At 73.4% G+C, this 56,992-nt stretch carries 43 protein-coding genes, 4 tRNA genes and 3 pseudogenes (1 of these 50 only partly in view); 20 read left to right on the top strand and 30 right to left on the bottom strand.

Annotated features, from left to right (window positions below; genetic code table 11):
* Positions 1-114, top strand: the 3' end of a protein-coding gene (locus GL259_RS15445; protein ID WP_159538667.1) for an ROK family transcriptional regulator. It extends 1,122 nt beyond the left edge of the window; the window shows 114 of its 1,236 coding nt (coding positions 1,123-1,236); its start codon lies beyond the left edge, outside the window; its stop codon occupies positions 112-114.
* A 33-nt stretch (positions 115-147) separates the two neighbouring features.
* Here GL259_RS15445 and GL259_RS15440 read toward each other — a convergent pair whose 3' ends face one another.
* Positions 148-1,677 (bottom strand): PQQ-dependent sugar dehydrogenase, encoded by a 1,530-nt coding sequence (locus GL259_RS15440; protein ID WP_159533152.1) that lies wholly within the window; start codon positions 1,675-1,677, stop codon positions 148-150.
* Between the two features lie 450 nt (positions 1,678-2,127).
* Between GL259_RS15440 and GL259_RS15435 the strand changes: the two genes are divergently transcribed.
* From GL259_RS15435 to GL259_RS15420, 4 genes are all read left to right on the top strand, one after another.
* Positions 2,128-2,907 carry an HAD-IIA family hydrolase gene (locus tag GL259_RS15435; RefSeq protein WP_159533150.1) on the top strand — a complete coding sequence of 260 codons (780 nt, stop codon included), beginning with the start codon at positions 2,128-2,130 and terminating at the stop codon, positions 2,905-2,907.
* 133 nt (positions 2,908-3,040) lie between these two features.
* The gene (locus GL259_RS15430; RefSeq protein WP_159533148.1) at positions 3,041-3,670 is read left to right on the top strand and encodes a hypothetical protein; all 630 of its coding nucleotides are present in this window, start codon (positions 3,041-3,043) and stop codon (positions 3,668-3,670) included.
* Between the two features lie 2 nt (positions 3,671-3,672).
* Positions 3,673-4,440, top strand: coding sequence for a class F sortase (locus GL259_RS15425; RefSeq protein WP_159533146.1), 768 nt, complete (start codon positions 3,673-3,675; stop codon positions 4,438-4,440).
* Positions 4,441-4,898: 458 nt separating this feature from the next.
* On the top strand, positions 4,899-5,927 hold the full coding sequence (locus GL259_RS15420; protein ID WP_159533144.1) for a glycoside hydrolase family 6 protein: 1,029 nt from the start codon (positions 4,899-4,901) through the stop codon (positions 5,925-5,927).
* Positions 5,928-5,937: 10 nt separating this feature from the next.
* Here GL259_RS15420 and GL259_RS15415 read toward each other — a convergent pair whose 3' ends face one another.
* The 4 genes from GL259_RS15415 to GL259_RS15400 form a co-directional block, all read right to left on the bottom strand.
* Positions 5,938-10,161 carry a trypsin-like peptidase domain-containing protein gene (locus GL259_RS15415; RefSeq protein ID WP_159533142.1) on the bottom strand — a complete coding sequence of 1,408 codons (4,224 nt, stop codon included), beginning with the start codon at positions 10,159-10,161 and terminating at the stop codon, positions 5,938-5,940.
* Positions 10,162-10,318: 157 nt separating this feature from the next.
* Complete coding sequence (locus GL259_RS15410; protein ID WP_159533140.1) at positions 10,319-12,259, bottom strand: kelch motif-containing protein; 1,941 nt, start codon at positions 12,257-12,259, stop codon at positions 10,319-10,321.
* Positions 12,256-14,286: a cellulose synthase catalytic subunit gene (locus GL259_RS15405; protein WP_159533138.1), complete on the bottom strand. Its 2,031-nt coding sequence runs from the start codon at positions 14,284-14,286 to the stop codon at positions 12,256-12,258. Before GL259_RS15405 ends, GL259_RS15410 begins: the two co-directional genes overlap by 4 nt.
* Before the next feature lie 463 nt (positions 14,287-14,749).
* Positions 14,750-14,823: transfer RNA gene (locus GL259_RS15400), tRNA-Lys, on the bottom strand.
* A 215-nt stretch (positions 14,824-15,038) separates the two neighbouring features.
* Here GL259_RS15400 and GL259_RS15395 point away from each other — a divergent pair.
* The 3 genes from GL259_RS15395 (at position 15,039) to GL259_RS15385 (ending at position 18,357) form a co-directional block, all read left to right on the top strand.
* On the top strand, positions 15,039-16,376 hold the full coding sequence (locus GL259_RS15395; RefSeq protein WP_159533136.1) for a peptidoglycan-binding protein: 1,338 nt from the start codon (positions 15,039-15,041) through the stop codon (positions 16,374-16,376).
* A 72-nt stretch (positions 16,377-16,448) separates the two neighbouring features.
* Positions 16,449-17,627 (top strand): SPFH domain-containing protein, encoded by a 1,179-nt coding sequence (locus GL259_RS15390; RefSeq protein WP_159533134.1) that lies wholly within the window; start codon positions 16,449-16,451, stop codon positions 17,625-17,627.
* Between the two features lie 124 nt (positions 17,628-17,751).
* A complete protein-coding gene (locus GL259_RS15385; protein WP_159533132.1) occupies positions 17,752-18,357 on the top strand; it encodes a lytic polysaccharide monooxygenase in 606 nt (201 codons plus the stop codon).
* 80 nt (positions 18,358-18,437) lie between these two features.
* On the opposite strand, the gene GL259_RS15380 is transcribed toward GL259_RS15385, so the two are convergent.
* The 8 genes and pseudogenes from GL259_RS15380 to GL259_RS15345 form a co-directional block, all read right to left on the bottom strand.
* Positions 18,438-18,511 (bottom strand) — tRNA-Lys (locus GL259_RS15380).
* Positions 18,512-18,609: 98 nt separating this feature from the next.
* A complete protein-coding gene (locus GL259_RS15375; RefSeq protein ID WP_159533130.1) occupies positions 18,610-19,368 on the bottom strand; it encodes an IclR family transcriptional regulator C-terminal domain-containing protein in 759 nt (252 codons plus the stop codon).
* Between the two features lie 194 nt (positions 19,369-19,562).
* Entirely contained in the window at positions 19,563-20,354 is a 792-nt protein-coding gene (gene ehuA, locus GL259_RS15370; RefSeq protein WP_159533128.1) for an ectoine/hydroxyectoine ABC transporter ATP-binding protein EhuA, read from the bottom strand.
* Positions 20,344-20,994: an ectoine/hydroxyectoine ABC transporter permease subunit EhuD gene (gene ehuD, locus GL259_RS15365; RefSeq protein ID WP_159533126.1), complete on the bottom strand. Its 651-nt coding sequence runs from the start codon at positions 20,992-20,994 to the stop codon at positions 20,344-20,346. Before ehuD ends, ehuA begins: the two co-directional genes overlap by 11 nt.
* Entirely contained in the window at positions 20,991-21,707 is a 717-nt protein-coding gene (gene ehuC, locus GL259_RS15360) for an ectoine/hydroxyectoine ABC transporter permease subunit EhuC (RefSeq protein WP_159533124.1), read from the bottom strand. The genes ehuD and ehuC overlap by 4 nt, the downstream gene beginning before the upstream one ends.
* A complete protein-coding gene (gene ehuB / locus GL259_RS15355; protein WP_159538665.1) occupies positions 21,704-22,621 on the bottom strand; it encodes an ectoine/hydroxyectoine ABC transporter substrate-binding protein EhuB in 918 nt (305 codons plus the stop codon). Before ehuB ends, ehuC begins: the two co-directional genes overlap by 4 nt.
* A 114-nt stretch (positions 22,622-22,735) precedes the next feature.
* Positions 22,736-24,106, bottom strand: a pseudogene (locus GL259_RS15350) (amidase); the annotation flags it as partial.
* Positions 24,107-24,123: 17 nt separating this feature from the next.
* Entirely contained in the window at positions 24,124-25,071 is a 948-nt protein-coding gene (locus GL259_RS15345; RefSeq protein ID WP_159533122.1) for a D-2-hydroxyacid dehydrogenase, read from the bottom strand.
* 254 nt (positions 25,072-25,325) lie between these two features.
* On the opposite strand from GL259_RS15345, the pseudogene GL259_RS38725 reads away from it, so the two are divergent.
* From GL259_RS38725 to GL259_RS15325, 4 genes and pseudogenes are all read left to right on the top strand, one after another.
* Positions 25,326-25,523, top strand: a pseudogene (locus tag GL259_RS38725) (decarboxylase); the annotation flags it as partial.
* Entirely contained in the window at positions 25,520-26,245 is a 726-nt protein-coding gene (locus GL259_RS15335) for a decarboxylase (RefSeq protein WP_159533118.1), read from the top strand. The pseudogene GL259_RS38725 and the gene GL259_RS15335, both read left to right, overlap by 4 nt.
* 114 nt (positions 26,246-26,359) lie before the next feature.
* Positions 26,360-27,160 carry a hypothetical protein gene (locus GL259_RS15330; protein ID WP_159533116.1) on the top strand — a complete coding sequence of 267 codons (801 nt, stop codon included), beginning with the start codon at positions 26,360-26,362 and terminating at the stop codon, positions 27,158-27,160.
* A 411-nt stretch (positions 27,161-27,571) separates the two neighbouring features.
* Entirely contained in the window at positions 27,572-28,672 is a 1,101-nt protein-coding gene (locus GL259_RS15325; RefSeq protein ID WP_159533114.1) for an LLM class flavin-dependent oxidoreductase, read from the top strand.
* Here GL259_RS15325 and GL259_RS15320 read toward each other — a convergent pair.
* Positions 28,648-30,522, bottom strand: coding sequence for a bifunctional diguanylate cyclase/phosphodiesterase (locus GL259_RS15320; RefSeq protein ID WP_159533112.1), 1,875 nt, complete (start codon positions 30,520-30,522; stop codon positions 28,648-28,650). The two genes, GL259_RS15325 and GL259_RS15320, sit on opposite strands and share 25 nt — an antisense overlap.
* Before the next feature lie 436 nt (positions 30,523-30,958).
* Between GL259_RS15320 and GL259_RS15315 the strand changes: the two genes are divergently transcribed.
* The gene (locus tag GL259_RS15315) at positions 30,959-32,176 is read left to right on the top strand and encodes a M6 family metalloprotease domain-containing protein (RefSeq protein ID WP_166461499.1); all 1,218 of its coding nucleotides are present in this window, start codon (positions 30,959-30,961) and stop codon (positions 32,174-32,176) included.
* Between the two features lie 63 nt (positions 32,177-32,239).
* On the opposite strand, the gene GL259_RS15310 is transcribed toward GL259_RS15315, so the two are convergent.
* The 7 genes from GL259_RS15310 to GL259_RS15280 form a co-directional block, all read right to left on the bottom strand.
* Positions 32,240-32,313, bottom strand: a tRNA-Lys gene (locus tag GL259_RS15310).
* On the bottom strand, positions 32,304-32,894 hold the full coding sequence (locus tag GL259_RS15305) for a bifunctional DNA primase/polymerase (protein ID WP_159533108.1): 591 nt from the start codon (positions 32,892-32,894) through the stop codon (positions 32,304-32,306). Before GL259_RS15305 ends, GL259_RS15310 begins: the two co-directional genes overlap by 10 nt.
* A 157-nt stretch (positions 32,895-33,051) precedes the next feature.
* Positions 33,052-33,417: a hypothetical protein gene (locus GL259_RS15300; protein WP_159533106.1), complete on the bottom strand. Its 366-nt coding sequence runs from the start codon at positions 33,415-33,417 to the stop codon at positions 33,052-33,054.
* 217 nt (positions 33,418-33,634) lie between these two features.
* Entirely contained in the window at positions 33,635-34,990 is a 1,356-nt protein-coding gene (locus GL259_RS15295) for an AAA domain-containing protein (protein WP_159533104.1), read from the bottom strand.
* Positions 34,987-36,600, bottom strand: a complete 1,614-nt coding sequence (locus GL259_RS15290; protein ID WP_159533102.1) for a hypothetical protein — start codon at positions 36,598-36,600, stop codon at positions 34,987-34,989. The genes GL259_RS15295 and GL259_RS15290 overlap by 4 nt, the downstream gene beginning before the upstream one ends.
* Entirely contained in the window at positions 36,591-37,760 is a 1,170-nt protein-coding gene (locus GL259_RS15285; RefSeq protein WP_159533100.1) for a hypothetical protein, read from the bottom strand. Before GL259_RS15285 ends, GL259_RS15290 begins: the two co-directional genes overlap by 10 nt.
* Entirely contained in the window at positions 37,711-38,670 is a 960-nt protein-coding gene (locus GL259_RS15280; protein WP_159533098.1) for a phosphatase PAP2 family protein, read from the bottom strand. Before GL259_RS15280 ends, GL259_RS15285 begins: the two co-directional genes overlap by 50 nt.
* Before the next feature lie 184 nt (positions 38,671-38,854).
* Between GL259_RS15280 and GL259_RS15275 the strand changes: the two genes are divergently transcribed.
* The gene (locus tag GL259_RS15275) at positions 38,855-39,451 is read left to right on the top strand and encodes a histidine phosphatase family protein (RefSeq protein WP_159533096.1); all 597 of its coding nucleotides are present in this window, start codon (positions 38,855-38,857) and stop codon (positions 39,449-39,451) included.
* A 71-nt stretch (positions 39,452-39,522) separates the two neighbouring features.
* Here GL259_RS15275 and GL259_RS15270 read toward each other — a convergent pair whose 3' ends face one another.
* Positions 39,523-40,971 (bottom strand): tetratricopeptide repeat protein, encoded by a 1,449-nt coding sequence (locus GL259_RS15270; protein WP_159533094.1) that lies wholly within the window; start codon positions 40,969-40,971, stop codon positions 39,523-39,525.
* Positions 40,972-41,259: 288 nt separating this feature from the next.
* Between GL259_RS15270 and GL259_RS15265 the strand changes: the two genes are divergently transcribed.
* Entirely contained in the window at positions 41,260-41,730 is a 471-nt protein-coding gene (locus tag GL259_RS15265; protein ID WP_159533092.1) for a hypothetical protein, read from the top strand.
* Positions 41,731-41,844: 114 nt separating this feature from the next.
* Positions 41,845-42,711, top strand: a complete 867-nt coding sequence (locus GL259_RS15260) for a fused MFS/spermidine synthase (RefSeq protein WP_159533090.1) — start codon at positions 41,845-41,847, stop codon at positions 42,709-42,711.
* A 54-nt stretch (positions 42,712-42,765) separates the two neighbouring features.
* Here the strand turns inward: GL259_RS15260 and GL259_RS15255 are convergent, their stop codons facing one another.
* Entirely contained in the window at positions 42,766-43,317 is a 552-nt protein-coding gene (locus tag GL259_RS15255) for a hypothetical protein (protein ID WP_159533088.1), read from the bottom strand.
* 110 nt (positions 43,318-43,427) lie between these two features.
* Between GL259_RS15255 and GL259_RS15250 the strand changes: the two genes are divergently transcribed.
* The 3 genes from GL259_RS15250 (at position 43,428) to GL259_RS15240 (ending at position 47,144) form a co-directional block, all read left to right on the top strand.
* On the top strand, positions 43,428-44,147 hold the full coding sequence (locus tag GL259_RS15250) for a response regulator transcription factor (protein WP_208026474.1): 720 nt from the start codon (positions 43,428-43,430) through the stop codon (positions 44,145-44,147).
* Complete coding sequence (locus GL259_RS15245; protein WP_159533086.1) at positions 44,144-45,553, top strand: HAMP domain-containing sensor histidine kinase; 1,410 nt, start codon at positions 44,144-44,146, stop codon at positions 45,551-45,553. Before GL259_RS15250 ends, GL259_RS15245 begins: the two co-directional genes overlap by 4 nt.
* 106 nt (positions 45,554-45,659) lie before the next feature.
* A complete protein-coding gene (locus GL259_RS15240; protein ID WP_159533084.1) occupies positions 45,660-47,144 on the top strand; it encodes a cellulose binding domain-containing protein in 1,485 nt (494 codons plus the stop codon).
* Between the two features lie 221 nt (positions 47,145-47,365).
* On the opposite strand, the gene GL259_RS15235 is transcribed toward GL259_RS15240, so the two are convergent.
* The 4 genes and pseudogenes from GL259_RS15235 to GL259_RS15220 form a co-directional block, all read right to left on the bottom strand.
* Entirely contained in the window at positions 47,366-48,805 is a 1,440-nt protein-coding gene (locus GL259_RS15235) for a GH1 family beta-glucosidase (RefSeq protein WP_159533082.1), read from the bottom strand.
* Positions 48,806-48,942: 137 nt separating this feature from the next.
* The gene (locus GL259_RS15230) at positions 48,943-49,836 is read right to left on the bottom strand and encodes a carbohydrate ABC transporter permease (protein WP_243762567.1); all 894 of its coding nucleotides are present in this window, start codon (positions 49,834-49,836) and stop codon (positions 48,943-48,945) included.
* A gap of 24 nt (positions 49,837-49,860) precedes the next feature.
* Positions 49,861-50,874 carry a sugar ABC transporter permease gene (locus tag GL259_RS15225; RefSeq protein ID WP_159538661.1) on the bottom strand — a complete coding sequence of 338 codons (1,014 nt, stop codon included), beginning with the start codon at positions 50,872-50,874 and terminating at the stop codon, positions 49,861-49,863.
* A 5-nt stretch (positions 50,875-50,879) separates the two neighbouring features.
* Positions 50,880-52,237, bottom strand: a pseudogene (locus tag GL259_RS15220) (ABC transporter substrate-binding protein).
* Positions 52,238-52,580: 343 nt separating this feature from the next.
* On the opposite strand from GL259_RS15220, the gene GL259_RS15215 reads away from it, so the two are divergent.
* Complete coding sequence (locus tag GL259_RS15215) at positions 52,581-53,636, top strand: LacI family DNA-binding transcriptional regulator (protein ID WP_159533078.1); 1,056 nt, start codon at positions 52,581-52,583, stop codon at positions 53,634-53,636.
* A gap of 349 nt (positions 53,637-53,985) precedes the next feature.
* Here GL259_RS15215 and GL259_RS15210 read toward each other — a convergent pair.
* The 3 genes from GL259_RS15210 to GL259_RS15200 all read right to left on the bottom strand — a co-directional run bounded on the left by GL259_RS15210 (position 53,986) and on the right by GL259_RS15200 (position 56,341).
* Positions 53,986-54,058, bottom strand: a tRNA-His gene (locus GL259_RS15210).
* A 119-nt stretch (positions 54,059-54,177) separates the two neighbouring features.
* Entirely contained in the window at positions 54,178-54,780 is a 603-nt protein-coding gene (gene orn / locus GL259_RS15205) for an oligoribonuclease (protein ID WP_159533076.1), read from the bottom strand.
* A 256-nt stretch (positions 54,781-55,036) separates the two neighbouring features.
* Positions 55,037-56,341, bottom strand: a complete 1,305-nt coding sequence (locus GL259_RS15200) for a helix-turn-helix domain-containing protein (RefSeq protein ID WP_159533074.1) — start codon at positions 56,339-56,341, stop codon at positions 55,037-55,039.
* Positions 56,342-56,992 lie beyond the last annotated feature (651 nt).

The following is a 56,992-nucleotide window of genomic DNA, read 5'->3' as shown; positions in this document are numbered from 1 at the left end:
GGCGGGCGCGACGCCGCCGTGCCGGTGCGGATCGCGCCCGGCGGGACGCGCGGGGTCGCGGAGGGCGCGGCCCAGCTGCTGCTCGCGCCGCTGTTCGGGCGGGGGGACGCCTGAGAGGACGGCTCGGCCCCGGTGCGCCGGCACCGCTCAGCGGCCGACGGCGCACGCGTCCCCGTTGAGCATGAACCGCGGCGGCGGCGACGCGTCCCCGGTGTGACCGGCGAGATAGCCCAGGGTGACGCTCGCGCCGGGCGCGATCGTGGCGTTGTGCGGGGCGTTGACCGCCGTGATCGTGTTGCTCAGCTGGGTCAGGTCCGTGTTCCAGTCGGAGACCACGGTCTGCCCGAAGGCCAGCGGGAACTCCAGCGTCCAGCCGTTCACCGGGGCGTCACCGGTGTTGGTGACGGTGAGGTCGACCGTCGTGCCGGTGCCCCAGGCGGTCACCTTGCGGTCCACCCGGCAGGTGGGCTCCTCCCGCGCGAACGACACCCGGTGCAGGCCGCCGGGCAGGTCGTTGACCACGTAGAACTCCCCGTCGGCGGTCGTGCCGATCGACGTCACCTGGGTGGGCATCTCCCCGATCTCGGCCTGCTCGTAGCCGCCCCGGCCGTCGGGGCGCAGCGCCCAGACGGTGGAGGAGCAGTAGTCGGTGGCGATGTACGTCCCGCCGACCAGGCCGGCGTACTGCCGGCCCCGGTAGACGTGGCCGCCGATGACCGAGCAGCCACCGGTGTACGGGGAGTAGGTGAAGACCGGCTCGGTGTGCTCCTCGCCGGCCGCGCAGTCCCCGCCGCTGAACTTCTCCAGGCCCTCGTAGCAGGACCAGCCGAGGTTCAGCCCGCCCCGGCCGGGGGCGAGGTGGTCGATCTCCTCCCAGTGGCCCTGGCCGACGTCACCGATCCACATCGAGCCGTCGGCGCCGTCGAAGGAGAACCGCCACGGGTTGCGCAGCCCGTACAGCCAGATCTCCCCGCGGGCGCCGGGGGTGCCGACGAAGGGGTTGTCGCCGGGGACGCAGTAGGCGAGCGGGGCGCAGGAGCGGCTCACGTCGATGCGCAGGATCTTGCCCAGCAGGGTGTCCAGCCGCTGCCCGGCCCGGAAGGGGTCCCCGGAGCCGCCGCCGTCGCCGATGCTCCAGTACAGGTGGCCGTCGGGGCCGAACGCGAGCTGGCCGCCGTTGTGGTTGTTGTACTCGGCGTGCTCCTGGGAGAGCAGGACCTCCAGGCGGGACTCGTCGAGCCGGTAGCGGGCGAGCGTGACCGCGCCGTCGGGCAGCGCCGTGTACGCCAGGTACAGGTCCCGGCTGTCGGCGAAGTCCGGCGGGAGGGCGATGCCGAGCAGGCCGCGCTCGTTGCCCGACTCGTCCACGGCCGGGGTGATGTCGATCAGCGGGGTGCGGGCCAGGCCGGTGTCCGGGTGGTAGACGCGGACGGTGCCGGACTTCTCGGTGATGAACAGCCGGTCCGTGCCGTCGTCGGGGGCGACGAGGGCGGTGGGCCGTCTCAGTCCGGAGGCGACCTGGGTGGTGGTCGCGCTGAGCGAGGGCAGGGGGACGGTGGACGCGTCCGCCGCCGCGGCGGGCGACGGGGTGAGGGCGGTCAGCAGGAGGGCCGGCAGCACCGCGACGAGGGTGCCCAGAACGAGCGTCAGGCGGCGCCACGCCTTATAGGCATGCATATGACAATCCATGGTGTCCTTCTTTCGCTTCTCTCCGTGTGCCGGGAGGCGTCGGAACACTCGGAACACTCGGGAACGCTGGGGGAGCCGGTGCTGTGGGAGCGCTCCCGCATCTCAGGCTGCGGCCCGCGCGGCAGGGCGGCAACGCGCGATCGCGCCACTTTCGCGCCGCCCGGCGCAGACGTCGCCCCCGGCACACCGCCACCGCCGGACGAAGGCGTTCGTCCCTCTCCGCCTCCCCCGGCCGCCGGCGGCAGCCGCTCTCCTCGCCGCCCCGCGTCCACGGCGGCTTCGCCCTCCGCACGGCCGGCGGGGACCTGGTCCCGCCGGCGGCCCGTCGGCGGCGCCGGACGGTTCGCCACGGGCCGGGACCCTCGCCCGTTCCCTCAAGATCCCGGTCTGTTTAGGCTGGAGCGCACGGATGACCGCGTACGGCAGGAGATCCCGCACATGGCAGACCGCAAGCCCATCGAGTCGTGGCTCACCGACATGGACGGGGTGCTCATCCACGAGGGGGTGCCGATCCCCGGCGCCGACGCCTTCATCAAGAAGCTCCGCGAGTCCGGCAGGCCCTTCCTGGTCCTCACCAACAACTCGATCTACACCCCGCGCGACCTCCACGCCCGGCTGCGCCGCATGGGCCTGGACGTGCCGATCGACAACATCTGGACCTCCGCGCTCGCCACCGCCAAGTTCCTCGACGACCAGCGCCCGAACGGCTCCGCGTACGTCATCGGCGAGGCCGGTCTGACCACCGCGCTGCACGACATCGGCTACGTCCTCACCGACCACGAGCCCGACTACGTGGTCCTCGGCGAGACCCGCACGTACTCCTTCGAGGCCATGACCAAGGCCGTGCGGCTCATCAACGACGGCGCCCGTTTCATCTGCACCAACCCCGACGAGACCGGCCCCTCCGCCGAGGGGCCGCTTCCGGCGACCGGCGCGGTGGCCGCGCTGATCACCAAGGCGACCGGCAAGCAGCCGTACTTCGCGGGCAAGCCCAACCCGCTGATGATGCGCACCGGGCTCAACACCCTCGGGGCCCACTCCGAGAGCAGCGCGATGATCGGCGACCGCATGGACACCGACGTGCTGGCCGGCATGGAGGCCGGGATGCAGACGTTCCTGGTGCTCACCGGCCTGACCCTGCCGGAGCAGGTCGAGCACTTCCCCTACCGGCCGTCCAAGGTCGTGGACTCCATCGCGGACCTCGTCGACCTCGTGTAACCGCACCGCACACCTCCCGGCGCCGGGTGCGCACCCCACCGCCCGGGGCGCCACCCGGACGGAGCAATCACGGCGCCGCGAGGGTGCGGTGCCGCGGCCCGCGGGGGACGCTCCAGGTGTCTGGAGGTTCACGATGGGCTCCCTGCGACTCCCTCTCTGCACGAGCGCCCTGGCCGTCGCCGTCCTCACACCCGTGGCGTACGCGGCGGACGGCGGGGGCGTGTCGGTGACCCCGGCGGTCCCCGCCCCCGGCACCGACGTCACGGTCAGGGCGGCCGGGTGCGCCGGGCGGACGGCGGTCGCCGTGTCACCGGCGTTCGTCTCGGACGTCCGGCTCACCACCGCCGGCGGCGCCCTCGTCGGCGAGAGCCGCGTACGGTCCTCGCTCGCCGCGGGGACGTACGAGGTGAGGGTCGACTGCGGCGAGACCGAGCGCGGGGGCACCCTCCGGGTCGCCCCCGCCCCCGCGCGGAAGAAGCAGCCCGGCGCGGCGGCGGCCCCCTTCGCCACCCGGTCCACCGCCCCCTCCGCCGCCGCCTCGGCCCCCTCCGGGCGACCGGCCGCCCCCGCCGCGCCGGTCGCGCCGGCCTCGCCCGTCGCCCCCGTCGACGCCGGCGGCGGCGCCACCGCGCGCATGGCCACCGGCACCCCCCGCGCGGACGGGCCCGGCACGGCCCAGACGGTGATCGGCCTGGTGCTCGTGGGGGCCGCGGCGGTGGCCGTCGTGCGCGACCACGTCCGGCGCAGCGGCGGAACGGGCTGACCATGGAGGCGCAGGAACGTTCCCCGTCCGGCACCGGACGGCTGCTCGCCGGCCTGGCCTGGCTGGTGCTGCTGCTGGGGCTGTGGCTGTGGGGGCGCGAGGTGACCGACGTCCCGTCCGGGACCTCCGGGCCCACCACGGGCGACATGGCGGCCGCCGGACGCCCGCCCCAGGTCGAACTGCCCCCGGCGCACCGCCCCCTGGGCGCCTCGCCGCCGCAGCGCATCGACATCCCCGCCCTCGGCGTCCAGGCGCCGGTGGTCGCCCGCGGCCTGGACGAACGCGGGGCGCCCGATGCGCCGCCGTTCGACCAGCCGGGCGTGGTCGGCTGGTACGCGCACGGGACGGCGCCGGGGGCGGCCGGCACCGCGCTGATGGTGGGACACCTCGACACCGAGACCCGGCCCGCCGTCTTCCACGGGGTGGGCACGCTGCGGCCCGGCCAGAGGATCAGGGTGGTCCGCGCGGACGCCCGGGTCGCCGAGTTCACCGTCGAGGACGTCCAGGTCGTCGACCGGGACCACTTCGACGCCCGGCAGGCCTACGGGCCGCGCCGCGCCGGCCGGGCGGAACTCCGGCTGGTCACCTGCGGCGGCGGCTTCGACCGGGCGAGCGGCGGCTACACGGCCAACGTGATCGTCTCCGCCTACCTGACCGGGACGTCGACCGGGGCGCCCACCCGGCGCGTGACCGAAGCGCTGACCGGTACCGCGGCCGGGAGCCCGCCCGGGACGGGGACCGAGAGGCCGGTACCGCGGCCGCACTCCTGACCGCGACCACCCGCTGAGCCACCGCACGACGGCCCGCCACCGCCCGGCCCGGCCGGCGACCCGCTCCCCCCCTTGAGGCCGCCGACCGGGCCGGCCCCCGACCGCGCGTGCACGGGCCGCGGGAGTGGCCCGCGAGCGCGCGGGAGGCCACGGAGGTCCATGACGGACGGGGCACCGGCCGGGCGCGGCCCGGCGGGGGCCGGTGGGCACGACTTCAGAACGAAAGGCGCGCCCGGGCCCAGGGGGTCGACGAACACCAAGTCCCGGGCCGGTCGCGTTCCGTGACGGCCGCAGGTGACCCCGCCGTTCCGGCGCTCCCGGCACCGCGCGGGCCCGCCCGGGGAAACCGGGCTGTAACAGCTGGTGGACAACCCGGGCTCGGCCTCGTGGGTGGCGCGGGACGTATGCCAGGATTGGGGCTCAAAACACTTGGAACAAGTGCACCCAAGGGGGGTTGGATGTACGACAGCAGGGGGGTCGGGGCGTTCGCCGGGAGGCGGGCGTCCGCGGTGGTGCTGGGGGCGGCACTGCTGATCACGGGATGCTCCTCCTCCGACGGCGAGGGGGACGAGCCGGAGGCCGGCGCGGGGATCACCCAGCAGCCGAAGGAGTCCGATCCCTTCTGGGTCAACCCGGACGGCACCGCCGCACGGCAGGTCGCCGCGCTGGAGAAGGCCGGGAAGAAGGAGGAGGCCCGGCAGCTCCGCAGGATCGCCGAACAGCCCGTCGGCGAGTGGATCAGCCCGGAGAACCCCCGGGAGCAGGCCCGCGGCTTCACCGAGGCCGCCGACGAGGCGGGCCGCACCGCGCTGCTGGTCCTCTACAACATCCCGCACCGCGACTGCGGCCAGTACTCGCAGGGCGGTGCCGCCGACGGCAACGCCTACCGCGCCTTCGTCGACGACGTCGCCGAGGGCATCGGGGACCGGCCGGCGACCGTGATCCTCGAACCCGACGCGGTGCTGCACCTGGTGGACGGCTGCACCCCGGAGGAGTTCCACGAGGAGCGCTACGACCTCCTCAAGGGCGCGATCGCCAAGCTCAAGGGCCTGAAGAACACCAAGGTGTACCTGGACGCGGGCAACGCCGGCTGGGGCAACCCCGACCAGATCTTCGAGCCGCTCAAGTGGGCGGGCATCGACCAGGCCGACGGTTTCTCGGTGAACGTCTCCAACTTCTACTCCACCGAGGACTCCATCGCCTACGGCAAGCAGCTCTCCGCCAAGGTCGGCGACAAGCCCTTCGTCATCGACACCAGCCGCAACGGCAACGGCCCGTACACCGAGGGCGCCGCGGACGAGCGCTGGTGCAACCCGCCCGGCCGCGCGCTCGGCGAGACGCCGACGGTGAAGACCGCGGACCCGCTGGTCGACGCCTACCTGTGGGTGAAGCGGCCCGGCGAGTCGGACGGCGAGTGCAAGGGCGGGCCCAAGGCGGGCCAGTGGTGGGAGGAGTACGCGCTGGAGCTCGCCGGGGCCGGCGACTGACCCCGCCGGGTCACCGGCCGGGGCACACGTCCTCGACCTCACCGCGGTCGGCCGCCAGCTCCCGCTCCCCGTCGTTCAGCTCCCTCTGGGCCAGGGCGCACACCCGCTCGATCCACCGCTCGGGATCGAGCGGGACGACGGAGCCGCGCGAGCCGTCGACGACGGTGAGGGACTTCCCGTCGGCGCTCGGCGAGATCACCGCGCCGTATCCCACGTGGTAGCGGTACAGCTCCCGGCCGGTGGTGACGTCCCACACCAACTGCTCACCGGCCTCGGTGGTGGTGTGGAGGCTACGGCCGTCCAGGAACGGACCGAGCCAGTAGACCCTGTCGTAGGTCAGGACGGCTGTCTCCTTCTTCGTCCCCACGTCCCACAGGCGGACCTGGCCACCCGCGTACTGGACGGCCAGCCGCTTGCCGTCGGGGGAGAGGACCATCCACCGGATCGACCGGCCGTTCCCCCTCTTGACCACCCATGTGAACTCGCCCTTGTCGAAGTCCCAGACACCGATGCCGTCGACGTTCCGCACGATCGCCTGCGGCTTGCCCGGGACGGCGCCCGCGTAGGTGCCCGCCGCCTCGTTGGCGAGCTGGTACGGCTCCTGGACGGAGGGCCGGAACGTCTCGCCCTCCAGCTCACCGCTGTCGAGTCGCCAGCGGGAGACGTACGACAGGCCCGAGACCACGGCGTGGTCGCTGTCGGAGAAGCCGATGGTGATCCAGGACGGAGTGAGCCCGGTGAGCGGGTCCGGACCGCCGGCGTGGAGGTCGGACGGGGCCTCCAATTTCAGTGCGTGCTTCTCGGTGAGCACCGTTCTGCCCGATTTCTCGGTGATCTGCCAGACGAGGACCGTGCGCTGGTCCTCGGCGACGGTCAGCACACGCCGTCCGTCCGGGGTGAAGGCGGCGTACAGGGCGGCCATCCGCTGCGAGGCCCGTGCCGATGTGAGGAAACGCCGGCCGGTCAGATCCCAGAGCTGCAGTACCGTGCCGCCGGAGTCGACGACCGCCATCCTGTCGTGTGGTCCGTCCGGTGTGCGGATGCGGTTGATGAGGGAGTTGGCGTCGAACTGCGTGGGGGGCCGGACCCGTACGGTGACGATGCTCCCGCCGACCCCGACGGCGGCCCGCAGGTCGTCGGGAGGACCGGCCAGGGTGACCGGTGGTGCGAACGCGCGGCCGGTCACCGCCTGGTCCTCGACCGCGGCGGCGGGGGTGTCGAAGGTGGCCGGCCACCCCTTCTCCAGGTCGAGGACGAGGAAGCGCACCCGGCCGAGATCGGTGCCGATGCGGCCCGTGGGATTGATCAGATAACGGCCCGAGGCGTCCAGGCGGGGTGCGTACAGCGGGCACAGTCCCTGGAACGCGGTGTTGCTCCAGCTCTGGAAGCGACGCGGCCGGCTGCCCAGCCGCCAGGCCTCGAGGGCGCCCTGCTCGGTGCAGGTGACCAGGACGCGTCCGTTGCCGCTGACGGTCGCGGAGGCCGTGGCCCGCTCGCCCCAGGGGCGGCGCAGCGTTCCGCTGTCCAGGTCCCAGGAGACCAGACGGCCCCGTGCGTCGTCCGGTGCGGCGTCGGCGGGCACGATCCGCGCCACCACCGTGCCGTCCGTACCGAACCAGGCCTGCGCCGCGTCCCAGCCGCGCGGCGGGACGAGCGTGCGCCCCGTGCGGCGGCCGTCGCCGGTGCGCCACACGAGCACCCCCTCGTGGGGGACGGCGGCGAGGATCCGCTGTCCGTCACCGTCGAAGCGCAGGTCGTGGGGATCGCGAGGGTTCTTCTCGACGTCCTTGCCCTCGCGCAGCTTGAGGGTCCGACGGTCGCGTGTGTCGGAGTCCGCCGTTTTCGGCACACCGAGCGAGATCAGGCCCCAGCCGCCGGCCCGAGCGAGGATGCGGCCGTCGGGTGAGGTGGCGATCAGGTCGTTGTCGCGCGGCTTCGTGCGCAGAACGGTCTTGGGCCGCTCCTTCCCGCGCAGATCCAGGTCCAGGAAGTCGCCGTTCTTCAGCAGCGCGTACAGGCGCTCGCCGTCCTCGGTGAGCGCGACGCTCTCGACCTCCTCCTGGTTCTCCATCGCGATCCGCTCCACGTCCCGCAACCGCAGGTACTGCGCCAGCAATGCCGAACGCGCATCCGGGCGGGCGTCGGTGCGGTACGCGGCGGCGGAGAACAACGAGGACGTCACCAGCGACACGTCGTCGTACGTCGCCGCCTGCTGGGCCAGCCGGTCCGACGCCAGCCTGCGCTGCTCCTCCAGCAGGTTCAGGTAGAGCACGGACACCACCGACGCCGCCACGACCGCCAGGGCGGTGACCCCCACCCCCAGGTACCGCAGATAGCGCCGCCGCCGCTCGGACTTCGCGGCCTCACGCTGTTTGCGTTCCCGCAGTGCGACGCCCGCCGCGATGAACTCCCGGTCGTCGTCCGTGAGTTCGTCACCGCGTTCGGCCAGCCACTGCTCGGCCGCCCGGAGCGCGGGATCCTCCAGCAGGGCGCCGTCCGGCCGTCCCTCCCGCCACCAGCGCGCCCGGTCGTAGCGCAGCTCCCCGCGCCAGGTGAGGAAGGCACGGTCGCCCTCCAGTTGCTCCGCCAGGGGCTGCCAGTGCTCGATCAGGGCCTCGTGGGCCAGTTCGACCGTCTCGCCCCGCTCGGCGTCCGCGCCGAGCACCAGCACGCGTGCCTCGGCCAGGCGCCGGGCGATGGCCCACTGCTCCTCGCCCGCGTCGCGGCGGGCGAGCCGGGCCCGCAAGGCCGTGGTGCCGCCCGGCGGCACCTGGATCAGCGCACGGAGCAGACCGGCTGCCGCCTCCGGCGGCGCGCCCCGCAGCGCGCGGCGCCAGGCCGAGTCCGCCGTGCTGCTCAGCACGCCGCCCACGCCGCCCAGTCCGCGGTAGGTGTCCAGCCGGAGCCGGCCGCCGGTCTGCCGTTCCCACAGGGTGTTCAGCACGAACCCCAGCAGGGGCAGGGCTCCCGGCCGGCCCGCCGCGTCCTCGACGAGACGGTCGGCCAGCCCGTTCTCGTACTCCACGCCGGGGAAGGCCCGCAGCGGCAGCCGGACCACCTCGGTCAGCTGCTCGCGGGTCATCAGGCCCAGCTGGTGGGCGGGGGCGCCGCCGGTCAGCCGGCTCAGCTCCGGGTGGCGCAGGGCCGCGTCCTGGAAGTCGGCGCGCAGGACCACGAGCACGCCGACACCCGGCCGGGCGCAGGCGTCCAGGAGGCGGTCGACCAGCTCGCGCAGGTCGTCCGCGGGGCGCAGCAGCAGTGCCTCCGCCTGGTCGAGGGCCAGCACGGTCCCGGGGCCGGACCGGTGGCGTTCCAGGGCGTCGCGGACCGCGTCGGCGTCGGGCAGGCGGCCCTCGGCGCGCAGCGTCACCACTTCCACGTCCCGTTCCCGCAGGCGGGGCAGCACCCCGGCCATCAGGAGGGAGGACTTGCCGGACCCGGACGGCCCGGTCAGCGTCACGCAGCCCTCCGGCAGCCCGTCGGGGCACAGCAGGTCGACGACCGCCGTGGCGTCCTCGTCCCGTCCGAAGAAGTGCGCGCTGTTCTCCTCGGTGAACGGGCGCAGCCCCGGGAAGGGGGAGGCGGGCGCGAGCAGTTCGGCCAGTCCCGGCACCTCGGCGAGGACGGTGCCGGTCGGGACGCAGAAGCTCTGCCCGCGGCGGGGTGACGAGATCGACGCGACGATGCCGACCACGGCGCCCAGTTCCAGGTCCCACACCGCCGAGCCGCTGAAGCCGGGCTGGACCGGGTCCGCGTGCGCGTCGGACGGGGACATCTGCAGCCGCCCGGTGCCGGTGCGGGCGCGCAGCACGGCGGTGTGCCAGCCGCCCCCGGTGCCGTCGTCCGGCAGTCCGAAAACCATCGCGGGGTGGTTCCACACCGTGGCGGGCGCCACCATCGGCACCGGCCGCGCCCCCGTGAGCGGCCGGGCCAGCGACAGGACGGCGACGTCCCCGCTGCCGTCCTCGCGCACCGGCACCCAGTCGCGCACGACGGCCTCGGTCTCCTCACCGGCCGCCAGGACCAGTCGGACCCGTACGGGGGCGCCGGGCGGCTCGGCGCGGCCGAGGGGCAACCGTGAGGCGCCCAGCACGACATGGGCGCACGTCAGCACCAGGGTGGGCGCGATCAGCACCCCCAGGCCGCCGATGTGCCCGTCGGCGTCCGCGACCTGGACGGTCGCGGCCGCGAGGGCCTCCTCGGCCACCTGGTCCGATGCGGTCGACTCGGCCATCTCCCGTATCCCCCGCCACCGTTGACCACACACGTCAGCAACGTCGTACCGAGGTCACACCAGTGCCGCGCGCCCGGCAAGATTGTTTCGGGCCAACGCCGTACGAGGAAGGGGGCGCCCTCCGTGACCGGAGGGCGCCCCCGCACCGTCTCGGGGTCTACGGCACCCGGACCCACTGGGCCTTGCTCGGCGTGCCCTCGCCGTCGGTGGCGAACAGCATGTACCAGCCGGCCTGGACCAGGTTCCGGTTCTCCGGCACCGTCACGGTCAGCTTGTCGCCGTCGGCCTCGAAGTCCAGCGCGATCGACCGCTGGTCCACGTCGGTGACGTGGGTGGTGGCGCTCGGCCGGATCAGGCGGACGTTCTCGACGCGCGCGGCGTCCTTCGAGGTGAACGTGGCCGACTCGCCGCGCTCGACGGTCTTCGGACCGCCCGACAGTTCGGGCTGCTCGCGGTCGCCGTACAGGTACGGCGGCGTGTAGATCTCGATGCGCTGCTCGAACTTGCCCGGCTTGGTGTTGGCCTTGTCCGCGAACAGCGAGTCCGAGCCGAAGAACATGAGGCGGCCGTCGGGCAGCAGGATGGAGCCCGAGTGGTAGTTGCGGCCCACCAGCGGGTCGGCGACCCGCCTGAACTCGTTCTTCTCGGTGTCGTAGATCCGCGCCTCGAGGATGTTGGAGTCGCCGCGCCCGCGGTAGTCCTCGGAGCCGCCGGAGACGAGCACGTCGTCGTTGGGCAGGATCGAGGCCTGCGGGTAGCGGGTGCCCTTGTCCAGCGAGGGGCCGTCGGTGAACCTCGGGGCGTCGGCCTTGAGGTCGACGATGCGGGTCTTCTCGCTGGCCAGCTGGGACTCGCCGACCCCGCCGCCGCCGATCACCATGTACTTCTCGTCCTGCGCGGGCGGCAGCAGCACCGTGTTCGACGTCTCCAGCATGTCGGGGTCGCTCATGCCGGGGACCTTGGTGAACTTGTTGGTCTCCACGTCCCAGACGCCGGGGTCGCGGCCCACGTCGTCCGGTCCGTAGCCCGCGTTGGAACCCGAGTAGAAGACCTTGCCGTTCTGCATCAGGAACAGCGCCGGGTACGTCGGGAACTGGCGGACCTTCTCGGTGTAGGTCCACTCCTTGGTCTCCGGGTCGTAGATCTCGTTCTTGCCCGGGACCAGCTGGCCGATGTCGTCGAGGCCGGAGACGCTGAGGATCTTCCCGTCGCTCAGGGTGGTGAGCGTCGGGTACCAGCGGGCCTCCTTCATCGGGTCGACCTTGATGTACTTCTCGGCGACCGGGTCGAACTCGTAGGCGTCCCGGATGCCCTGGAAGTCCTTCTTGTCCAGGGCGAGCTTCTCGGCGATGCCGTACGTGTTGCGCGCGTCGGCGCCGGTGAGGCCCTGCACCCTGTAGTTGTCCTGGGTGCCGGTCTCGTACGCGGCGCCCTCCTTCTGCGCCTCGACGTAGATGCGGCCCACGCCGGGGGTGTTGCCCAGGAACTCGCCGGTCGCCGGGTCGAAGTTCTTCTCGGCGCGCGGCACGAGCACCGGGTCCTTCGAGACGAAGGTCTTGCCGTTCTCCTTGCCGGTGAACTTCGTCCCCGCGGGCAGGGTGATCGGCTTGTCCGGGTTCTCGTTGTGGACGAGCATCAGGCCGCCGGCCTTCTTCACGTCGCCCTTGAGCTTCTCGTAGCGCTTGGTGCCGCCCGCGATCAGCAGATTGCCGTTGGCCAGCTGGGTGTGGCCGGTGCAGAACAGGTCGGTCGGCGTCGGCACCTTCTTGATCGTGCCCTTGACCGGGTCCCAGATCCGGGTGTCGTACCGCTTGGCGTCGAAGTTGTCCTGGTTGTTGCCCGACCCCGCGACGAGCAGCACCTTGCCGGTGCGCAGCAGCGCCGCGTGGATGGTGTTCTGCCGGTACTCCTCGGGGAACTCGACGATCTCCCACTTGCCGTTGGCGGCTTTGTACTCGGGCTGGTTGATCTTGTACTGGTGGTATTTCTCCGAGCCGAAGCGGTACAGCCACGGCCCGTTCATCCCGGCCAGCGCGAGTACCACCGCCGTGCCTATCGCGATCCGACGGGCTCGACGGCGGCCTGCACGGTCAGTCATTCCTTACGTCCCCCAAGTCCACCAAGGGCGATCTGCATGGTCTGGTCGTTGCCCGGGGCGTGCCCGGTGCCTCCCGGTCCGTCCGGGGCGCCCGGTCCGCCGTGCGCGCCGGCCCAGCTGGGCCGGTCCTGCGGGGCGTGCGGCGCGTGCTGCTGCGGCATCTGCGGCAGCGGCTGCGTCCGGGGCGCCTCGGCGTCCTGCTGCCGGCCCGCGGCGTGGGCGCCCGGCGGCTTCTTCCTGTCCTGGCGCATGCCGTGGCGCCAGGCGAACATCGGCGCCGCGGTGATCAGCAGGGCGAACGTGGCCCAGATGACCATCGCCGGGTGCGCGTGTCCGTAGACGAAGCCGGCGGCGATGGAGCCGGCGAAGATCAGGATGAAGTACCAGTGGTACCGGAAGGTTCCGAACCAGGTGTCCGGGCTGGCCGAGTCGCCCTTGGGGGTGACCACGAACTTGCTCTTCCTGCGCAGCACCGAGTCGATCAGCGCCTTCGCGTAGAGCGGTGCCGACAGCGCGGACATCACCATGCCGGCCACACCGCCGGAGCCCTCCGGCTCGTGCGGGGAGACGTTGTGGCGGCGGTTCCAGACGTACAGGCCGATCTGCAGCGCGGAGGCGTTGCCGTAGAGCATGAGCCAGACGGCCGGGTCGATGTTCACACCCGAGGCGCCCAGGCCCAGGAACAGCGCACAGCTCAGCGCCGCCAGGATCCAGTTCAGGGCGGACATCGGGTAGAAGATGATCATCATCGTGTAGTTGAAGAGCTTGCTCGGCGGGAGCGAGTACCAGCCCTTCCAGTACTGCTTGAGGATCGTCTCGTACGTACCGCGCGACCAGCGCATCTGCTGGGTGAAGAAGTCGGTCCAGGCGTTGGGGCCCTCGCCGACCGCGAGCACGTCCGGGGTGTAGACCGAGCGCCACTTCCTCCCCGTCGCCGGGTTCTTGGCGCGGTGCATCTCGAAGCCGGTCGCCATGTCCTCGGTGATCGAGTCGTACAGGCCGCCGATCTGCTTGAGCGCCTTGATGCGCACGGCGTTGGAGGTGCCCACGAACATCGGCGAGCCGTAGCGGTTGCCGGCGCGCTGGATCAGCGCGTGGAAGAGGAACTGCTGGGACTCGGCGGCCTTGGTGACGAAGTTGTCGTAGTTGCCGTACACCTGCGGGCCGATGACGAAGCCGACGTCCGGGTCGCGGAAGAAGCCGAGCATCCGCTCCAGGTAGTTCGGCAGCGGCACGTGGTCGGTGTCGACGGAGGCGAAGAAGTCGTAGTCGTCGCCGTGCGCGTCGAGCCAGGCGTTGTAGTTGCCGTGCTTGGTCTTGGCGCGGTGCGGGCCCTTCTTCTGGTTCCACTTCGCGACGCCCTTGCGGGAGAAGTGGTGCACGCCGAGCCGCGCGCAGACCTCCTTCACCTCGGGGTCGTCGCCCTCGTCGAGCAGCCAGACGTGCATCAGACCGCGGTGGCGGATCCTGACGGCCGCCTCCAGGGTCCTCGTCACCATCTCCAGCGGCTCCTTGCCGGGCACGAAGGAGGTGAGGAAGGCCACGCGGGTGCCGGTCTCGGGCACCACCGGGATCGGGTCGCGGGCGACCAGGGTGGCGTGCGCGTTCGACAGCACGTTCATGCAGCGGAAGAACTCGATCAGGCCGATCGAGACGAGCATGACGACGTCGAGGGCGGGCAGCCACTCGAACGCCGGGTAGTCGCGCTCGGTCCAGTGCGAGGGCTGCAGCAGCCACACCAGCAGCACCAGCGACAGCACCGGGGCCGCGGCCAGCATCAGCGCGATGCGTATGCGGTGCGGCTCCTGCGAGATCAGCGAGCGGTACTGGACCTTGTACGGCCTGTTCGGGTCCGGCTGGGTGAGGGGCCCCGCGAGCCGGCTGTAGTGCTCGTAGTCGTATTTCGGCAGCGTCTTCTTGATCCGGCGGAACGCGCCCGTGTTCCAGTTCCGATGGGCGGGCACCCTCAGCTGGGTGGTCTGGGACGGGTCGTCGTCCCTCCGGGCGCCCGTCGGTGTCGACGTCATGAGTCATCCCCCCACACGCGGCACCGCCGCGTGTTTCGTCGCTTCCTTCCGTCCGGTCCGGGCCCCCTCGCCCCTCACGGACGTATCAGTGGTGAACCGCTGTCTCCACGTCACCCACACCTTATAGACATGGCACAGCGCTCTTCCGGTTGCATGATGCCCCCTCGGCACCGCTCCGCGGACGGGGCCCTCGCCCCGCGCCGTGGCAACCGGTTTCCTGCCCCCCTCAACCGCCGCGAACCCGCAGCAACTCGAAGAACCCAGGTTCTACGGTGCTCATCATGATCGCAAGGTGCGAAACACGGTGTACACCGGTCATACGCGTCCATTGTGGCCTCTGGGGGAGGCGCGCGGGGCCGGTGTTCCGTACGTGCGGCGAGGGGAATCCGCTCAATGGGCACGAGAGGGGATCCGGCCAAAAAACGACGGGCCCCTCGTCTGCACGAGGAGCCCGTCCTGTCGGTGCGCCGCCAGGGACTCGAACCCCGGACCCGCTGATTAAGAGTCAGCTGCTCTAACCAACTGAGCTAGCGGCGCGCGCTGACACCCCAACCTTACAGGACCCCGGAGGGTGCTCCCGACCACCGGCGCCGGCGCGGCCCCGGGGAGCGGCGCCCGGGGGACGCCGTCCCCCGGCCGGCCCGCCGCGCGTACATCGTTCGGACCGTCAACATGCGCGTGACGAAGACAGTTGCGAAACTGCCGTCGTGCGCAGGCGCGGAGTTTTTCGACGACAGTGTGAGGGGCGACGCATGAGGTCACCGGTATTCGAGGAATTCGATCCGGCGGGCGACTGCGACTGCCCCGGTTGTGTGCACTGGCGCCGCGTGCTGCCGCATTCCCCGGCCGGCCGCTCCGTCGGCCATCCGGCGGCGAACCGGACCCTGGCCGTGGCCGCCGCGGCGGCCACGGCGATCGGCGCGCACGCGGCGCCCGCCCTCGCCGCCCCGCACGCCGCCGGATCACCGGCCGCCCCGGCCGTTCCTCGCGTTCTCGCAGGTGACGAGCCCGATACCCCCCAGGGCCCGCGGGCTCCGCTGCACGGCCCCGGCGGTCGGGCGGCCCCGCCCGCGATCCCGGCCCGGGCGCCCGCGACCACCCGCGAGGCCATCGTCGAACGGGCCCGGAAATGGGTCGCCGAAAGGGTTCCGTACAGCACGTCCGCGTACTGGTCGGACGGTTACCGGCAGGACTGTTCGGGTTATGTCTCGATGGCGTGGGGCCTGCCCGGGAACGAATGGACCGGCAGCCTCGTGAAGTACGCGGAGAAAATCACCAAGGACGAACTCCGGCCGGGTGACGCATTGCTGTTCCACAATCAGGCCGACCCCTTCGGGGAGTCCCACGTCGTCCTCTTCGGCGGCTGGGCGAACGCGGGGCGCACCGCCTACGTGGCCTACGAGCAGACCCGCCCGCGGACCCGCCGCACGACCACCCCGTACGCCTACTGGCACCACTCCGCGCGCTACGTCCCGTACCGCTACAGGGGCGTGGCCGAGGGGACGGCGGGCCCCGGGCCGCAGGCCGCGCGGCCGCCCGCCGCACCGGTGCGGACCCCGTTCCCCGGAGCGGCGTATTTCGGCCCCGGGGCCCACAACCGGTACGTCACCGAGCTCGGCCGGATGCTCGCCGGCCGCGGCGGGGCCCGCTTCTACGCCGTCGGCCCCGGACCGCGCTGGACGGACGCGGACCGCAGGGCGACCCGGGCGTTCCAGCAGGCCCAGGGCTGGCGGGGCGCCGCCGCGGACGGGCTGCCGGGACCGCTGACCTGGGACCTGCTGGTGACCGGCGGGGGCAGGGACATCCCGGCCGGAAGGTCCGCCCCGCCCGCCCCGCCCTCCTCGCACGGGGTGCCGGGCTATCCGGGCCGGGCGCTGCTGCGGCCCGGCGCCGACAACGCCCATGTCGCCCGGCTGGGGCGGCGGCTGGTGGAGAAGGGGTTCGGCCGGTACTTCACGCAGGAGCCGGGGCCGCGCTGGAGCGAGGCGCACCGCCGCGGCGTGGAGGCCTTCCAGCGCGCCCAGGGCTGGCGCGGCGGCGCGGCGGACGGCCACCCGGGCCCGGAGACCTGGCGGCGGCTCTTCTCATGACCCGTCGGGTCCCGGCCCCGGGTCCCGATCACCCCTGATGTGACGCATCTGGCGCGGAGGCTGGAGGCACGCGTGACCACGACCACTTCCCCCGTCCCCGAGCCCGGGCCGCCCGCGGACGGTGCCGCGGCGCCCCGGCCGGTCCGGCTCATCCACACCGGGTCCACCACCGAGATCCCCGTCCACCTGCTGTTCCGCGACGATCCCGACCCGGCGCCGGTGCGGCTGCGGCCCGCGGTCGTCAGCCGCCGGCCGGACCCGGAGGAGCGGCCGGGGCAGCCGGGGCGGCGGGCGGACGGGCGGCCGGGGGAGCAGCCGCGCCCGCGGCGCCCGGCCGCCGCACGGCCCCGGCCGTCCGTGCCCCGCGTGGACCCCGAGCTGGTGGAGCGGCCCGCCCGGGTGCTGCCCGGCGTCGCCGGGGTGCTCGCCGGGGTGTGCGGGGCGGCGGGCTGTGCGGCCACCTCGTGGTGGGCGGGGGCGCTGCCGCCGTTCGCCGCCGAGGCGTTCGGGGGCACGGCGCGCGGTGGCGCGGCCGGCCCCGGCCCGGTGCAGTGGGCGGCGTACGCGGCGGCCGGGGGCCTCGGGCTGTTCGGCTTCGGCGGGCTGGCCCGCGGACGGACCGGGGGCGCCTGGGTGCTCGGCCTGTTCGGCCGCTACCGGGGGACGGTCCGGCGGACCGGGCTGCTGTGGGTCAACCCGCTGCTGCTGCGCCGCCGGGTCGACGTGCGGCTGCGGCACTGGCGCAGCGAGCCGGTGCCGGCGACCGACCGCAGCGGGGTGGCGCTGCGGGTGGTCGTCCTGGTGGTGTGGCGGGTGCGGGACACCGCGCGGGCGACGCTGGTGGTCGAGGACCACGAGAGGTACCTGCGCGAGTGCGTCGAGGCGGCGCTGCTCCGGGTGCCGGTGGCGGCGCCGGGCGCGTCGCGGGCCGCGGCGGACGCGACGCAGGACGCGCTGACCCGGCTGGTGGCGGCGGACGCCGCGCCGGTGGGGCTGGAGGTGTTCGCGGTGCGGCCGGCCCGGGTGGAGTACGCGCCCGAGGTGGCCGCGGCGATGCACCGGCGCCGGATCGCCGCGCTGGACGCCCAGCACCGGGCGAGCGTGCTGACCTCGGTCGTGGACTCGGTGGAGGACACGGTGACCCGGCTGACCACGCGGGGGCTGGTGGAGCTGGACGACTACGAGCGCAAGGTGCTGGTGAAGGACCTCACGGTGGCGTTCTGCGCGGGGCGGGGGGAGACGGGGCCGTGAACGACCGGGGAACGGGTCCTGTGATTGGTATGGACATGTTCAGTCCGCACTCATACTCTGTGACTTGGTCTAGACCTACCTGCACGCCTCACCACATTCCCCCACGTTCTCCAGGAGCGGCAGCATGCGCACACGGACCAAGCTGTACGCAGCCGCGGTGGGACTGGCCACGACCGGAGCGCTCGTGCTCTCCTCCGGTGGTGCCAGCGGCCACGGCTACACCGACCTGCCGATCAGCCGGCAGAAGCTCTGCCAGAACGGCACGGTCCCCAACTGCGGTGCCATCCAGTGGGAGCCGCAGAGCGTCGAGGGCCCGAAGGGCTTCCCCGCCTCCGGCCCCGCCGACGGGCAGATCTGCTCGGGCAACAACACGCCGTTCGCCCAGCTCGACAGCCCGACGACCCCGTCGGGCGGCGCCTGGCCCACCACCCGGGTGACCGGCGGGCAGACCTACACCTTCCGGTGGCAGTTCACGGCCATGCACGCCACCACCGACTTCCGGTACTACGTGACCAAGCCGGGCTGGAACCAGAACCACAGGCTGTCCCGGTCCGACCTCAACCTCACCCCGTTCCTGACGGTGCCCTACAACGGCCAGCGGCCGCCGCAGACGCTCTCGCACAGTGGCCGGCTGCCGTCCGGGCTGAGCGGGCACCACGTCATCCTCGCGGTGTGGACGGTCCACGACACGGGCAACGCGTTCTACGCCTGCTCGGACGTCACCTTCTGAGCGTCGCCCGGACGCCGGGCGGCCCCACGGGGGACGAGCACGCAAAAGGGCCTCTCGCTCCCACGAGAGGCCCTTCGCTGTGCGCCGCCAGGGACTCGAACCCCGGACCCGCTGATTAAGAGTCAGCTGCTCTAACCAACTGAGCTAGCGGCGCATGACTCCCGCCGTCCCGCTTCCCGCGGGCGGCGACGGGGTTAATACTACCTGGTCCCCGGGGGTGCTCCCGACCACCGCGCGGTGAACGGGCGGACCCTAGATCGTCAGCGAGAGCAGCACCGGGGCCGCGTTGCGGTTGAGGGCGTCCGCGGCCCGGCGCAGCCGGTGGGCGTCCCGGACCGGCAGGGACAGGGCGAGGCAGCCCACCGAGGAGCCGGCCGTGATCGGGACGGCCGCGCAGACCGTGCCGACCGCGTACTCCTGGAGGTCCAGGACCGGCACGGTGGGCGGCTGCGCCTCCAGCCGGGAGAGCAGCAGCTTGTCGCTGGTGATGGTGCGCGAGGTGAGCCGGGCCATCTTGTACCGGGCGAGGTGGTCGCGCCGGCCGTCGTGGTCGAGCTGGGTGAGCAGGCTCTTGCCCACCGCGGTGGCGTGCGCCGAGCAGCGGAAGTCCACCCACTCGTTCACCCTCGGGGTGGCCGGGCCGTCGGCGTACTGCGTGACCCTGACCTCGCCGTCCACGTACCGGCTGATGTAGACGGCGGCGCCCACGGAGTCGCGCAGCCGGTCCAGGGTGTGCTGGAGCTTGTCGCGCAGGGCCTCCTCGTGCCCCTGGGCCGAGCCGAGGCGGGCGAAGGCCCGCCCGGCGACGTACGGGCCGTCGGCGGTCTGCTCGACGTAGGCCTCGCGGCGCAGCATCCGCAGGAGCGCGGTCAACCGCTCCGTGCCGAGGCCGGTCTCGCGGGCGAGTTCGGTGTCGGTGACTCCTGTGCTGCGCCGCGCCACCGTCTCCAGGACGCGCAGGGCGTCCTGGACCGAGTGGTGCGGGGCGGTCGGCTCGTGCCTCAGCGCCACGGTTTCCCCCTGCGCTCGCTCTTGGGCCGCAATCCGGTCAGCGAATCCCCTCCACGATAGCCGTCGGGCGGCCCGGCGGAAGCGGGGGTTGACAAGACGGCGGCCCTCCCAACTGCGCGGCAGATCCTCTGGCATATGCCAGAGGAATGGGCCGGAGCGGGGACCTGGGACGTCGGCCCGCGCACGGCCCGTGGTCACAGGACCGCGCCGAGGAACTCCCGTGTCCGGTCGTGCTCCGGCTCGCTGAAGATCTTCTCCGGGGGTCCCGCCTCGATGATCCGGCCCGAGTCGAACATCAGCACCTGGTCCGAGATGTCCCGGGCGAAGTTCATCTCGTGGGTCACGCAGAGCATGGTGATGTCGGTGGAGCGGGCGATGTCCCGCAGCACGTCCAGGACGCCCGCGACCAGCTCCGGGTCCAGCGCTGAGGTCACCTCGTCCAGCAGCAGCACCTGCGGCCGCATCGCCAGCGCCCGCGCGATCGCCACCCGCTGCTGCTGGCCGCCGGACAGCTGCGCGGGGTGCTTGTCGACGTGGTCGCTCAGCCCGACCATCTCCAGCAGCTCCCGCGCCCGCTCCTCGGCCGCGTCCTTGGACATGCCGAGCACGGTGACCGGGGCCTCGGTGATGTTCCTGAGCACCGTCATGTTCGGGAACAGGTTGAACTGCTGGAACACCATCCCGATCTTCTTGCGGACCTCGCGGACCTGCTTCTCGGGGGCGGGGAACAGCCGCTCCCCGTCGACGGTGATCGTGCCCTCGTCGGGCTTCAGCAGCGTCATCAGCAGCCGCAGGATCGTGGTCTTGCCCGAGCCGGACGGACCGATCAGGGTGACGTGCTTGCCGGCGTCCACGGAGAAGTCCAGGTGGTCCAGGACCGTGTGGTCCCCGAACCGCTTGGTGACCCGCTCCAGGCGGATCAGCTCGCCGGTGCTCCCCGGGCTCCCGGGCTTTTCGTCGGACAGGGCGTGGGTGTCAGTGGACAAGGCGTCGCTCCAGGGCTCGCAGGGCAAGGGAGGCCAGGTAGGAGATGACGACGAAGGCGAGGCCGATCACCGTCAGGGGCTCGGTGAACTGGAAGTTCTGCTGGGCGAACAGCCGTGCCTCGCCGAGCATCTCCAGCACGGTGATCGCCATCAGCATCGGCGTGTCCTTCAGCATCGAGATGACGTAGTTGCCGAGCGCGGGCACCACCCTGCGCACGGCCTGCGGCAGGATCACCGCGGTCCACGTCCGGCGCAGCGGCAGGTTCAGCGCCGTCGCCGCCTCCCACTGGCCCGCCGGCACGGCCTCGATACCGGCCCGGTAGACCTGCATCGTGTACGTCGAGTAGTGCAGACCGATGGCGAGGACGCCGGTGGTCAGCGCCGAGAGGGTCAGGCCCCACTCCGGCAGCACGTAGAACAGGAAGAACAGCTGCACCAGCAGCGGGGTGTTGCGGACGAACTCCGTCACCGCCCCGACCGGCCAGCTCACCCAGCGCGTCGGCACCCGCATCAGCAGCGCCCACACCAGACCCAGCACGAACGAGATCAGCGAGCCGAGGACCAGGATCTGCAGGGTGACCAGCAGACCGTCCCAGAAGTGCGGCATGAAGTCGGCGACCGCGCCCCAGTCCCAGTTCATCGGACCGCACCTCCCGCGGTGGCGGCCCCGGGCCGCTTCGGCTCCACGTCGGGCGTGCGGGCCGGCGCCTTGCCGACGCCCGCCTTCAGCTTCTTCTCCAGCCCGCGCATCAGGCGGGTCAGCAGGAAGGCGATCACGAAGTAGATCAGCAGGACGTACGTGTAGATCTCCGCGCTCTCCTGCAGCGCCAGGCGCACCAGGTTGCCGCTGAACGCCAGGTCGCCCATGCCCATGATCGACACCAGGGCGGTGCCCTTGAGCAGCTCGATCAGCAGGTTGGAGAACGGCGGGACCATCTCCGGCACCGCCTGCGGCAGCAGGATCAGCCTCATCCGCTGCCAGGGCGTGAAGCTCAGCGCGATGCCGCCCTCACGCTGGGCCGGGTCGACCGCGGCGAGCGCGCCGCGCACGATCTCCGAGCCGTACGCCCCGTAGGTCAGGCCGAGCGCCAGCGTGCCCGCCCACAGCGGCACCAGCTGCCAGCCGAAGGCCGGGGGCAGCACGAAGAACACCCAGAAGATCATCACCAGGGCCGAGGTCCCGCGGAACACCTCGGTGTAGAGGCCCGCCAGGAAGCGGACGAGCCGCGACCGGTGCGTGCGCGCGACGCCGGCCACGAAGGACACCGCCGTCGCCAGCAGCGCGCTGAGGACGAGCAGCTGGATCGTGACCCAGACGCCCCGCAGTACCAGTTCCCAGAGTCCCGAGGTCATCCGCCGCACAGCTCCTTCGCGGTCAGGTCCGTCATCTCGGCCTCGGTGAAACCGAACGGCCTGAGGATGCGGAGCAGTTCGCCGCTCTCCTTGAGCTTGCGCAGTTCCGCGTTGAAGGCGTCCCGCAGCCTCGTCTCGGTCGGCCGGAAGGCGAAGCCGCCGCCGTCGACGTGCGGCCTGCCGTCGACGATCGGCCGGAACGGCTCCGTGACCTCCGCCTTGTTCGACTTCTTCACCACCTCGCGGGTGGTGAGCGCGGTACCGGCGAAGACGTCCACCCGCCCGGCCTCCACGGCGTTCAGCCCGGCGACCTGGTCGGGGACGATCAGCATGTCGCTCTCCGGGTACCCGGCCTCGACCGCGTACGCGATCTCCGCGTACCCGGTGCCGGTGGCGAACCTCGCCTTCTTCTCGACGACGTCCCGGTAGGAGCGCAGCCCCAGCGGGTTGCCCTTGCGCACGATGAACGAGTCGAGCATCTGGTAGTCGGGGTCGGAGAAGATGACCTGCTCGCAGCGCTCGGGGTTGATGTACATCCCGGCGGCCACGACGTCGAACTGCTGGGAGTTCAGCCCCGGGATCAGCGAGCCGAACTCGGTCGGCACGGGCTGGACCCGGTCCACGCCCAGGCGCTTGAAGACGACCTTGGCCAGTTCCGGCGCCTCCCCGGTGAGTTCGCCGTCCTTGTCGATGTAGCCGAAGGGGATCTCACCGGCGATGCCCAGGCGGACGACGCCCGCCGCCTTGAGCCGGTCCAGCAGGTCACCGCCGTTCGTGCTCGCCTCGGTGGGCACGCGCGAGCAGCCCGCGGCGCCCAGCGCGCCGAGCGCCGCGGCCCCCGCGAGCAGTGACCGGCGCGAGGGTCCGGAGTTCTCCCGGCGTCGTCCGGGTGGTTGTCCTGTCCGTGGAGCCATGGCGGCGCGGCTACCCGAAGCCACGCGAGTTATTCCGGCCAATTGGCCGACTCCCGTGACGACCCGTGGCGCGCGGGCGCCGCGGGCGGGGGCCCCGCTCCCGGCGGGCGCGACCCCGGCCTCGTACAGCGCGTGCGCCGCCCGCAGGACCAGGGCGTCGTGGTGGCGGGCGGCCACCAGCTGCAGGCCGACGGGCAGGCCGTCGGGGTCGGTGCCGACGGGGACGGTCGCGGCGGGCTGCTGGGTCATGTTGAAGGGGTAGGTGAACGGGGTCCAGCCCGTCCAGCGGCGGTGGCCGGACCCCTTCGGCACCTCCGCGCCCGCCTCGAACGCCGTGATCGGCAGGGTGGGGGTGACCAGCAGGTCGTAGGTGTCGTGGAAGCGGCCCATGCGGCGGCCCAGCTCCGTGCGGACGTCCGCCGCGGCCAGGTAGTCCAGCGCCGAGTACCGGGCGCCGGCCGCGCAGATCTCGCGCAGGCCCGGGTCGAGCAGCCCCCGCCGGTCACGGGTGAGGTGCTGGACCGCGCGGGCGGCCCCCGAGAACCACAGGGTGTGGAAGGCCTCCACCGGCTCGCTGAAATCGGGGTCGGCCTCCTCGACGTACGCACCGAGCCCGGCCAGCCGCTCCACCGCCCGCCGCACCGCCGCCGCGACCGCCGGCCGTACCGCCACCTGTCCGCCCAGCGACGGCGAGTACGCCACCCGCAGCCCGTGCACCCCGCCCGCGATGCCCTCCGCGAAGGAGCCGGGCGCCGGCCCGAGCGCCGACCAGTCCCGGGAGTCGGGCGCGCCGATCACGTCCATCAGCAGCGCCGCGTCCGCCGCGTCCCGCGTCATCGGCCCGACGTGGGCCAGCGTCCCGAACGGGCTCGCCGGATACAGCGGCACGCGGCCGTACGTCGGCTTCAGCGCGAAGATCCCGCAGAACGCCGCCGGGATCCGGACACTGCCCCCGCCGTCCGTGCCCAGCGCCAGCGGTCCCGCCCCCAGCGCCACGGCCGCCGCCGCGCCCCCGCTGGAGCCGCCGGCGGTGCGCGCCGGGTCGTACGGGTTGCGGGTGACGCCGCTGAGCGGGGAGTCGGTCACGCCCTTCCAGCCGAACTCGGGGGTCGTGGTCTTGCCGAGGAAGACCGCGCCGTGCTCCCGCAGCCGGGCCACCGAGGGAGCGTCCTCCTCCCAGGGCCCCGCCGGGTCGATCGTCCGCGAGCCCCGCAGGGTCGGGGCGCCGCGCAGCGGCAGGAGGTCCTTCACCGTGACCGGCACCCCGTCGAGCAGCCCGCACGGCTCACCGCGCCGCCACCGCTCCCCGGACGCGGCGGCCCGCTCCAGCGCGTCCTCGGCCAGCAGCCGGACGAACGCGTTCACCTCCGGCTGGACCGCCTCCGCCCGCCGCAGCGCCGCGCGGGTCACCTCCACCGGGCCGAACTCCCCCCTGCGGTAGCCGTCGAGGAGCCGCACGGCGGTCAGCTCGGTGAGCTCGGACATCCGTCCTCCTGGGAGCGTCAGTGTCCGGGTACGTATCCGCGCCGCTTGTCGACCACGTTCACCAGGGGCTCGCCCGCCGCCCAGAGCTCGTACAGCTCCACGAACTGGGCGGCGAGTTCGTCCCGCCAGCCGACCGTGTCGCCGCTCATGTGCGGGGACACGACCAGCCCCGGGACCCGCCACAGCGGGCTGTCGGGACCGAGCGGCTCGGTCTCGAAGACGTCCAGCGCGGCGCCCGCGATCCAGCGCCTGCGCAGGGCCTCGGCGAGCGCGTCCTGGACGACCAGCTGTCCGCGGCCGACGTTGACGAAGTGGGCCGAGGGCTGCATCACGCCGAAGCGGCGGGCGTCGAACATGCCCCGGGTCCGGTCCGTGAGCGGCGCGGCGGCGATCACCCAGTCCGCGCGGGCGATCAGCCGGTCCAGGTCCTCCGGGTCGTGCACACCGGCGCGCGCGGTGCGACCGACCAGGGCGGTGGTGACGCCGAGCGCCGTGAGCGTGCCGGCGATCGCCCGCCCGACGGGCCCGGAGCCGACCACGACGGCACGGGTCCCGGCGACCCTGCGCGTCTCCCGGTGCCGCCAGGTCCGCTCCCGCTGGAACTCCAGCGTCCTCGGCAGGTCCTTGGCCAGTGCCAGCACGAGGGCGGCGACGTACTCGGCGATCGACCGGTCGAAGATCCCGCGCGCGTTGGTGACCACCGTGTCGGACGCGGCCAGCTCCGGACCGAGCAGATGGTCCACGCCGGCGCTCGCGGTGTGCACCCAGCGCGGCCGGGGGCCCTCACCGGGCCACGCCTCGCGGACCGCGTGGGAGGTGAAGTCCCAGACCAGCAGCACGTCCGCGTGCGGAAGCCGCTCGGCGAGCGTCGAGGCGTCGGCGTGCTCGACGCGGACGCGGCCGGTGAGCCGGCCGAGGCGGGGAGGCGGATCGGCGTCCAGGACGAGCAGCGTGGGGATGGTCATGGGCCGCCGTTCCTCCGGGTGGCCGGGAGTCCCCGGTGGGTCTCGGTGTCCTCGGTGGGTCCGGGATGCGCGGATTGACCACGTTCGCACCTGGACCCACCGTCGTCAACACGGGCGTCACCACGATCCGTCGCGTGCCCGTCCCCCGCCGTGAGGCCGGCGCCGGCGCGGACGTCTCCCTCCCCGACGTCTCCCTCCTCGGCGGACCCGGCCCGCGGCGCGGGGCCCGGGTCACCGCCTCGGGCGCACCGCCGGAGACTGAACTGCGCATACCGGTCATCTCGGCCAACCAGGTGACCGTGTGGGCGGCGTTGCGCCGATTGGGTACCCGAGCGGTGGGACCGTATCGGGCGCCGACCGACGTGTCGGCGCGCTCCGGGACCCCACCGCCGGGCCGGACGCCCGGCAGCGCACTGCCGGAGGAAGAGAAGCAGCAGGAAGGCTGGTCATGACCGCACTGGGAATCCTCTACCCGGGCCACTCCGCCGAGGACGACTATCCGCGCATCGAGCAGCTGCTGGGCAGCGACATCCGGGTGGACCTGGTGCACACCGACGTCGGCGAGGACGCGCACCGGGTGGACGCGCTGCGGGAGATCGGCTCGCCCGAGCGGCTGGCGGCCGGGCTGCGGGACCTGCGGCTCTCGGGTGCCGAGGCCGTGGTGTGGGCCTGCACCAGCGGCAGCTTCGCGCACGGCTGGGACGGCGCCCACGAGCAGGTGCGCTCCCTGGCCCTCGCGGCGGGCCTGCCCGCGTCGTCCACCTCCTTCGCCTTCGTGCACGCGCTGCAGGAGATCGAGGTGCGGCGGGTCGCCGTCGGGGCCACCTACCCGGACGACGTGGCCGCGCTCTTCGCCGGCTTCCTGCGGGCCGGCGGGGCGGAGGTGACCCGGGTGCGCAGCTCCGGGACCGTCACGGAGGCCGGCACCTGGGGCGAGGCCGAGCTGTTCGCCCTGGCCCGCGCGGCCGACACCCCGGACGCCCAGGCGCTGCTCCTGCCGGACACGGCCCTGCACACGGTCGCCCACATCCCGGCCCTGGAGAAGGAACTGGGCAAGCCGGTCCTCACCGCCAACCAGGTCACGGTCTGGGAGTGCCTGCGCCTGGCCGACCGCCGGGTGAACGCCCCGGAACTGGGCGCGCTGTTCACCAGGGAGCCGATCGTGCAGGTGTGAGGGGCGGCCGGCGGCGTGGCCGTGCCCGGTACAACCTTGACCCGGTCATGGCGGTCTTGCTCTCGTGATCCTGCGCCGTTCCCGGGCGCAGGGCGCTGAACACCGGAGAGAACCATGCGAACCACCGCCGTGCGCCGTACCGTCCTGACCGCCTCCGCGGCCACCCTCGCCCTGGTGGTCACCGCCTGCGGCGGGGGCGACCAGGACGGCGGGGACACGAAGGCGAAGGGCGGCGGGTCCGACAAGCCGGCGGCGAAGGCGCTGACCGCCGGCGAACTGGAGAAGCTCGTGGTCGCCGCCGGCGACCTCGAGGGCCACAAGGTCGAGAAGCCGGGGAAGGACGACGTCCTCGACCCCGGCGCCGTCTCCGTGGAGCAGGCCGAGTGCGAGCCCGTCGCCCGGGTGCTGTCGGCCCAGCCGGCGGGCGAGCCGGCGGCGAGCGCCCAGCGGCTCGTCACCCGGGAGTCCGCGGCGGCCGAGGAGGGCATGCCCTCGGTGGAGGAGCTCGCGGAGATGACGGAGGAGGAGGCCGAGGAGGCCACGATCGACTCCCTCGACATCACCAAGACGATGGCCTCCCTGTGGTCCTACGACGCCGACGGCGCGCAGCGGACCCTCGACGAGCTGAGGAAGGCCGGCGAGGAGTGCGCCGGGGGCTTCACGATGACGTCCGACGGGGACGAGCAGCGGATCACCGGGGTCGACGAGGAGAAGCTCGCCGCCGGTGAGGACGCCGTCGCCTGGACGGTGGGGACCGAGGTGGACGGCACCCCCGCCGAGACCAAGGTCGTCGTCTTCCGGCAGGGCACCACGCTCGCCGGATTCTCGTCCTTCAACATCGCGGCGGTCACCCGGGGCGACGCGTTCGAGCAGCCGACCGCCGTCATCGAGGCGCAGGAGACCAAGCTCGGCTGATCCGTCCCCTGCCGCGGGCCGGGGCGACGCGCCCGCCCCGGCCCGCGGGGACGGCACCGCGGGCCGGACACGGAAGAACCCCGGTCCCACTGGAGTGGGACCGGGGTTCTCGTCGAGCGCCGGGCAGGCCTTGCACCTGCATCTCCCCGCAGGAAGCGGGACGTCTTTCCTTGGACCACCAACGCACTGCCGACCGCCGGGGGTTGTCCCTGCGACCTGACAGAATGATCATAGCGCAGAACCGCCCGGCGCGCACACCCGCGGACCGCGGGCCCGGCCGGCGGTGGCGTGCGACCGCACCGGCCGGTCCCGCGGACCGGCACCTTCGAGGCCCCCACCGGGGAATAACCGGAGGGTCCCCTCCTGTTGTGGCGTGCAGCGAACGTCCCACCCCACAGGAGGCACCCCACCATGGCCGCAGACGCCGCAGAGGAGATCCGGGGCACCGCCCACGGCACCGCGCCCGTCCCCCTCTCGGTGCTGGACCTGGTGACCGTCGGCGCGGGCCGGACCGCGAGCGACGCCCTGCGGACCAGCGTGGACATCGCGCGCCTCGCCGAGGCCCGCGGCTTCCACCGGTACTGGGTCGCCGAGCACCACTCCATGCCCGGTGTGGCCTCCTCCTCGCCCGCCGTGATCCTGGCCCACCTCGCCGCCCACACCGACCGCATACGGCTCGGCTCCGGCGGCGTCATGCTGCCCAACCACGCGCCGCTCGTCATCGCCGAGCAGTTCGGGACGCTGGAGGCCATGGCGCCCGGGCGGATCGACCTCGGGCTCGGCCGCGCCCCCGGCACCGACGGGGCCACCGCGGCGGCCCTGCGCCGCACCGACCGGCTCAACGAGGGCGCCGACGACTTCCCCCAGCAACTCGCCGAGCTCACCCGCTTCCTGGACGACGACTTCCCCGACGGCCACCCCTACCGGCGGATCCACGCCGTTCCCGGCCCGGTGCAGGCGACGTCGCCCGGCGGTGTGCAGTCCCCGCACCGGCCGCCGGTCTGGCTGCTCGGCTCCTCCGGCTTCAGCGCCCGGCTGGCCGGCGTGCTCGGCCTGCCGTTCGCCTTCGCCCACCACTTCTCGGCGCAGAACACCATCCCCGCGCTGGACCTGTACCGCGACTCCTTCCGGCCCAGCGAGGTCCTCGACGCGCCCTACGCCCTGATCGGCGTCTCCGCGCTCGCGACCGAGGACGAGCGGGAGGCCCGCCGCCAGGTGCTGGCCGCGGCGCTGAACATGGTCCGGCTGCGCACCGGCCGCCCGGGCCTGGTCCCCACGCCCGAGGAGGCGGAGGCGTACCCCTTCACCCCGATGGAGCGGGAGTTCGTCGACTCCTGGAACGCCAACGTCGTCCACGGCACCCCGGACGAGGTCCGCGCCGGACTGGACGACCTGCACAAGCGCACCGGCGCCGACGAGCTAATGATCACGGCCAACGCGCACAGCGGTGAGGTGCGCCTGCGCTCCTACGAACTCATCGCGGACGCCTACGGGTTGCCGGCGCCCGCCTGAACCCCGGGTGTGCCCAGCAGCTCGGAGATGCGGTCCGGTGACACCGGACGGGAGTACAGCCACCCCTGACCGGTGTCGCACCCGATCCGGCGCAGCCGGGTGGCCTGCGCCGAGGTCTCCACGCACTCCGCGGTGACCGTGAGTCCGAGCCGGTGGGCGAGCTGCACCATCGCCTCGACGATCACCTCGTCGGCCGGGTTCGGCGGGGCGGCGGCGCGCTCCTCGTACTGGAAGCCCCGCACGAAGGAGCCGTCCAGCTTGAGGACGGACACCGGCAGCCGGCTGAGGTAGGCCAGGTTCGAGTAGCCGGTGCCGAAGTCGTCGATGGCGATGCGCACGCCCATGTCGCTGAGCGCCTTCAGGGCCTGCAGCGGCCGGCCGGAGGAGCCCATCACCGCCGACTCCGTCAGCTCCAGTTGCAGCAGGTGCGGCGCGAGGTCCGTGTCCTCCAGGGTCTCGGCGACGTCCGCCACCAGGTCGGAGTCCCAGACCTGACGGACCGCCACGTTCACGCTGACGAAGATCGGCGGTCCGTCCGGGTGCTCCTCCTGCCAGCGGCGGGCCTGGCGGCAGGCGGTGCGCAGCACCCAGCGGCCGAGCGGCACGATCGAGCCGTCCTCCTCCGCCAGTCCGATGAACCGATTCGGCGTCAGGGTGCCGAACCGGGGGTGGTTCCAGCGGACCAGGGCCTCCACACCGTGCACCCGGTCGTCCTCCATGCCGACCAGCGGCTGGTACTCCAGCGCGAACTCGCCCCGCTCGATGGCCGGACGCAGGGTGGAGGCGAGGGCCTGCCGGGTCACCCGGTGGGCGTTGCGCTCCGGGTCGAACAGCGTCCAGCGGGCCTTGCCGTCGGCCTTCGCCCAGTACAGCGTGGTGTCGGCGGCCTGCATCAGCGCGGTGGGCGTGGTCCCGGCGGCGTGCCGCTCGACCACCCCGATGGACGCGGAGACCGACAGCCGCTGGCCGGAGAGGTCGAAGGGGGCCTGGATCGCCTCGAGCACCGACTCGGCGAGGTCGGCGAGCTGTTCGGTGCCGGTGGAGTCCTCGACCAGCAGGGCGAACTCGTCCCCGCCGAGCCGGGCGACCAGCGGGGGGCCGGTCCTGGCCCGGCCCGCCTCCTGCGCGCAGCGCGTCAGGCGCTCGGCGACGGCGGCCAGCAGCCGGTCGCCCACGTGGTGGCCGAGGGTGTCGTTGATGGCCTTGAACCCGTCCAGGTCCAGGTGGCACAGCCCGATCCGGCCGGTGCCGTTCCGCTCGTACGACTCCGGCTCCAGGGCGGCCGTCAGCCGTTCGAAGAACAGGGTGCGGTTGGGCAGCCGGGTCACCGGGTCGTGCATCTGCGAGTGCCGCAGCCGCGCCTGGAGTTCCCGGCGGGCGCTGACGTCGGCGACCGAGAGCAGCACGCCCTCGTCGTCGGTGGGCAGCGGGGTGACCGTCACCCGCACCCACAGCATGTGTCCCTCGGGGTGCTTCAGCCGGCGCGTGCAGCGCAGTTCCGCCTGCCGTCCGCACAGCACCTCGCGGTAGGCGTGCCGGATGCGGGCGTCGGAGGAGAGGTCCACCAGATCGGCGGCGACGGCACCGGTCAGGGCGTCCGGGTCGCCGCCCAGCAGGGCGGCGAGGCTGCCGTTGGCGCTGACCACCGTGCCCTCGCGGTCGACCACGGCCATGGCGAGCGGCGCGGCCGCGAAGGCGGCCCGGTACGACAGGGACGACAGGGGTGGGGGAGGCGAGGACGACGGGGACGACGGGGACTCGGTACGGGGAGACGTAGCGAACTCACTCTCTGTGACGACTGGTCGGTCGAGATCCGTTACGGGCGCCGGCCCTTCGGACGTTCCGCTCACCGCTCGCTCCCGCAGTGCACTCGATCGCTGTCCGTGCAGGAAAGTCTGCCGATCATAGAGGCCGACGTCAGGCCCTTTCCGCCACTGTCCGGTCTCCGGGACGGTCCCGCATCTCTTCCCGACCGTTTCGGTCCGCCGGTGGATCGGCTTCGTCGGGCCTCCGACCAGTTGTGACGTTCCGTGAGTGGTTCGGGGTTCCCGCGGCGCCCCGGTCGGCGGCCCCGGCGGAAGGATCCGGCTTTCTCACCCGTCCGGTGCAGCTGAACAGGGCGTAGTGCGACAAACACACACACTCTGGGTGCGGTGTCCCGTGAACCGTCTCCCGGAGGTCCCCGTGCCGCGTCAGCTCCCCCTGAGAGGACGAGGAGTCGGCCGGGAAGCCCTCAAGGGGCTGAGCCGTTCGGGTGTACGGCCCCGGCTGCGCAGTACGGCGGCGATGTGCACCACCATGTCGGCGCTCGCGGCGACCTCGATGGTGACCGTCCCCTCCTCCGCCGAGCCCTTCTCCGCGGCGCCCTGCGCCCTGACCCGCACCGACGCGCACCACTCCGAGGGCCTGGACACCTGGAACACCGCCTACCCGCGCCCGGCGCGCCGGCTGGACGCGGTGATGGTGTTCCTGTCCTTCCCGGACTCGCACCCCCTGACCACGCCCGAGGAGCTCGCCGCCGACCACTTCCCGGCCACGAGCCGCTTCTTCCAGCGGGCCTCCTACGGCAGGTTCACGCTGCGCCCGCACGCCCTGCGGCACTGGATCCGGATGCCGCGCCCGTCCACGGCGTACGCCATACGGCGCGACTGGACCGTCCACCACCGGGCGGCCTACCTGCGCGACGCGCTCGCCGCGGCGGACGGGCAGGTCGACTTCTCGCGGTACGACGTCGTGTACCTCGTCGCCGACCCGGACGCGCCGGGCGTGGACTCCGACGCCACCAAGGTCGTCAACCTGGACACCCCGCTGCGGGCCGACGGCACCGACATCCGCCGGGTCGTCACCGTCTTCGAGAACCACCCCCCGGACCGGCTGGTCCTCGCCCACGAGACCGGACACGTCTTCGACCTGCCCGACCTCTACCACCGGCCGGTGGACGGCAAGGGCGACTGGGACACCCACGTCGGCGACTGGGACCTGATGGGCAGCCAGTTCGCCCTCGCGCCCGACCTGTTCGGCTGGCACAAGTGGAAGCTGGGCTGGCTGGAACCCCGGCAGGTGCGGTGCGTGCAGGACGCGGGCCCGGTGCGGCTGACGCTGGAGCCGCTGGAGGCGGGGCCGGGGGTGCCGGTGACGGGCGCGGCCGGGGCGCCGTCCTTCGGCCTCGGCCGGGGCGCCAAGCTCGCGGTCGTGCGCACCGGCGCCGACAGCGTGCTCGCCTTCGAGGTCCGCGGCCCGGTCGGCAACGACGCGGCGGCCTGCCGGCAGGGGGTGCTGGTCTACCGGGTGAGCAGCGGCACCGAGTCCGGCGGCGGCCCCATCGAGGTCGTCGACGCCCACCCGCACACCGAGGCCTGCCACGGGGACTCGGTCTACCCGCCCCTCGCCGACGCCCCGGTCGCCCTCGGCGAGAGCTTCACGGTGCCGGGGGAGCCCGTACGGGTGGAGGTGGAGGGGCGCACGGCGTCGGGGGCGTGGACGGTGAAGATCACCACCGGATGATCGCCGGCAGGAGGCGCGCACGAAGAAGACCCCCTGCTCTCGCAGGGGGTCTTTCCCGTGTCGTGCGCCGCCAGGGACTCGAACCCCGGACCCGCTGATTAAGAGTCAGCTGCTCTAACCAACTGAGCTAGCGGCGCCTGCTGACGTCGTAGACATTAGCACCCTGGTCGGCGGGAGGAAAAATCGATATCCGCACGGCCGCGCGGGCCGCCCGCACGGCCGCCCAGAGCAGCACCTCCGGGCCCGGCAGCCAGGGGTGACGCGTGTCCGGGGCGACGAGCCAGCGCGAGCCGGAGCGGGCCGGGGCGGCCGCCCCGCCGACGGGGGCCGGGACCGTCACCGCGTCGCCGGTGCCGTGGCACAGCAGCGGCGGGACGGCGTCGGCGCGGCCGTGCGCGCCCCACTCCTCCCACTCCAGGAGGGCCGGCAGCCGCTGGGCCGTGCCCGGCGCCGCGAACAGCAGCATCCGGCCCCGCAACTCCGCCACCGGCCCGGAACCCGGCCCCTCGTCCCACATCCGGTCCAGCATCCGGCGCCCGAAGACCGCGGGCGCGCTCACCACGTCGAAGACCGTGCCGCAGGGCAGGACGACCGGGGCGCCGGCGCGCTCCCTCCAGTGCGAGAGCGTGCTGCGCGGATACGTGCCTGCCGAGGCGAGCCAGGCGGCGCCGTCCGGGGTGACGCCGCTGATGTCGGAGGCATTCCGTGTGCTGCTCATGGCGCACAGGTCTACCGGGCGTGAGGGGACGGTCTCCCAGGGTTGCCGGAATCCGGGACGCGGCGTCCGGGGAGGCGGTATCGTGCCCGCCCGGCATATGCCACGCCTGTTCGGGCCGGAACCGGCGGGACCGCACCGCGCCGCCGGATCCCGGGGCTCACGCCGGGTCGACGTCCCCCGGGCCCTCACCGCCGCGCATCAGGTCCCGGCCGAACTCGACCATCTTCTTCGCGTAGTCCTCGGTCCACTCGGCGCGCTCCGCGATGTCGGCCGCCGTCAGCCGGTCGAAGCGCCGGGGGTCGGCCAGCTGGGCCGCCGCCATCGCCTGGAACTCCGTCGCCCGGTCCGCCGCGGCGCGGAACGCCAGCGTCAGCTCCGTCGCCCGCTCCAGCAGCGCGCGCGGATCGTCGATCGACTCCAGGTCGAAGAAGTGCTCGGGATCGGCGGCCGCCGCCGCGGGCTCGAACAGCAGGGGCGCGGGGCGTAGCCGCGGCTGGTTCCGACGCGGCGTGGGCTCCGCCATGACTTCTCCTTCTCGTACGCGTACGTCGCGGTCGACCCGCTGGAAGAGTGGGCCACCGTCCATTGTCCCGCGCCCCCGCAAGAGGGCCTCACTCCTTCGCCGGGGCCGCCACCGGCCGCGGGCCGGACCCCGTCCGGCGAGGGCGGCGGTGGCGGGCTCGGTGGGACCGGTGGGGCCGGTGGGTCCGGTGTTCGTCGTCCGGTTGCCGGGGCGCGGGTCAGGGGCGCCACCGGACGCGGTGTTCGGCGAGGTGGGCGAGGACCGCGTGGTTGGCCTCCCAGCCGTCCGGGAACTTCACGAGCGTGCCCAGCTGGACCGGCTCCGTGGACGGGTAGTCGTCCAGCAGGGCGTCCACCCCCTCCCGGCACACGACGATGCACGCGTGCCGGTGCCGGGAGGCGAGCACGCACAGCCGGCCCGTCTCCAGGTGGAAGGCGGTGGCGTCGGGGCGGCCGGAGAGCGGGTGCAGGACCACCGTGACGTCGTACTCCCGGCCCTGGAGCCGGTTCGCCGTGTCGACGGTGACGTCCGTCACGCCCAGCTCCGCGAGCGCCGCCCGTACCGCCGCCGCCTGGTCGCGGTGCGCGGTGCCGACGGCGATCCGGCCGGCGGTCAGCGGAACGGGGTCCGGTGACCGCTCGGACGTGGCCGCGCCGCCGCGGTCCAGCAGCCGGCGCACGACCGCCGCCACCGCGCGCACCGCCTCCGGGTCCGTGCGCGGGGTGTGCCGGGCGGGCAGCTCCAGCAGGCCCCAGCCGGACCCGGCCGCCTCGTCGATCACCCGGTCCGGGCCCGAACCGTCCGACGGGACGCCGAAGGCGAGCCTGCGGTCGCCGTGGCCGGTGCCGCTGCGGAACGGCGTGTACGGGTAGAACGCGTCCGACACCAGGGGCGCGGCCGACGCCGGCAGCCGCCAGGACACCGGCAGCCGGTGCTGCGGCAGCTCCGGGTTGTGGGCGAGCAGCGTGGTCACCGCGGACGCCGACGGGTCGTACGACAGGCCCGCCCACTGCTCGCTGCCCACGATCGCGAACGGGTCCAGCTGGCCCGGGTCGCCCACGAACAGCGCCCGCTCGAACAGCCCGGCCACCGCGAGCAGCGCGTCCGAGCGCATCTGGTAGGCCTCGTCGACGATGGCGTGCCGCCACGGCTCGACGCCCTTGACGTGCGCCCACTTCGCCGCCGTGGAGATCACCACGTCGAGGCCGGCGAGATCGGCCGCCTTCGCCGAGGTGCGGACGTTGTCCAGCGCGTCGAGCGCCTTGTCGTAGGGGTCGGTGTCGCTGCTGTGCAGCCGGCCGACCGGCAGGTCGGGGTTCTTCTCGGCGAGCCGCAGCACCAGGTCGTCCACCTGCGCGTTGGTCTGCGCCACGACCATCAGCGGGCGGCCCGCCCCGGCCAGCTCCAGCGCCGCGCGGACCACCAGGGTGGACTTGCCGGCGCCGGGCGGGGAGTCCACGACGACACCGCGCGCGGCGCCGTGCAGGGTGTCGCCCAGGATCGCGTCGGTGGCGCGCGCGGCCGCCGCACCGGGGTCGAGAACGGCCTCGGGGGCCACGGCCTCGGTGGTCACAGCACGTCCTCCTCGGTCACCGGGTCGGCGGCCTCCGGCACGGCCTCCTCACCGGGCGGCCCGCCGTGGGTCCACGGCGTCTCCTCGGGATCGGGCAGCTTCGCCCCGCCGCGCGGCTCGTGCTCGAACAGCGTGAAGCACACGCGGTCGCCCTTCTCCGGCACGGACCCCTCCTCGGGCTCCTTGCCGCGGCCCATCTTGTCCATGATCCGCAGGACGACCAGGGTGCCGTCGCCGTCGTCGCCCGGCCCGTCCCGGTGTCCGGCGAACTCCGCGGTCTGCGGTTTCCCGCCCAGCGTGCGGTACACCCGGGTCCGCTCGCCCAGGTGGGGGCGGTCGTCGGTGCGGACGGTGACCAGCGGACGGGGGCTGGGGCGCTTGCTCTCGCTGTACGCCATCACCACGTCGACCACCTCGCCCGCGAACGCCTCCCCGGCCAGCCGCCGGCCCGCCATCACCAGCGGGTCGTCCAGCGCCTCCTGCGCCTCCAGCCGGGCCTGCTCCCGCTCGCGCACGGCGAGCTTGTTGGCCGCGGTGACCGCGTCGTCGCGGCGCGGCTGCGGCGGCTCGCCGGCCAGCACCCGGTCCCGGTGGCCGGTGAACGACCAGCGGTCGCGCGTCCACCGCTCCTCGACGCGCGCCCCCTCCGGCAGCTCCCGCAGCAGGTCCAGCCCGCGCCACACCGCGTCCCAGGTGGGCCGGGTACGGCTCTCCACCAGTGCGCGGATCTCCCGCTCGGCGGCGGTCAGGGCGCCGAGGCGGTCGTCGGCCTCCAGCCCGTCCTCCGCGGCGGCGAGCGCGGTGCGGGCCCGGTCGTAGCGCTCGATGGCGGGGGCGAGCAGCTTGTTGTCGAACGCCGGGTCGGTCGCCGGGCCCGCGGGCGGGCACAGCAACTGGCCGTCGGCGTCCCGCGCGAGCTCGGCCTCCTGCGCGGCCTCGGCGCCGGACCGCCCCTCGGGCGGGTCGATCCAGGCGAGCAGCGCCCCGAGGTGCTGGTCCTCCAGGGAGGACTGCCCGGTCGCCCAGTGCCGGGCCAGGACGTCGGTCACGGCCAGCAGCAGCGAGGAGCCGGGCACCCGGGCCCGCTCCCCGAAGTGCGTCAGCCACCGCCCGAGCAACGGCACCCGGGGCGGCGCCGGGAACGGGGCCTCGGGGTCCTGCTCCGCCGTGCGCCGGAAACGCATGGAGCGCCCGAGGAGCCGTACGAGGTCGATGCCGGCCCGGGACGGCACGATCAACTGGGGCGCGTCCGAGCACAGTTCGACCTCGACCTTGACCCGCTTGCCGGTCTCCGGGTCGGTCTCGCTGCGCTCGGCGGCCTCCACGGCACCGGCGAATCCGTCGACGTAGGGCAGGACCACGTCGGCCAGTTCGGACAGGAACGCGAACCGCAGGTCGCGGTCGCGCGGCTGCGGCACGACCAGCAGCCGCGGCGCGTCCCGGTCGGTGCCCACCAGCGCGCCGAGCGGGGCGCCCGCCTCGCCGGCGGTGGTGAGCGGCACGAACACCAGCGGCCGCTCGGACAGATGGCGGTGCCTGACGGTGGCGGCGGGCCGGGCGCGGCCGGTGCTGACGGCCTCGAGGCGGGCGAGGGTGTCGATCAGCGACAAGGGGCCACCTCCCGCGCGGCGGGAGCGGGCACGCCCGCGCCGGCCAGCGCCTCCGCGCGCAGGGCCGCGGCCCGGCGCAGCGCCGCCACCGCCGGGTCGTCGGGGTCACCGGCCTCGCCGCGGGCCGCCGCGAGCACGTCCTCGACCGTGGCCAGGCCGCCCAGTTCCGCGCGGACCGGACGGCCCAGGCGGGTCACCGCGCCGGCCGCGCGGGAGCGGTCCCGGCAGTGGAAGGCGAGCTCGCACGCGGACAGGCACTCCGGCGCGTACGTCGCGGGGACGGACTCCACGGCCGCCGTCAGGCGCTCGGCGGGCAGCTCGGGCGAGAAGCAGGTGCCCTCGGGGAGCGTGTCGGCGATCTCCTCGATGCGGGTGAGCCGGTCCAGCTGACGGGCGGTCACCGCGCGCTGCCTGCGCACGTCCACGGCGGACGCGGTGGGCAGGTTGGAGAAGTCCTTGGGGCACACCAGCAGGATCCGGTGCCGCACGCGCGGGGACGGCTCCAGCCGCGCGGCGACCCGCTCCAGGGCCAGCACGTACACCGCGGCCTGGCGCGCCGCCGCGCCGACCTTCGCGGGATCGGCGGCGCCGTCCAGCATCGGGAAGGACTTGATCTCCACGACCGTCCAGCTGCCGTCCGGGTGCACCACCACCGCGTCCGGCTCCAGGAAGGCGGGGGAGCCCGCCACGTCGAGCGCGAGCATCGGGTGGTCGAGCAGCGTCCAGGTGCCCGGGGCGGCGGTGGCGGCCTCGGTGGCCTCGCGCAGGGCCAGTTCGGTGCGCGCGGTGCGGCCCTCGGGGCCCTGCGCGGTGAGGTCGGGCACGCGCGCGCCGGCGGGCGGTTCGGCCGCGCGGTCCAGCTTCTCGTGGGCGAGGCGCAGCAGTTCCGTACCGCCGTCGGCCTTCACCTTCGCCTCGAACGCGTTGCCCCGCACGAACGCGAACTGCGACTGCCCGAAGACCGACGGCGAGCCCAACGCGCTCGCCAGCGCCGCCTTGTCCACACCGGCGCCGTCGAGGATCGCGCGCCGTCTGCAGCCCGGGTTGGCGGCGAGGGCGGACAGGGCGCGCGCGTCCAGGGCCTTGGCCGGGACCTGCGGGCCGCGCAGCTCAGCGAGCCGGTGCCGGAGCGTCTTCCCCCGCGCCCGGGGGGGAGGCATCGGGCTCGGTCCCTGCTCCGTACCGCGACGTGTGCTGCCGCTGCCGTGGAAATCGCTCACCCGCGGAAGTCTGGCATCCCGCACTGACAACCGGGGAACGGGTGCCGGAGGAGTCCGCCGCGACCGGTGCGACACGGGGCAGGAAGCGGGACTTGGCCCGGTCGGCGCACCGCATCACGGCCGGGGCCAGCAGCAGCCCGGCGCCCATGACGGCCGCCCCCGCGGCCGCGTCGAGGAAGTAGTGGTTCGCCGTGCCCATCACCACGATCACGGTCACCAGCGGATAGACCACCGCGGCCGTCCGCGTCAGGCGCGTCTGCCCGTACCGCCACAGGATCACCCCGCACCACAGGGCCCAGCCGACGTGCAGACTCGGCATCGCCGCGTACTGGTTGGTCATCCCGCCCAGACCCCGCGGGGCGCTCGCCTCGCCGCCCCACCAGCCCCAGGAGCTGTAGTGGGCCATCGTGTCCACGAAGCCGTGGCTCGCGTCGAGCAGCCGGGGCGGGCAGGTGGGCAGCAGGGTGAAGCCGATCAGGCCGATGAAGGTGGACGTCATCAGCCAGGTGCGGGCGGCGCGGTAGTGCACCGCGCGGGAGCGGAACAGCCAGACGAGGAGCGCCGGCGTCACCAGGTAGTGCAGCGACGCGTACCAGAAGTCGGCGGGTATGCCTATCCACGGCTCCCGGGTGAAGAGACGGTTCAGCGGGTGCTCGGCGTTGAGGGACAGGGCCTTCTCGATGCGCAGGATCGCCAGGCCGTGGTCCACGGCGTCGGAGACGTCGCCCCGGACGACCAGCCGCCCCGCCGAGTAGCAGGCGTACACCAGGACGATCAGCGGCAGCTCGGTCCACCAGCGCAGCCGGGTCGCCGGGACCGCCTCGGTGCCCGGTGTCTCGGTGTGCGGCATCCGATCGCCCTCCCCCTCGTGCTCGCGCGGCGCCCGTCGGCGGCCAGCCACTCTACGGTGTACGCGCCCCCTGCGAGACGCCTTCGGCCCTGATAGACGCTGAGATCGCCCCCCGGGTTGCCCGCGGAGGGGGTGCGCGATGATGGAGGGGTTCCGTTTGTGAGTCTCCCCCGGAAGGTCTCCCATGGCACCGCGCATCCTGCTGGTCCGGCACGGACAGACCGCCTGGTCGCTGTCCGGCAAGCACACCGGCAGGACCGACGTACCGCTCCTGGAGGAGGGCCGGCGCGGGGCCAAGCTGCTCGGCGAGCGCCTGCACCGGGCGCCGTACGACGGGCTGCCGGACGTCGAGGTGCGCACCAGCCCCCTGTCCCGCGCGCGGGAGACCTGCGAACTCGCCGGCTTCGGCGAGCGCGCCCGGACCTGGGACACCCTCATGGAGTGGGACTACGGGGCGTACGAGGGCATGACCCCGGCCGAGATACAGGCCGGCCGCCCCGGCTGGCTGATCTGGCGCGACGGAGTCCCCGAGGGGGAGACCACGGCCGAGGTGACGGCCCGCGCGGACGAGGTGGTGGCCTGGGCGCGCTCGGCCGACCGGGACGTGCTGGTCTTCGCCCACGGGCACATCCTGCGCTCCATCGGCGCCCGCTGGCTGGGCCTGCCCCTCGACTTCGCGGCCCGCATCCGCCTCAACCCGACGTCGCTGTCGGTCCTGGGCTGGGCGTACGGCGAGCCGGCCCTGGAGAGCTGGAACGACCTGGGGCACCTGGCGGTCTGAGGAGCGGCCGTCGGCGTCGGGCGGACGGCCCGGCGCCGCGCGGCGGTCCGCGCCGCGCGCCGCGCGGGCGCTCAGACCGCGCGGGGGAACGAGGCGTGGCGGTCCAGGAACGCCGAGACGCCCGAGGCGCGGCGGTGCGGGAGCAGGACGCGGGACGTGCCCGCCAGCATCGTCTGGACCCGGGACGACTGGACCTCGGCCAGCAGGTCCAGCACCCGCATCCCGGCCTGGGCCGCCTCGTCGGGGCGTCCGCCGCGGGCCAGGTCGTCCGCCAGCTCCGCCGTGTACAGGGCGATGTTGCGGGTGAAGTGCGGGTCCTGCAGCTCCGCCGCCCGCCGCGCGTGCCGGGCCGCGCGCGGCCAGTCGCCCAGGGTCGACCAGCACTGCGCCTCCAGGCCCTCCAGTTCGGCCTCCCCGTAGAAGCTCATCCACTCGGGGTCCGCCTCCGAGGGGCCGCGCTCGAAGTAGGCCTGGGCCCGGGCCAGGGCCTGCTCGCAGCCCGTGCGGTCGGCGAGTCCGGCCCAGCCGCCCGCCTCGCGCAGCGCCAGCAGCGACATCAGCCGCGGCGACCCGAGCGACCGCGCCACCCGCTGCGCGGCCTGCGCCGCCCGCACCGCCTCCCGGGGCCGTCCCGCGTCCCGCGCGAGGAACGCCGTGTTGCAGAAGGCGTGCGCCTCCAGACCCGGGTCCCCGGTCACCCGCGCGGTCGCCAGCGCCTCCGCGTAGTGCGAGCGCGCGTCGTCGAAGCGGCCCGAGTCGTGGGCCAGCCAGCCCACCGAGATGGCCAGTTCACCGGCGCCCGCGTACAGCCGGTCCGCCGTGCGCTGCCGGGTCGCCCCGGCGTCCAGCAGCGCGTAGGCGGCGCGCAGGGGAGCCGCCGCACGCCGGTAGAGGCCGTCGGCCCCGTGCCGGTCGTCCAGCAGCCGGATCCGGCGGACGGCTTCTTCCAGGGCACCCGCGTCGCTCGCCCCGGCGCGGCGCACGGCGCGCTGCGCCGTCGAGGCGTCCGAGGCGAACCCGAGAGGGCCCAGTGAGGCGGCGGCCACCGTGGCGCCTCCGCCGGTCATGAATGCGCGACGCAGCACGTCGCTCTCCTCGTGGTCGTGCGTGTCGTACGTGTCGTACCGGTCCTGCGTGTCATACGACTCGTACGCCACCCTTGTCTCACCCGTGACGTCCGCCGGATCCGCGGTGTGTGCCGGGGGCGTGTCCCCGGCGTCCCGCGCCCGGCGCCCGCGGACCGACGAGCGGGGCGCGAAGCCCAGGTCGGTCAGCGTGCGGCCGGGGAACATGTGCAGGAACACCCGTTCGTAGGCGTAGTTGGGGCAGCGGATCTCGCCTGCCTCCACCCGGTGGACGTACCGCGCGTCACAGCTGACCCGCTCGCCGATCTCGCGGGCGGCCCGGCGGACCGCCGCGGCGAACTCGGCCGGCGAGCGCGGTCCGCGCAGTTGCCGGAAGACGAGGTTCGGCCGCGGTGGCCGGTCGGGCTGGGACGAGGGCACCGTTGACGACGCCATGGCCGGGTCCTCTCTGCGAACCGTCGAACCATGCCGGACTCGGGATGAGTTGTCCAAGTGCCACCCTGTTTCCGGCGGGCAAGAACGTACCTGCTGTGACGGAGTCGCCACGCGATGTTTGGCCACAAACCGGATATCTCAGCCGTGATCTGCCATGATCTGCCATCCTTTGCGGCGCACTTTCGGCGTTTCCGTTGACGGTCCGGCGCGTTGAACCCTGTGGACCGGGAGGCCCCCGACTCCCGACCCGCTCGTTTCCAGGCAGGGATGTGTGTGGTGGAGGCCGGGATGGTGACCAGCCAGAGCAGCGATCCTCTGACGCCGCCGAGTACGTCGTCGGGCGCGCCGTCGGGTACGCCGCCGGCGACCGGGTGCGTGACGGCCGCCGCGGGCGGTTCTCCCCCCCTCGTGCCGCCGGAGTGCGACGTGGTCACGGTTCCGGCGCGGCAGGGTCTGGAGGCGATCGACATCCTGCGGCGCGGGGCCGGGGACGCGGTGGGGCTCGTCCTGCGCGACGACTGCGGCGACACGCTCGGTTTCCTGGTGCCGCCGGGGACGGCCGCCGCCTGGGACGTGCCGGGCAGCACCTGCACGGAGACCGACGGCCGCGGGCTGCGGCCGTCCCCGGGGCCGCCGGTGGAGGGCTCGGCCTGGCTGCTGCCCCCCGGGGAAGCGGACCCGGCGACCGACCCCGCGGTGCTGCGGGCGGCGTTGGGCGAGGCCCGGCGACTGCTCGAGGCGGTGGACGGCTGCTGCTGACGGCGCCCGCGCGACGGGCGGCCGGGCCCGGCGGGCCGACCCGGCGGGCGGACGGGCGGACCGGGGCCGCGCCCCGTCGGGCAGCGGCGCCGGACGCTTTGGGACAATGCCCTGATGGGAAGGTCCAGGAACTCCGGGCGCAGGCAGGCCGCCGAAGCCGTCGTCGAGGACGTCGACGGGGGCCTCGCCCGGCTCGTCCCCGACCGGGAGCGGCCGCGGGCCTGGACGCTGCTGATCGACGGGGCCCCGCAGTCGCACGTCGACCTGGACGACCCCACGCGCCTCTCCTTCGAGTACCAGCGCCGGTTCGGCCATGTCGTCGACCTCGTCGCCCCGCCCGGCGGCCCCGTGCACGCCGTGCACCTCGGCGGCGGCGCGTTCACCCTCGCCCGGTACGTCGCCGCCACCCGCCCCCGCTCCACCCAGCAGGTCGTCGAACGGGACGCGGCACTGGTGCGACTGGTCCGCCGGGAGCTGCCGCTGGACCCCAGGGCCCGGATCCGGGTGCGTTCCGCGGACGCCCGGGAAGGGCTCGCCAAGGTGCCGGACGGATGGGCCGGCCTCGTCGTCGCCGACGTCTTCAGCGGGGCCCGGACGCCGGCCCACCTGACCTCGACCGAGTTCCTCGACGACGTCCGCCGGGCCCTCGCACCCGGCGGGGTCTACGCCGCCAACCTCGCCGACGGGCCGCCGCTCGCCCACCTGCGCGGCCAGATCGCCACCGCCGCCGCCCGGTTCGCCGAGCTCGCACTGATCGCCGACCCCGCGGTACTGCGCGGCAAGCGCTTCGGCAACGCCGTCCTGGTCGCCTCCGACGCGCCCCTGCCGATCGCCGAGCTGACCCGCCGCGCCGCCTCCGACCCGCACCCGGGCCGGGTCCAGCACGGCAGGGACCTCACGGACTTCGCCGGCGGGGCGGCACCGGTGACCGACCGGGCGGCGGTGGCGTCGCCCGCGCCGCCTCCCTCGGTGTTCCGGTGAACGGCGCCGGCCCCGGACCGGTCGCCCCGGACCGGTCGGACCGGTCCGGCCCGGTCAGTAGTTCCCGATCTCCACGCGGGGCGGTCCGTCGTGCCAGGTGCAGAAGACCGACACCCGGTCCGCGCCCGAGGTGAACTCCACCCGGATCCACGTCTCCGTCTTCCACACCTGCATCGACCAGCCCGCCCCCGGCGTCGCCGACACCAGGGACGCGGAGGTCTCGCCGAGGTCGAAGACCGCCCGCCCGCCGTCGGTGTCGTAACTCCTGACCCGGCCGGAGTCGGCGGGCGCGGAGGAGGGGGAGGGGGAGCGCGTGGGCGCGGGCCGGGACCGCGAGGGCTCGGGGGCCGGCTCGCGGGACGCCGCGTCCGGCGTCGGGGACGGCTTCCCGGAGGGCCGGGAGCTCGGCGCGTCCGGCGGCCGCCGCGTCGAGGACGACACCGGTCCCGACTCCCGCGCGGTCGCGCCCGCCGCCGCGACGGGCAGGGCGCGCGGCGGATCGTAGGCGGTGCCCTTCATCACCGTGCTGACACCCCACCAGGACAGCGTGACCGCCGCGCCCGTGGCGAGCAGCCAGGCCAGTACGTGTACGAGTCCTCTGCGCATCGTCGGCCCATCCTGCCCCACCCGCCCCACGAGTGTCGCGCCTGAGGAGGTATCCGGAGTTATCCACAGGCCCGCACCCGTCCCGCCCGCCATGGCGTACGGTGCGGCGCATGGCAAGTGTTCTCGTGGTCGAGGACGACCAGTTCGTCCGCTCGGCGCTGATCCGGCAGCTGACCGACGCCTCGCACACCGTGCGCAGCGTCGGCACGGCGCTGGAGGCGCTGCGCGAGGTCGCCCATTTCCGCTTCGACGTGGTCGTCCTGGATCTCGGACTGCCCGATCTCGACGGGTCCGAGGCCCTGAAGATGCTGCGCGGCATCACGGACGTGCCGGTGATCGTCGCCACCGCCCGGGACGACGAGACGGAGATCGTGCGGCTGCTGAACGCCGGTGCGGACGACTATCTGACCAAGCCCTTCTCGGTGGAACACCTCTCGGCCCGGATGGCGGCGGTGCTGCGCCGGGCCCGGTCCGGCGGCGGGGAGGGCGCGTCGTCCCCCGTGATCCGGGTCGGCGGACTGACCGTCGACCCGCTGCGCCGCCAGGCCGAACTGGACGGCGTGCGGCTCGACCTGACCCGGCGTGAGTTCGACCTGCTCGCCTTCCTGGCCGGGCGGCCCGGTGTGGTCGTGCCCCGCAGGGAGCTGCTCGCCGAGGTGTGGCAGCAGTCCTACGGCGACGACCAGACCATCGACGTCCATCTGTCCTGGCTGCGGCGGAAGCTGGGGGAGACCGCCGCCCGGCCCCGCTACCTGCACACCCTGCGGGGGGTCGGCGTGAAGCTGGAACCGCCCGCCGCGCCCCTGCCCGGAGGGGAGCCGCCGCGATGAGGTGGGCGCTGGTCAAGGTGTCGCTGGCGGTGACCGCGATGGTCGTGATCGCGTTCGCGGTGCCGCTCGGACTGGTCGTGCGGGAGATGGCCCGCGACCGCGCCTTCTCGGGCGCCGAGCGGGAGGCGGCGGCCATCGCCCCCGCGCTGTCCATCACCACCGACCGCGACCAGCTCGAGCGGGTCGTCGCCTCCACCGGCTCCGACACCGCCATGGCCGTGCACATCCCGGCCGGCGACGGCAGCGAGGCCCTCGACATAGGCCGCCGGCGGGCCGCCGCCGAGGACGTCGCGGCGGTGCGCAGACTGGGGCGCGCCTCCACCTCCACGGTGCCCGGCGGCTCGACGCTGCTCCAGCCGGTCGCGCTCAGCACCGGTGAGATCGCCGTGGTCGAGGTGTTCGTCCCCGAGTCCGAGGTCACCAACGGCGTCGGCACGGCCTGGGCGGTGCTCGCCGCGGTCGGTGTCGCGCTGATCCTCGGCTCGGTCGCGGTCGCCGACCGGCTGGGCGTGCGGATGGTGCGGCCCGCGAAACGCCTGGTGGAGGGGGCGCACGAGCTGGGCGAGGGGAAGCTGGGGGCCCGGGTCCCCGAGGAGGGGCCGACCGAACTGCGGCTGGCGGCGGTGGCGTTCAACTCCATGGCCGACCAGGTCGTCCAACTGCTCGCCAACGAGCGGGAACTGGCCGCCGACCTGTCCCACCGGCTGCGCACCCCGCTGACCGTGCTGCGGCTCAACGCCGCCTCGCTGGGGGAGGGCCCGGCCGCCGAGCAGACCCGGGCGGCGGTCGAGCAGCTGGAGCGCGAGGTGGACACCATCATCCGCACCGCCCGGGAGGCCAAGCCGCAGACGGCCGCCGCGGGGCCCGGCGCCGGGTGCGACGCGGCCGAAGTGGTGCGCGAGCGGATGGCGTTCTGGTCGGCGCTCGCCGAGGACGAGGGCCGCAAGTGGCGGGTGGCCGGGGCCGACCGGCCGGTGCGCATCCCCGTGGCCCGCGCCGATCTGGCCGCCGCCCTCGACGCCCTGCTCGGCAACGTCTTCCGGCACACCGCCGAGGGCACCGCGTTCGCGGTCGACGTGCACAACGGCGAGGACGCGGTGATCGTGCTCGTCTCCGACGCGGGGCCCGGCATACCCGACCCCGAGGCGGCGATGGCCCGCGGCCGGGGCTCGGGCAGCGACGGCTCGACCGGGCTCGGCCTGGACATCGTGCGCCGGCTCGCGGAGTCGACCGGCGGTGACGTACGGATCGGCTCGTCGGTGCTCGGCGGGACCGAGGTGCGGATCTGGATCCAGCTCGACGGGCGCGAGCGGGCACCCCGGCGGCGCGGGCACCGGGGGGCCGTGCGCCGGCGCGGGCCGGGCCGGCTGGTCCCGATCTTTAACCGCCCCCGATCCCTTCCTTAAGCGCACCCTAAGACCGCCGACGGCCTTCCGGATCGGGAACTTTGTCCGATTCCGGATCGCTAGCGTGCTGCCGCACCCCCCGAACGGCAACGAAGGCAGGCACGCGATGAGCACGCACCGGCGCAGGGTCAGCGGCAGGAACAAGGCGATCGGCGGCGTGGTCGCCGCGGCCGTGGCCGGCGGCGGCGCGCTCCTGTTCACCGGCACCGCCCAGGCGGCCGGGGTCGGCGCGGCGTACACCAGGACCAGCGAGTGGTCGACGGGATACACCGCCCAGTACGTGGTGACCAACGACAGCGGCGAGCGGGACGAGGACTGGACGCTGGAGTTCGACCTGCCCGCGGGCACCGAGCTCGGATCGCTGTGGAACGCCGAGTTCCGGGTGAGCGGCCGGCACGTCACCGTGCGGCCCGCCCAGTGGGACACCGACGGACTGGCCCCCGGCGAGTCGGTCACCGTCGGCTTCGTCGCCAAGGGCACCGGCGAGCCGACCGGCTGCCTCGTCGACGGCGCGAAGTGCTCCGCGGACGGCGGCCCGGCCCCGGAGCCCAGCGGCCGCCCCACCGGGGCCCCGACCCCCACCGGGACCCCGGCCCCCACCGGGCAGCCGACGCCGAGCGGGAAGCCCACGGCGACCGGACAGCCGACGGCGACCCCGACCCCGAAGCCCACGGAGAGCACCGGCAGCGGCACCCCGGCCACCGCCGGTTTCGCCCCCTACGTCGACACCTCCCTCTTCCCGGCCTTCGACCTGGTCGCGAGCGCCGAGGCGACCGGGGTGAAGGACTACAACCTCGCCTTCGTCACCGACGGCGGCGGCTGCACCCCCAAGTGGGGCGGCGTGAGCGACCTCGGCGGCAACGCGGTGGCCGGCCAGATCGGCGCGCTGCGCGCCCGGGGCGGCGACGTCCGCGTCTCCTTCGGCGGCGCGGCCGGCTCCGAACTGGGCACCACCTGCGCCTCCGTGGACGCGCTGGCGGCGGCGTACGAGAAGGTGGTGGACGCCTACGACCTCACCAAGGTCGACTTCGACGTCGAGGGCGGCGCGCTGCCGAACGCGGCGGCCAACACCCGCCGCGCCCAGGCCGTCGCCAGGCTCCAGAAGGACCACCCGGACCTGGACGTCTCCTTCACCCTCCCGGTGATGCCCGAGGGCCTGACCCAGGACGGTGTGAACCTCCTCGAGGACGCGAAGAGGAACGGCGTGCGGATCGACGCCGTCAACATCATGGCGATGGACTACGGTCCCGCCTACAGCGGCGACATGGGCACCTACGCCGAGCAGGCGGCCACCGCCACCCAGGCCCAGATCAAGGGCGTCCTCGGACTGAGCGACGACGAGGCCTGGAAGACGGTCGCGGTCACGCCCATGATCGGCGTCAACGACGTCGTCACCGAGATCTTCGAGGTCGACGACGCCACCCAGCTGGTGAACTTCGCCAGGGCCAAGGGCCTGGCCTGGCTGTCGATGTGGTCCGGCACCCGGGACCGGCAGTGCCCCGGCGGGACCAAGCCGTCCGCCGACCCCACCTGCAGCTCGATCCTCCAGGACCAGTTCGCCTTCACCAAGGCGTTCGCGGCGTACAACTGACCCCCACCGCACCACTGGCCCTCACCGCTGCACTGATCCTCACCGCTCCGCCGGCCCTCACCCGCACCGCGGTCCTCACCGGGGAACGGGCAGGCGCGTGCCCCGGCCGGTCCCCCATCCGGCCGGGGCACGGGTGACGGGTCCGGTGGCAGGTCCGGACCCCGGTACGGGGCGCGGCGCTCCCCCGGGGCGCCGCGCCCCGCCCCCCGCTTCGGAGAGGGTCAGATGCGCTCGGGCTCGGGCAGGGCCCCCGACCTGGCCGCCCGCGCGTACCACAGGGCGCTGGACTTCGGGGTCCGCTGCTGGGTGACGTAGTCGACGTACACCGCGCCGAAGCGCTTGTCGTAGCCGTACGCCCACTCGAAGTTGTCCATCAGGGACCACAGGAAGTAGCCGCGCACGTCCGCGCCGTCGGCGATGGCCCGGCGGACCTCCGAGAGGTGGCCGTGCAGGTAGGCGACGCGCTCCGGGTCGTGCACCCTGCCGTCGGAGTCGGGCTTGTCGTCGTAGGCCGCGCCGTTCTCGGTGACGTAGAGCGGCAGGCCGGGCGCCTCGGCGGTGTAGCGCATGATCAGCTCGTGCAGGCCCGTCGGGTCGACGGACCAGCCCATCTCGGTCTGCTCGCCCGGCGACTGGTGGAAGGCGACGTCGTCCGCGGCGGGCCACGGCGAGTGGTCGCTCGCCCCGTGGCCGTCGGCCCGCGGGCCCTTCGCGTCCGGGTCCGCCGCCGAGACCAGGGTGGGCGTGTAGTAGTTGAGGCCCAGCGCGTCCAGCGGCTGGTGGATCAGGTCCAGGTCGCCGTCCTGGACGTACGACCAGTCGGTGAGCGACGAGGTCGCCTCCAGCAGCGTCTCCGGGTAGGCGCCGTGCAGGATCGGGCCGTGGAAGATGCCGCTGGACAGGTCGTCGATCTTGCGCGCCGCCGCCACGTCCGCCGGGTCGCTCGGCGAGAGGGGCCGCACCACCGAGGAGTTGAGGCTGATCGCGACCGAGTTGCGGGCCGGCATCACCGAGCGCAGGGCCTTGGCGCCCAGGCCGTGCGCCAGGTTGAGGTGGTGGGCGGCCCGCAGCGAGGCCGCCGGGTCGGTGCGGCCGGGGGCGTGCACGCCGGAGGCGTAGCCCAGGAAGGCGCTGCACCACGGCTCGTTGAGGGTGATCCAGTGCTCCACCCGGTCGCCGAGCGCCTCGCCGACGATCTGCGCGTACTCGGCGAAGCGGTACGCGGTGTCGCGCTCCGGCCAGCCGCCCGCGTCCTCCAGCTCCTGCGGCAGGTCCCAGTGGTAGAGGGTGACGGCGGGCTTGATGCCGTGCGCCAGCAGCTCGTCCACCAGACGGCGGTAGAAGTCGAGGCCGCGCTGCACGGCGGGACCGCGGCCGGTGGGCTGCACCCGGGGCCAGGAGACGGAGAAGCGGTAGGCGCTCAGGCCCAGCTCCGCCATCAGCGCCACGTCCTCGCGGTAGCGGTGGTAGTGGTCGACGGCGATGTCACCGGTGTCGCCGCCGGCCGTCTTGCCCGGCGTGTGGCTGAAGGTGTCCCAGATGGAAGGGGTGCGCCCGTCCTCCCGCACCGCCCCCTCGATCTGGTACGCGGAGGTCGCGGCGCCCCAGAGGAAGGCGGGAGGGAAGGTCACCGGGGTCGCCGGCGTGGCGGAGTCAGACATGGAAGCGCTCCCATAGGAGGTCGTGGAGGACCGACGGGTGGAAGAGGGGGATGAGAGGGAGGAGAGAGGAGGAGAGGGGAGAGGAGGGGCCGAGGCGGCGGTGACCCGGCCCCCGGGGTGCTCCGGGTGAGCGGGCGTCAGCCCTTGACGGCACCCTGCATGATGCCGCCCACGATCTGCTTGCCGAAGATCGCGAAGACCAGCAGCAGGGGCAGCGTACCCAGCAGCGCACCCGCCATGATCAGGGACTGGTCCGGGGTGTAACCGCGGCCGAGGCCCGCGACCGCGACCTGCACGGTCGGACTGCCGGTCTGGGTCAGCACCAGGAACGGCCACAGGAAGTCGTTCCAGGTCTGCACGAACATCAGCATGCCGAGCACGGCCATCGCCGGCCGCGCGGCCGGGAACACCACGTGCCACACCACGCGCCAGCTGCTCGCGCCGTCGACCCGGGCGGCCTCGATGACCTCGTCCGGCAGGGCCTGGAGCAGGTACTGCCGCATGAAGAACACGCCGAACGCGCTCACCAGCGACGGGAAGATGACCGCCTGCAGCTGGTCGGACCAGTCGAGCTTGGCGACCATCATGTACAGCGGGATGATGCTGAGCTGCGGCGGCACCATCATCGTGCCGATCACGATCAGCATCAGCGCGTTGCGGCCCTTGAAGCGCAGCTTGGCGAAGGCGAACCCGGCGATCGTCGACAGCACGACGATGGTCACCGCCGAGATGCCCGCCACGATCGTGGTGTTGAGGAAGGCCTCGCCGAGGTTGGCGTCCTTCCAGGCGATCTCCAGGTTCTTGAACAGGTTGGAACCGAACCAGAGCGGCGGCGGGTTCTGCGCCAGCCGCTGGTTGTCCCGGGAGGCGGCGATCGCGGTCCACACCAGCGGGAACAGCGACACGATCGTGAACACGATCAGGATCGCGTACGCGATCGGACCGCCGTGCAGTGTCCCGCCGGCCCGCGCCGACTTCGGCAGGCGCGGGCGCCTGGACTCCTTGGCGGGTGTGGTCTCGGGGGGCGTCACAGTCGTCGTCACGGCCACAACTCCTTAACTGCTGGCGCGCAGCCGGCGCGAGATGAGCTGGTTGATGATGCCGATGACGATCAGGATCGCGAACATCGTCCAGGCGATCGCCGAGGCCCGGCCCAGGTGCTGGTTCACCCAGCCCTGCTCGTACAGGTACAGGCCGAGCGTCTGGAACTGGTGCTCCGCGCCGCCGGACGCGCCCTTGTTGGCGTCGAACAGCAGCGGCTCGCCGAAGACCTGGCTGGCGCCGATGGTGGAGACCACCACCGTGAACAGGATCGTCGGGCGCAGCGAGGGCAGCGTCACGTGGATGAACTGCTTCCAGCGGCTGGCGCCGTCCAGCGCCGCCGACTCGTACAGGTCCTGCGGGATCGCCTGCATCGCGGCCAGGTAGATCAGCGCGTTGTAACCGGTCCAGCGCCAGATGATGATCGCCGACACGGCGAACTGCGAGGGCCACTTGTCACCCTGCCAGTCGACCGGGTCGATCCCGACGAAGTCGAGCACCCAGTTGATCATGCCGTAGTCGTAGCCGAAGAGCAGCACGAACACCAGGGAGGCGGAGGCGATCGAGGTGGCGTACGGAGCGAGCATCGCGACCCGGTAGAAGGTCGAGGCCCGCAGCTTGTAGTTGAGGATGTGGGCGATGCCCATCGCGATCAGCAGCTGCGGAACGGTCGCGATGATGCCGATGGTCAGGGTGTTCTGCGCCGCGTTCCAGAAGAACTCGTCATCGAAGATCCGGGTGTAGTTCTTCAGCCCGACCCAGCTCATGTCGGTCGGGGCGGTCAGCTCCACCTGGTGCAGCGAGGCCCAGCCCGTGTAGATCAGCGGGAACAGGCCGAAGGCGAGGAACAGCAGGAAGAACGGCGAGACGAACGCGTACGGGCTCCAGCGCATGTCGCGCTGCCAGCGCCGGGACAGCTTGGCCCGGCGTCGCTGGTCCTCGTCCATGGGCGCGGAGCCCTTGGACGGACGGCCCGGGGCCGCGCCCCCCTTGGAGGGGAGCGCGGCGGTGTCGTGGCGGGTGGCCATGCGGGTCACTTGTCCAGGCTGTTGTCGATGGTCTTGGTGGCCGTCTCCCAGGCCTCCTTGGGGACTTGCCCTTGGTCACCAGGATGACGCCGTTGTCCGTCAGACCCTGCTGGATGATCTGGTCCTTCGGGCCGATGACCTGGTCCGGGATCTGCTTGGCGGCCTCGGAGAAGATCTTGCCGATCGGGGAGTCACCGGTCATCTCGTTCTTCGCGCCGGTCACCTCGGGGCTGTCGTACGCGCCCGGGGTGCTCGGGAAGCTGCCCTGCACCTTGAACAGCTTCGTCTGCTGCTCGGGCGCGGTCAGCCAGGCCACCAGCTTCTGCGCCTCCTCGACGTTCTTGCCGCTCTTCGGCACGCCGAGGAAGGAGCCGCCCCAGTTGCCGGACTTGGGCGCCACGGCCACGTCCCACTTGCCGGCGGCGTCCGGCTGCGACTTGCCCTTGATGGTGCCGAGCATCCACGGCGGGCAGGCGACGGTGGCGAACTTGCTGTTGGCGATGGTCGTGTCCCAGGCCGGCTGGAACTGCGTCTGCGACTGGACCAGGCCCTTCTCGGCGGCCTCGGCGGTCAGGTCGAAGGCGTTCTTGACGGCCGGGTTGGTCTTGTAGATGACCTCGCCGGAGGCGTCGTAGAACTTCTCCTTCTCACTGCTGAGGACGGCGTTGAGCAGGCCGCCGGGGGAGTCCATGAAGAAGGTGTCCTTGCCGGCCTTCTTCTTGTACTTCTCACCGGTCTCGATGAACTTGTTCCAGTCGCCGGCCCACAGCTTGCCGACCTCCTCGCGGTCGGTCGGCAGGCCGGCCTTCTCGAAGAGGTCCTTGCGGTAACAGATCGCCATCGGGCCGATGTCGGTGCCGAGGGCGACGGTCCGGCCGTCCTTGGTGGTGGCCTGCTGCCACTTCCAGCTGAGCCAGTTGTTCTTGTCCACGCCCTCGGCCTTGGACATGTCCGTGAACTTGTCCGCCTGGGTGCCGACGATCTCGGCGATGTTGGCGATCTCGATGGCCTGGATGTCCATCAGACCGCTGTTGGTGGTGAGGTGGTTGAGCAGCGGGGGGTAGTAGTTCTCGTTCCGCTCGATGACGTTCTGCTCGATCTTGATGTCCGGGTTCAGCTTCTCGTACTCGGCGTAGAGGCCGGCTTCCTTGAAGCCCATGGTGCCGAACAGACCCAGCGTGATGGTGGTCTTGCCCTCGCCGCCCGACGAGGAGTCGGAGCCGCCGTCGTCGCCGTCGTCGGCACAGCCGGCCAGCATCCCGGTGCTCAGCGCGACCGCCGCTGCGACGGCCAGTGCCCTGCGGGCGATGGGCTTCCCCCCGCCCGAGCGCTGCCGAGAGAGGGGGAGGGTACGTGCTCGCATTGCGTCCTCCTGTTGCCCTGACGTGCCGACCCCCCGGCCAACGGCATTGTTGGGCCCGTGTCTTGCTCGCTGCGGCTCGGGCGGGGAACGTGCGGGTTGTGTATGTGTCAGGTACTGTGGGAGCGCTCCCACAAGTGATGTGTTGAAGAGTCGCGGGTTCGGGCGGGGGTGTCAAGGGAGCAGACACGGCAAAGTGCGTTCAGTTATCGGCCCGTTAACTGGACGCGCTCGCCCCGCCCCCGGAGGCCCGGGGTCCGTGAGCCGCCCTCCCGGCGACGGTCACGACCGCGCACGGGGCTGTTAGATTCCAGGCCAGCGTGACACACGACGGAAGGCGGAGCCGATGGCAAGCCACGGAGCGCGGGGCCGGAGCGGCGGCCGGCCCACCCTTGAAGAGGTGGCGGCGCGCGCCGGCGTGGGCCGCGGCACGGTCTCCCGGGTGATCAACGGCTCGCCCCGGGTGAGCGACGCCACCCGGGCCGCCGTGGAGGCCGCGGTCGCGGAGCTCGGTTACGTCCCGAACACCGCCGCCCGCGCCCTGGCCGCCAACCGCACGGACGCCATCGCGCTGGTCGTCCCCGAGCCGGAGACCCGGTTCTTCGCCGAGCCGTACTTCTCGGACATGCTCCGGGGTGTCGGGGCGGCGCTGTCCGACACCCAGATGCAGCTGCTGCTGATCTTCGCGGGCAGCGACCGGGAGCGGCAGCGGCTCGCCCAGTACCTGGCCGCCCACCGCGTGGACGGCGTGCTGCTGGTCTCGGTGCACGCCGACGACCCGCTGCCCGACATGCTGGCCCAGCTGGAGATCCCGGCGGTGATCAGCGGTCCCCGCTCGGCCGCGGAGACGCTCACCTCGGTGGACTCGGACAACTACGGCGGCGCCCGCCAGGCGGTCGAGCACCTGATCGGCCGGGGCCGGCGCACCATCGCCCACATCACCGGCCGCCTCGACGTGTACGGCGCCCAGCGCCGCATCGACGGCTACCGGGACGCCCTGCGTGACGCGGGCCACGAGGTGGACGAGCTGCTGATCGAGGCCGGCGACTTCTCCGAGGACGGGGGCCGGCGCGCGATGGCGGCCCTGCTGGAGCGCCGCCCCGACCTGGACGCGGTCTTCGCCGCCTCCGACGTCACCGCGGCCGGCGCCCGCCAGGTCCTGCGCGAGGCGGGCCGCCGCATCCCCGACGACGTGGCCCTGGTCGGCTACGACGACTCCGCCATCGCCCGCCACATGGAACCGCCGCTGACCAGCGTGCGCCAGCCCATCGAGGAGATGGGCCACCGGATGATCGACCTGCTCCTCGCCGAGATCGCCGACCGCCGCCCGCCCGCGTCCCGGGAACTGGACCGGCGGCAGATGGTGCTGGCCACGGAGCTGGTGGCGCGGGCCTCGTCCTGAAGGCACTGAGGGCGCTGAAGGCGCTGAAGGCGCTGAGGGCCTTGGGAGCCCTGAGGCCCGCGGGTCCCGGCGGGTCACCGGCCGGGTGCCGGTGGCCGTCGTCGTCCGCACGCCGCTCGGCCCGGGAGCGGGGAGACCCCGCGAGGCGGGAGGCGCGGGGAGGAGGGGCGCATCGGGCCGATGGCGCCGGCGCCCCACATGAGGACCGCGCGTCCCCGGCGGGCCCCGGACGGACGGGCGCCGGGCCGACGCCCCCGTGCGGGGCGTCACTCCGGGGATCGCTGAGGGAAGGTCCCGGAAACGAGTTCAGCCGGTGACTTCGACGGGAAGTCACCGGCTGACTGCTGAGGGTGAGTGACGGGACTCGAACCCGCGGCATCCTGGACCACAACCAGGTGCTCTACCAGCTGAGCTACACCCACCATGACCTTGTCGGCTGGGATCAGTTCCTTCCCCGACCGGCCGAGAAAAAGTGTACAGGGTCCGAAGGGGTGCTCGCGCACGGCTTTCCGCGGCGCCCCCGGACGGCCCCCCGATCCGCCTACTGCGCGGGCAGGACGTGCCTCGCGGCGATCTTCCTCGCGGTGTCCGAGTCGGGCCCGGGCTGCGGCACGAAGACGGCCTCGCGGTAGTAGCGCAGCTCCGCGATGGACTCGCGGATGTCGGCGAGGGCGCGGTGGTTGCCGTTCTTCTCGGGGCTGTTGAAGTACGCCTTCGGGTACCAGCGGCGGGCCAGCTCCTTGACGCTGGACACGTCCACGATGCGGTAGTGCAGGTAGTCCTCCAGCGTCGGCATGTCCCGCAGCAGGAAGCCGCGGTCGGTGCCGACGGAGTTGCCGCACAGGGGCGCCTTGCCGGGCTCCTTGACGTGCTCCTTCACGTAGGCGAGGACCCGCTGCTCGGCGTCCTCGAGCGTCGTGCCGTTCGGGAGCTCGGCGAGCAGCCCGGACGCGGTGTGCATCTGACGCACCACCTCCGGCATCGTCTCCAGGGCCCGCTCCGGCGGGCGGATGACGATGTCCACGCCCTCACCGAGGACGTTCAGCTCGGAGTCGGTGACGAGGGCGGCCACCTCGATGAGCGCGTCGTCCGACAGCGAGAGGCCGGTCATCTCGCAGTCGATCCACACCATGCGATCGTTCATGTGTCTCACCTTACGGCGCGCCGTGGTGGAGTGAGCCCGGTGGTGAAGGGCCCGGTGACGGCCGCCCCGGCGCGGGCGCGGCCGGGGGCTCCGCCGGGTGCCGGCCGGTCCGGTGCGGTGCGGGGGGCCGGGCCGCGCCGGGCCGGTGGGCGCGCGGGTTCCGCGGGCCTCCGCGGGGTGTTCCGCGCGCGGACGAGCGGGGCCGGGGACGTGTGTCTCCGGCCCCGCTCGGTGCCTGCCGCCTACGCCGCGCGCGTCACGTCGTGCCGCGCTGCCCCGGGACGCCCGCCCGTGACGGGACGTAGGCCTCGCGGCCGGAGTCCGCCGCGGAGGCCGAGGCCGTCAGGGACGGGCCCAGGGCGCTCGCCGCCGCGGTGCGGCGGGACTGGTGCGGCACGGGGTTCTCCGGGTGCAGGGCGGCCGCCTGTCCCGGATGGCCCGCCTGTCCCGGATGACCCGGCAGCCCCGGATGGCCCTGCTGGCCGGGCGGGACGCCCCCCGGGGTGCGCGCGGTGCCGTCGGTGTCCTGGCTCCGGTCGGACTGCGGGCGCCGCGCGCGGTACGCGGCCCGGTAGGCGGCCGGGGACGAGCCGAGCTGGCGCCGGAAGTGGCCGCGCAGGGCGACCGGCGAGCGGAAGCCGCAGCGGCCGGCGACCTCGTCCACCGAGTAGTCCGACGTCTCCAGCAGGCGCTGCGCCTGCAGCACCCGCTGCGTGATCAGCCACTGCAGCGGCGCGCTGCCGGTCAGCGAGCGGAACCGGCGGTCGAACGTACGGCGGCTCATGTACGCGCGGGCCGCCAGCGTCTCCACGTCGAACTGCTCGTGGAGGTGCTCCAGCGCCCAGGCGACGACCTCGGCGAGCGGGTCGGCGCCGATCTCCTCCGGTAAAGACCTGTCGAGGTAGCGCTCCTGGCCGCCGCTGCGGCGCGGTGGGACGACCAGGCGCCGGGCGAGCGCCCCGGCCGCCTCGTTGCCGTGATCGGTGCGCACGATGTGCAGGCACAGGTCGATCCCGGCCGCCGTGCCCGCGGAGGTCAGCACGTCACCGTCGTCCACGAAGAGTTCCCGTGGATCGACGTGCACCGACGGATAGCGTTTGGCAAGCGTCGGCGCGTACATCCAGTGGGTGGTCGCGGGCCGGCCGTCCAGCAGGCCCGCCGCCGCGAGGACGAAGGCGCCGGTGCACAGCCCGACGATGCGGGCGCCCTCCTCGTGGGCCCGGCGCAGCGCGTCGAGCGCCTCCTGGGGCGGTGGTGAGGTGATCGAGCGCCAGGCCGGCACCACGACGGTGCCCGCCCGCGATATCGCCTCCAGGCCATGCGGCGCGGTGAGTTCCAGGCCCCCCGTGGTCCGCAGCGGGCCTTCTTCGCCGCCGCACACCAGCAGGCGGTAGCGCGGCACGCCGGCGTCCTGGCGGTCAACCCCGAACACCGACAGCGGTATGGAACTCTCGAAGATGGGGCCGCCGCTGAACAGCAGCACCGCGACGATCTCCTTGCGACGGCGCCCGGCGAGTTTCCGGGCCGCGGTTTCCGGCGCGGCAGTGGAGTCGTGGCTCATCCTGCTAAGCCCCCCTCGGTGGTCGCGGCTCCTCGGTTGTGTCGCTCCTGCACGTTTCCCCTCGGTCCTGCACGAGTCCCCCGCCGTAAGACAGTCAAGATCGAATCTACTGCGTTCCGCCCTGCCCCGGTGGCCAGTTAGGCATCCGGTGCATTGTCGACTTGGCAACTTGGCGTGAAGCATTCGATCACGAAGCGTTGCACTCGCGGGCCGCGCAGGGAAGTACGCCTCGTCGCAGTGGCCAATCCCCGTAGGGTGCGCAAGCCCCCTGTGGTCCTTTCCGTGCAGGTCGAACGGGGGTTGGGGGGCGGTTGCGGCAGGGGATGCACGAGAACCAGAAGTTGGCTGAAAAGATACGGGTGGGTGCACGGAAACCGGTCAGGTGACCGGTGTTTTTCCGGTGCTGCGCGGTCCCGCCCGGGGGCGGTGGCGGGTCCGGGCGCGTTCCGCTCCTTGTGGTGTGGCTCACGGGGTCCGCGGTGCGGGCCGCACCGCCGGCCCGCCGCGCGTCCGGGCCGGACGGGGTCCCGGCCACCCCCTCCGGCGGCCGGGTGAACCCCGCGCAAACCGGCTGTACGGCACAGCAACCATTGCGTTACGGGCGCCCTCTCGTGCATGCTCCGGGGAACCCGCGAGCCAGCGTGCGCGGTA

Source organism: Streptomyces sp. Tu 3180 (assembly GCF_009852415.1).
Taxonomy (GTDB): Bacteria; Actinomycetota; Actinomycetes; order Streptomycetales; family Streptomycetaceae; genus Streptomyces.
This window is presented reverse-complemented; position numbering and strand designations above follow the sequence as displayed.

Bases quoted from the DNA above. Each gene is read 5' to 3' on its own strand.
- GL259_RS15440 (WP_159533152.1), bottom strand. From the start codon at position 1,677: ATGCATGCCTATAAGGCGTGGCGCCGCCTGACGCTCGTTCTGGGCACC.
- GL259_RS15435 (WP_159533150.1), top strand. From the start codon at position 2,128: ATGGCAGACCGCAAGCCCATCGAGTCGTGGCTCACCGACATGGACGGG.
- GL259_RS15430 (WP_159533148.1), top strand. From the start codon at position 3,041: ATGGGCTCCCTGCGACTCCCTCTCTGCACGAGCGCCCTGGCCGTCGCC.
- GL259_RS15425 (WP_159533146.1), top strand. From the start codon at position 3,673: ATGGAGGCGCAGGAACGTTCCCCGTCCGGCACCGGACGGCTGCTCGCC.
- GL259_RS15420 (WP_159533144.1), top strand. From the start codon at position 4,899: ATGTACGACAGCAGGGGGGTCGGGGCGTTCGCCGGGAGGCGGGCGTCC.
- GL259_RS15415 (WP_159533142.1), bottom strand. From the start codon at position 10,161: ATGGCCGAGTCGACCGCATCGGACCAGGTGGCCGAGGAGGCCCTCGCG.
- GL259_RS15410 (WP_159533140.1), bottom strand. From the start codon at position 12,259: ATGACTGACCGTGCAGGCCGCCGTCGAGCCCGTCGGATCGCGATAGGC.
- GL259_RS15405 (WP_159533138.1), bottom strand. From the start codon at position 14,286: ATGACGTCGACACCGACGGGCGCCCGGAGGGACGACGACCCGTCCCAG.
- GL259_RS15395 (WP_159533136.1), top strand. From the start codon at position 15,039: ATGAGGTCACCGGTATTCGAGGAATTCGATCCGGCGGGCGACTGCGAC.
- GL259_RS15385 (WP_159533132.1), top strand. From the start codon at position 17,752: ATGCGCACACGGACCAAGCTGTACGCAGCCGCGGTGGGACTGGCCACG.
- ehuD (WP_159533126.1), bottom strand. From the start codon at position 20,994: ATGAACTGGGACTGGGGCGCGGTCGCCGACTTCATGCCGCACTTCTGG.
- ehuC (WP_159533124.1), bottom strand. From the start codon at position 21,707: ATGACCTCGGGACTCTGGGAACTGGTACTGCGGGGCGTCTGGGTCACG.
- ehuB (WP_159538665.1), bottom strand. From the start codon at position 22,621: ATGGCTCCACGGACAGGACAACCACCCGGACGACGCCGGGAGAACTCC.
- GL259_RS15345 (WP_159533122.1), bottom strand. From the start codon at position 25,071: ATGACCATCCCCACGCTGCTCGTCCTGGACGCCGATCCGCCTCCCCGC.
- GL259_RS15335 (WP_159533118.1), top strand. From the start codon at position 25,520: ATGACCGCACTGGGAATCCTCTACCCGGGCCACTCCGCCGAGGACGAC.
- GL259_RS15330 (WP_159533116.1), top strand. From the start codon at position 26,360: ATGCGAACCACCGCCGTGCGCCGTACCGTCCTGACCGCCTCCGCGGCC.
- GL259_RS15325 (WP_159533114.1), top strand. From the start codon at position 27,572: ATGGCCGCAGACGCCGCAGAGGAGATCCGGGGCACCGCCCACGGCACC.
- GL259_RS15315 (WP_166461499.1), top strand. From the start codon at position 30,959: ATGTGCACCACCATGTCGGCGCTCGCGGCGACCTCGATGGTGACCGTC.
- GL259_RS15305 (WP_159533108.1), bottom strand. From the start codon at position 32,894: ATGAGCAGCACACGGAATGCCTCCGACATCAGCGGCGTCACCCCGGAC.
- GL259_RS15300 (WP_159533106.1), bottom strand. From the start codon at position 33,417: ATGGCGGAGCCCACGCCGCGTCGGAACCAGCCGCGGCTACGCCCCGCG.
- GL259_RS15285 (WP_159533100.1), bottom strand. From the start codon at position 37,760: ATGCCTCCCCCCCGGGCGCGGGGGAAGACGCTCCGGCACCGGCTCGCT.
- GL259_RS15280 (WP_159533098.1), bottom strand. From the start codon at position 38,670: ATGCCGCACACCGAGACACCGGGCACCGAGGCGGTCCCGGCGACCCGG.
- GL259_RS15275 (WP_159533096.1), top strand. From the start codon at position 38,855: ATGGCACCGCGCATCCTGCTGGTCCGGCACGGACAGACCGCCTGGTCG.
- GL259_RS15270 (WP_159533094.1), bottom strand. From the start codon at position 40,971: ATGGCGTCGTCAACGGTGCCCTCGTCCCAGCCCGACCGGCCACCGCGG.
- GL259_RS15265 (WP_159533092.1), top strand. From the start codon at position 41,260: ATGGTGACCAGCCAGAGCAGCGATCCTCTGACGCCGCCGAGTACGTCG.
- GL259_RS15260 (WP_159533090.1), top strand. From the start codon at position 41,845: ATGGGAAGGTCCAGGAACTCCGGGCGCAGGCAGGCCGCCGAAGCCGTC.
- GL259_RS15255 (WP_159533088.1), bottom strand. From the start codon at position 43,317: ATGCGCAGAGGACTCGTACACGTACTGGCCTGGCTGCTCGCCACGGGC.
- GL259_RS15250 (WP_208026474.1), top strand. From the start codon at position 43,428: ATGGCAAGTGTTCTCGTGGTCGAGGACGACCAGTTCGTCCGCTCGGCG.
- GL259_RS15245 (WP_159533086.1), top strand. From the start codon at position 44,144: ATGAGGTGGGCGCTGGTCAAGGTGTCGCTGGCGGTGACCGCGATGGTC.
- GL259_RS15240 (WP_159533084.1), top strand. From the start codon at position 45,660: ATGAGCACGCACCGGCGCAGGGTCAGCGGCAGGAACAAGGCGATCGGC.
- GL259_RS15235 (WP_159533082.1), bottom strand. From the start codon at position 48,805: ATGTCTGACTCCGCCACGCCGGCGACCCCGGTGACCTTCCCTCCCGCC.
- GL259_RS15225 (WP_159538661.1), bottom strand. From the start codon at position 50,874: ATGGCCACCCGCCACGACACCGCCGCGCTCCCCTCCAAGGGGGGCGCG.
- GL259_RS15215 (WP_159533078.1), top strand. From the start codon at position 52,581: ATGGCAAGCCACGGAGCGCGGGGCCGGAGCGGCGGCCGGCCCACCCTT.
- orn (WP_159533076.1), bottom strand. From the start codon at position 54,780: ATGAACGATCGCATGGTGTGGATCGACTGCGAGATGACCGGCCTCTCG.
- GL259_RS15200 (WP_159533074.1), bottom strand. From the start codon at position 56,341: ATGAGCCACGACTCCACTGCCGCGCCGGAAACCGCGGCCCGGAAACTC.